This is a genomic window from Pseudomonas sp. HMSC063H08 (assembly GCF_001813645.1).
Lineage (GTDB): Bacteria > Pseudomonadota > Gammaproteobacteria > Pseudomonadales > Pseudomonadaceae > Pseudomonas > Pseudomonas aeruginosa.
In genome coordinates, this window is the sequence record NZ_KV813415.1 from 54,751 (window position 1) to 110,550 (window position 55,800).

Consider the following 55,800-nt stretch of genomic DNA (forward strand, 5'->3'; position numbering starts at 1 on the left):
CGAACCAGGCCAGCAGCGCCGGCAACGGCGAGCCGGCGGTCTGCTGCGGCAGCAACAGGGCCACCAGGCCGGGTGCGGCAGCGACCAGCCCGACCCCGGCCGGCAGGGTCAGCAGGCTGGCGGTCTCCAGGCCGCGGCGAAGCAGGGCCAGGCGCTCGCCACCCTGGCGTCGGCTCATCATGCCGAGCAACACCTGGTTGAGGCTCATCAGGGCGATCAGCGGCAGGTTCATCAGCTTGCGCGCCAGGTTGACCCAGGTCACCGCGCCTTCGCCGAGCAGCGACGCCACCAGCCGCTCGACCAGCGCCAGGCCCTGGCTGGCGGCGTTGCTCAGCAACAGCGGACCGATGCGCCCGCCAAGCTCGCCCAGTTCGACGCCGGACAGGCGCCAGTGCCAGGGCCGCCAGCCCTCGATCCATAGCGAAGGCAGCAGCACCAGCGGCATCAGCAGGCTGCCGAGCAGGCAGGCCAGGGCCAGTTGTTCGGGCTGGCTGGCCTGGCCGTGCAAGGCCAGGTAGAGCACCGGCGGCAGGTTGAACAGCAGCGAGCCGAGCCCAGCCAGGACGAAACGCTCGGCGGCCTGCAGGGGGATGCTGAACAGCGCATGGAGCATCAGCCCCGGCACGCACCAGGCGAGGATCCGCAAGTTGGCCGCGGCCTGGGCGCTGGCCGTCTCGGCCAGGCCCGGGCCGAGCAGGCGCACCAGCCAGGGCGCCGCCGCCAGCAGCAGGAGGCTGAGCGCCACGGCGATACCGAGCAGCGCCGGGAGGATCGCCGCCAGCCAGTCGAGGCGACGTTCGCCCTGGCGTTCGAGGAACAGTGGCAGGGCCGCCGCGCTGAGCACGCCGCCGGCCAGCGACATGCGCAGGGCCTCGGGCAGGAACAGGGCGATGAGGAAGGCGTCGCTGCGCTCGCCGGCGCCCCAGGAGGCCACCAGCAGCCATTCGCGGGCGAAGCCCAGGCACAGGCCGAGCAGGGTGGCCAGGGTCAGCCAGAAGGCGGAGCCGAGCATCTCAGGCCTCGGCCCCGCGCTCGAGCTGTCGCTTGAGCTTGCGATAACCCACCGCCCGCGGTTGCGGCTGGCGTTCCGGGAACAGCCGGCGGGCTTCCAGCAGGTTGATCCCGACCAGCAGCCAGAACAGGCCGATCATCACCACGGCGAAGCTGAAGTAGTGGTCGAACAGGCCGCTGACCAGCGCCGCCAGGATGCCGCCTGTGCTGCCCAGCCAGATCGCGTTGTCGCGGGTCAGGCGGATCGGGCCTTTCTCCGGACGGGCTTCGCGCCACCAGCGCCAGGTCACCGCGATGAACAGCAGCATGCCGCCGAGGCCGACCTTGTACATGAAGTTCAGCCACAGGTTGGAGATGCCCAGGAGGTCGGTGCCCGGCACCGGCGGGTCGACCTTGAAGCCGATTCCCAGCGGATAGCGGGCGACGGCCTTGGGGAACATCCGGTATTCGTCGAAGCGCACCTCGGTACTGGCGTTCTGCGGCGAGAAGATGGTCGCCAGGCGTTCCTGCAACGGCGGGTAGCTGAGCACCAGGACCACCACCAGGCCGACCCCGAGCAACAGCAGGCGGCCGGTGTAGGGCACCTTGCGCAGGGACATCCAGAACAGCACCACCGCCAGGCTGAGCATCGCCCCGCGGGAACTGGCGAGGAGGATCGCGGCGGCGCCGAGGACCGCCACGGCGAGGCCCAGGCCGCGCCGCCAGCCCTGGTTGGCGACCCCGTAGCAGAACGCCAGGGGCAGCAGCAGGGCCATGATCCCACCGGTGGCGTTGGGGTGCATCCATGGCGAGCCCATTCGCGAGGAAAGCGCCTCCAGGCCGAACTTGAGGGTGTCCAGGTTGGCGTAGTTGAACATCGCCAGGATCGGCGCCATCCCCGACGCCGAGCGGTAGCGGATGAACACCGCGATGGACATCAGCAGCATCGCCAGGGTGCCCAGCAGCAGGGCGATGACCAGTGTCTCGCGGTTCTTGCGCTCCACCAGCAGGCGTCCGGCGAGGAACACGATGGACAGGTTGAGCAACCAGCGCAGCCAGTTCGACAGGCCGCTGGCCTCGGCCTTGATGCTGACCTGGCCGACCACGAACGGCAGCACGGTGAACAGCATCAGCCACAGCAGCATGCGCTCGGTGGAGCGGTAGCGCAGCGCCGGCGCCGGCGGCAGGCGCGAGAGGAAGATGTGCCAGAGCACCGCGCCCCAGGTCAGGGCGAGAATCGCTTCGCTGACCGTCGAACGGATCCCCACGTTGACCGTGGAGTAGGGCATGAAGGTCGCCACCAGGGCGAACAGCAGCAGTCCCCAGAATGGAAAGCGCAGGATGGTGACCGCGGCCGCCAGGCCGACCATGGCGGCGCCGGCCTTGGCCGGGCTGAGCATCAGCAGCGCTCCGCCGAAGGCCAGGCCGAAGACGACAGCGACGAGGTTTCCCAACGACATTCTCAACTCAGTTCCTCGATCAGTGCGGCCAGCCGTTGCCGGTAGGCTTCGCGGTTGAAGCGCGCGGCCCAGGCAATGAGTTCTTCCGCCGAGGCTTCGCGCGGCGCATCGGCCAGGCGCAGCATCAGGCGTTCCAGGGCGGCGCCGTCGCTGGGCGAGAAGCGCGGCGCCGACGGCGGGGTGACTTCGTCCAGCGAGGTGCCGCTGGCCACCGCCACCGGCGTGCCGACGCTCAGCGCCTCGACCACCGGCAGGCCGAAGCCTTCCGCGTAGGACGGTTGCCAGAGCCGCTCGGCCTGGCGGTACAGCGCGTGCAGTTCGGCGTCGTCGAGCCCGCCGAGCGCGTGCAGGCCGGGCAAGCCGCGTTGTTCCTCGGGCAGGTGGTCGAGGCTGCCGACCAGCACCAGCGGCGGCACGCCGGGCGCCTGGGCGCGCGCCCGGGCCCAGGCGCTGACGAACCAGGGCACGTTCTTGCGCAGTTCGCGGGTACCCACCAGCAGCCAGTAGCGTGGCGGCAGGCCGCGTGCCGAGAGGTCGGCGGGTTCGCCGGCGAAGCCGTCGACCTGGTTGGGCAGCACCCGGACTTTCCCGGCGACCCCGGGAAACAGCCGCACAGCCTCGTCGGCGCTGTACTGCGAAGGGGTCCAGACACGGTCGGCGACACGCAGCGCATAGGCGATCGACAGGTAGTCGCTGACTCGATAGACCAGCGCCTTCAGGCGGTTGGCGTGGTAGTTCTTCAGGGTGATCTGGAACAGGTCGTGGATCAGCAGCGCATAGCGCACGCCCGGCGGACGCGGCGGTAGCGGCAGGCCCATGTTGAAGGTGCTGATGTACAGGTCGATGTCCTGCTCGCGCAAGGCGCGTGGGAGGAACCCGGCTTCGAAGCGCAGGCGCTGGTGCGGCTGGTGCATCGCGGTGCGCGGACAGCCCCACGGCGGGCAGACCGCCCGCTGGCGCAGCGGGTCGTCGAGAGGGGCCACGGTGAAGCGGGTCACCTGCGTGCCGGGCAGGCTTTCCAGGGCCTGCTCCATGGCATAGACCTGGCGGCTGATGCCCGAGTGCGGCGAGCTGCCGACGGTGCGGTAGTCGAGTCCTATGCGCATGCCGGCGCTCCTTCGGCGAGGCCGGCGTAGACCTGTTCCAGTTGGCTGGCGGCGACGCTCCAGTCGTGCGCGCGGCGCGCGTAGGCGCGGCCGTTCTCGCCCAGCACGCGGGCCCGCGCCGGGTCCTGCAACAGGCGCACTACGGCGTTGGCGAGCTGCTCGGCGGTTTCGCCGCCCAGGTAGTCCTCGCCGTCCCGCAGTTCCAGGCCGGAAACGCCCTGCGCGGTACTCGCCAGCGGCAGTCCGGCGGCCAGGGCCTCGAGCACCTTCAGCTTCGAACCGCCGCCATGGCGCAGCGCGGCGAGGAACACCGAACTGCTCGATTGCAGTTGCAGCAGGTCGGGAACGAAGCCTTGCCATTCGATGCGCGGATCGCTCCAGCGTTGCGCCCAGTCCGCCGGCAGCGCATAGCCGCAGACGCTCATGCGCGCCTCGGGGCAGTGTGCCCAGACCCGCGGCAGGATCTCGTCGAGCATCCATTCCACGGCATCGACGTTCGGTGCGTATTCGTAGTTGCCGAGGAACAGCACGCGCTGCGCTTCGGGCGTCGGCCGGGCGGCGGCGAAGTGCTCGCAGTCGACCCCGTTGACCACCACTGGCACCGGGCGCCCGAGCATCGCGCCGAGCTGCCGCGCATCTTTCTCGGTCACGGCGACGACCGCTGCCGCCTGGCTCATCACCCGGCGTTCCCAGCGGCGGTAACGCCACTGGTCGTAGCGCACGAAGGGCAGCGCCCAGCCCGGCAGGCGGTCGTAGGTGGCGGCACCGAGGGACGACTCGACGTTGTGCTCGGTGAGCACGAACGGCTGGCCGGCGTCGCGCAGCGGTCGCTCGTAGGGCTGGAAGCTATAGCTGTGCTCGACCTGGACCACGTCCCAGGGCTCGCGCAGCAACTCCGTGGCGGTGCGTTGCAGCTCCGCCGACAGGCCGTTGACGCTGGCCAGCAGCGGGTAGGGCGCGAACAGCGCGGCGAGCAGCGTGGAGAGGCTGCGCAGCGGTCGGCGCGGCAGCACGACCAGGCGTTCGAGGAAGGGCTCCAGGGCCTGGCGATCCTCGGCGCTCACCGGCTGCTTGCTGTGCAGCAGCACGGTGATCCGGTAGCCGCGTGCCGCGAGGCTGCGCAGCAGGTGGTACTGGCGGGTCTTGCCGCCGCTGGTGGTGGGCCAGGGCGAGTAGGGCAGGATCCAGAGAATACGCATGGGTGGCTTCACTCCCAGACCAGCATCTGCAGGCTGGACTTCACCGGGACTTCCAGGCCGTCGCTGCCGCTCAAGGGCGTGACCTTGCCGCTGAGCGGATCGTGCAGGGTGGCCTCCTTGAGCTTCGGCAGGCGCACGTTGCCGCCGCGGGCCGACCAGAACAGCCAGACGTTGCGACCGTCCTCGCGGGTCCAGCCGATGCTGAAGGAACCGTCGGGCAGGTCCTCGGTGACCGGCGGGTCGGCCGGGCGCAGCTTCGGCCCGGTGACCTTGAGAAAGCGTTGCAGGGCCAGGTAGACCGGCTTGGGGTTGGCGTCCAGGTCGAGCAGGCCGTAGTCGCGGTCGCGCACGCTGGCGCGCTGGTCGAGATCGCTGAGGGTGAAGAGGAAGATCCGGTCGTAGTCCAGCGCACTCATCAGCGCCAGGCGACGCAGCACGTAGTCGGCCTGGCCTTCGACGCCAATGATGTCCTGCAACTCCTTCGGCCCCTTGTAGGCCGACCAGCCCCACTCGGTGCTCCAGATCGCCGGCACGCCGGCGTTGCGCAGGGCGCGGTTGATCTGGTTGGCGTGGGAGACGAAGTCCAGGTTCCACGGGTAGTTGCCTTCCGGCAACTGGGTATAGGGGTGGTAGGTGGCGATGGTGCCGAGGCTCTCCACGCCCAGGTGGCCGAGGGCATCGAACATGGTACGGCCGTCGGGCATCTCGCTGAAGAAGGCCATGCCGGCGGAAACCACCGGCTTCTCCGGGTCGACCATGCGCAGGGCGATGGTGCTGGCCTGGAGCAGCTTGGCGTAGCCTTCCGGGTCGGCCTTGGGCCGCCAGAAGCCGATCAGGTTGGGCTCGTTCCATACCTGCCAGGCGGCCACGCTCGGGTAGCGCTGCGAGAGCATCGCCATGCGCCGGGCGAAGACTTCCGGGTCGCGCGGCGGATACTGGTCCTGGAAGGGCGAGTAGAACGGCGCGGTGGTGATGAAGCGGGCCGAACCGACCAGGTAGAACACCGACTTCAGCTGGCGCGCCTCGAGATCCTTGACCAACTGGTCGAGGGAGGCCAACTGGTACTGGTCCTCGGCGGTTTCCAGGCGGTCCCAGTGCAGGTCCAGGCGCACCCACTCCAGCCCCAGGTCCTGCAGGCGGTCGATCTGCTTGTTGTAGCGCTCCGGGCTGAACCAGAGGAACTGCGCGTTGACCCCGAGGAAGTCTTTCCAGACCACCGCGCGAGGCGCCTTCAGTACCTGGATCTCGGCGTCCGCGGGACGCCCCCAGAACACCAGCAGCAGTACCACGGCGAGCAGCAGCGCGCTGCCGCCCAGATAGAGTCCCTTACGTGCCATGAACGGTTCCCACCATGTCGTTGAACAGTGCCTGGAAGCGCAGCGCGGTGCGCGGCCAGGTCCGCGCATGGCCGATCGCTCCGGCGCGCTCGGCCCAGGCCTGTGCCAGGCGGGGTTCGCGAGCGAGGTTCAACAACTGTTCGGAGAGGGCTGCCACGTCTCCCTGAGGGTAGATGGCGCCGTTGCCGCTGGCGACTTCCTCGGCGAAGGCGCGAGCGTCCGAGGTGATCGCGCCGCGCCCGCAGGCTGCCGCCCAGGACAGGGCGCCGCTGGTGCCGCGCTGCTGGCCGAGCAGACCGAGTTTCTTCGACTCGCGGTACGGCAGGACCATCACGTGGTGGGCCTGGATGGTACGTGGGATGTCCGCGGCGGCCAGGTTCAGGTTCCAGTCGATGGCATCGGCCAGGCCAAGCTCGGCGATCTGTGCCTTCAACTGGTCGAGGTAGTTGCCGCCGGCGCCGAAGGCCATTTCCGCGGCGGTGCCGCCGGCCAGGGTCAGGCGCACGCGCTGGCGCATCTCCGGCGCGCTGGCGAACAGGTCGGCGAGGGCCTCGAGCAGGTCCTCGATGCCTTTGCCGCGATAGATGAATCCGAAGTACAGCAGGCGCAGGGTGTCCAGCGACGGCAGCGGCACCGTGGCGATCTCCAGGTTGCCGTGGTTGATCACCTCGACCCGCCCGGGCGGCAGGCGCATCCGCCGGGCCAGGCACTCGCCGCCCAGGCCGGTGAGGGTCACCAGGCGCGTCAGGCCCTGGGCCACGGCACGCTCTTCGCGCAGGGTCAGCGGGTCGGCGAGCACCACGGCGGCCTGGGGCAGGGGAGAGGGCAGGCGTTCCAGCAGGTTCAGCGGCCAGGGCAGGCGCTCGCGGCGCCAGACCATGCGCTCCGGATCGTGCACGGTGGCGCTCAGCGGCAGGCGCGGGAAGCGCTTGCGCAGCTCGCGCAGGGCGATGAACTCACCCAGGCGGCCGCCGCCGAGTTCGGCATGGACCAGGTCGAAGGCGTTCCAGTCGACGCTGTCCAGCCGGCTGGCGATATTCGCGCTGTCGGCCGCCACGCCGGCGAGCGGCGTGGCTACTTCGATGCCGAGACCCTGCAGGGCGTTGCGGAAATGACTGGCGTAGTCGGCGATGCCATTCTTTTCCGGCGGCAGGGGCGCGAGGAGGGCGATCCGCATCAGAACGCGCTCCGGTAGCGGGCGATGGTCTGCAGGACCTTGCTCGGCACCTCGAAGCGGCGCCGGTTGATGATGATCCCGTCGACCTTGCCGAACGCCGTGGTGAGGATGGTCAGCGCATGCTCGACCACCGGCACGGTGCTCTTCTGCGCCTCCACCACCAGGGCGATCAGGTCGGCGCGGCGCAGGGCGATGAAGGCCTCGCGACTGTCCAGCAGGGCCGGCGCGTCGAGCAATACCACTTCGCCCGGCTGGGCCGGCTCGCCGCCGACCCGCACGCGCACGCCGTTTTCCTCCAGCAGGCGGCGCAGTTGCTCGATGATGAAGGTCACGCCTTCACCGTGGCGCGCCGAGGTCAGGCCCAGGGTCAGGCCCTTTTCCTCGATGCGCGCGTAGGGCAGCAGCCCGTACAGCCGGTAGATGCTGGCGGTGAAGGCGTTGCTGCTCTCCGCAGTGCTGTTGCTCAGCTCCGGCAGGGTGGTCCACAGCGGCAGGCCGAATTTCTCCTCGACCAGGCCGCCGTCGTGGATGCGCTGGTCGAGCAGGTAGCAGAGATAGACCACCAGCAGTCCGACGGCGAGGCCGAAGGGCACGGCGAGGAACAGCATCAGCAGGGTTTTCGGGAAGATCCGCCCGGGGTTGTAGGTGGCCTCCTCGATCACCGAGATGTTGCTGATCTGGCTCTTGTCCAGTTCACGGTCGATCCGCGATTTCTCCAGGCTGTCGACGTACAGCGCGTAGTTGCGCTCGGTGGCGTTCAGCTCGCGCTGCAGGCGCGCCAGGGTCGGCTCGATGTCCAGCGCTTCGCGCCGTTGCGCCTCGAGTTCGGCGAGCTGCTTTTCCTGCTCCGCGAGCTGGGTGCGCAGGGCCGCGTTGTTGCTGGTCTCGTCCAGCAGGACCCGTTCCAGGTGAGTGGTCAGGGTGTTCGGCGCGCGGTCCTCGGAACTCTGCACGGTGGCGCCTTCGTCCTGGACTTCCTTCTCCAGGGCACGGATCGAGGCGTCCAGGGCCTTCACCGGCGGGGCGTCGTCGGTGTAGGTGCGCATCATGTCGGCGCGTTCCAGGCGCTTCTGGTTGAGCAGCCGGCGCAGGTCCTGCTGCGCCGGGTTCAGCGCGATCTGCCGCACCGTGACGATCTCCCTGGGCAGCCCCTTGAGTTGCTGGCGGGTGGATTCCAGGGCGCTGTCGGAGGAGGCGATCAGGCGGATCGAGTTGAAACGCTCGCCGCGCAGCACGTTGATCCGCTCGGACAGGTCCTGCAGGCGGTCCTCGATGCTGGATGCGCCGATCTCGTTGAGGTGCTTGAGGATCTGCGCCTTGTAGCTCTTGATCTGCGCCGCGCTGTCGGCAGTCTGCGCCTCGTAGAAGGCGTACAGGCTCTTGCGGCCGAGCGCCTGGGTGCGCTCTTCCATGTAGATCTCGATCCAGGCCTTGACCACTTCCTGGGCGACTTCCGGCTCGCTCCAGGTGAAGCTGATCTCCATCACCGTCGAGCCGGCCGCATGGGTGACCTCGAATTTCTTCTCGAGGTCCTTGGCCAGGCGCTCGACCGCGGTGGTTTCCTCGATCACGCCGAAGGTTTCCAGGGTCACGCGAATCCCGTCGAACACCGCGCCGATGGCCTTCTTCACATAGAACTTGGTGCGCTTCCACAGGCCCTCCGGCGGCGGCCGGTTGGCCAGCACCTCGAGGTAGCGCTCGGCCACCTGGCGGACGATCGGCCGGCCGGTGAGCAGGCGTTCTTCGTCGACGATAGGGTCGCGCTGGGTGCTCGGCATCACCAGTGCCTGGCGGTTGCTGATCTCGATCGGCAGGGTCGAGTCACGACCCGGCTTGACCAGCAGGCGTGCGTTGGACTCGTACTTGGCCGGCAGCAGGAAGGCGCCGAGGACGATGATCACCACCGCGCTGAGGGCCGCCAGCTTGAACTCGCGCTGGTAGATGAACAGCAGGCGCAACAGATCACGCAAGGAACGAATTTCTATCATGGCGATGTCGCTCCTCAGCGATCGTTGTTGACGGTGTAGCTGACGCCGACGCCGATGGACTTGGCGAAGGGCAGCAACTGGTTCAGGTAGACGTCGACGCCCTCGATACGGTCGCCGACCATCGACTTGGGCACGAAGACGATGTCGCCACGCTGCATGGCCAGGGGCTTGCGGCCTTCCGGCCCGATCTTCATCAACTGGCTGAAGTCGAGGAAGTAGGCGTGATAGCGGCCTTCCGAGTCCTCGCGCATGAGCGCCACGCGGCGGGCGTCGCCCACCGGCAGGATGCCGCCGGCGCCGAGGATCGCCTGCTCCATGTTGTTGGCGGCGGGGATCGGCACGGCCGACGGGTTGCGCACCGCGCCGCCGACGAACACCGTGTTGCCCGGCGCCTGGTTGATGTTCACCGTGACCCGTGGCTCGCGGTAGATCGGCGCGAGCTTGGTGGTCAGCTCGTTGGCGATTTCCTGCGGCGTACGGTGCGCGGCCTGGATGCGACCGATGAACGGATAGTAGATGCTGCCGTCGTTGAGCACGGTGTACAGCGTCAGTTCGTAAATGGTGGCGACGTTGAACGCCGAGAGGGTCGGCATCTCACCGGCATCGCGGACGATCCGCAGGGTGTCCCCGACGCGCACCCGCTCCATCGCCGGCGGTAGCCTGGCGAGTTCTTCCAGGGCACGCTTGCCGCTGTCCACGGTGTCGCTGTCCGGTGCGGGAATCCGTGCGGGGGTGTTGCATGCGGCCAGGGCGAGCATGGCGAGCATGAGGAGGGTGCGTTTCATGAGGGAGCACTTCCTGTAGGTCATGATGTTCACTTCCAGTAGCCTGGAAACATGCTGATGCGGCGCTTGAGGGCGACCGGCAGGTGGCGTTCCAACTGGCCAAGGCGGTAGCCGAGCAGCTTGAACGCGCTACGCAGCGCTATTTCAGGTACGCGATACAGGGCACCGGCGGCACGCAAGGCCTGTATCTCGGCGAGGACATAGCGCTTGCCCTCGCCACCCGCGCCGCCGAAGGCGGCACGTATCCAACGCTCGCGGCCGTAGAACACGCCGATGTCGAAATAGCGGCGGAACTCTTCCAGCAAGCGGTAATCGTGGGAATGGTAGACCTCGGCGCTGGCCGCGTAGCGCACCGCGTAGCCGGCCTGCAGCAGGCGCGCGGCGACGTAGGCGTCCTCGCTGCCGATGACGTCTTCGGGGAAGCCGCCGACGGCCGCCAGGGCGTCGCTGCGGTAGGCGGAGAACGAGTCGGAACTGAAGCAGGTCTTGATCCCCAGTTCCGAGGCGTCGGCCAGGCGCTTGCTGCGGCTTTCCGGCGGGTAGTTGAAGCGCCGCGCCTGGGCGCCGAGCAGGCCGGCGCCGGGGTGCGGCAACTGGCGGCCGTAGGCCACGCCGATGTCGGCCTCGGCATAGAGTTCGTCGAGCAGGTTGGCGAAACTGTCGGGCGAGGCGGGAATGGCGTCCTGGGTCAGGTAGATCAGCGCGTCGGCCTCGACCTGCTGGCTGGCCCAGCGCCGCGTCCCGCCGTGGTTGAAGCTGGCCGGCTCGATGACCTCGACCCGCGCGCCGAAGGCGCGGAAGCGCTCCACCGTGTCGTCGCTGGAGCGGCTGTCCACCACCAGGATGCTGTCCGGCTGCCGCCGTTGCGCGGCCAGGGCCGGCAGCAGCCGGTCCAGGTGCGCGCCGGCGTTGCGCGTGGGAATGACCAGGGCGCAGCGCATCAGGCTTTCTTCTCGTCGCTGGCGGGGGCGCGACCGTAGATGTCGTTGAAGCGGACGATGTCGTCCTCGCCGAGGTACTCGCCGCTCTGTACCTCGATCATCACCAGGTCGATGATCCCCGGGTTGCTCAGGCGGTGGCTATGCCCGGCGGGGATGAAGGTGGATTCGTTGGTGTTGAGGAGAAACTCGCGCTCGCCGTTCTCCACCAGCGCCATGCCGCTGACCACGATCCAGTGCTCGCTGCGATGGTGGTGCATCTGCAACGACAGCGAAGCCTTGGGGCGCACCACGATGCGCTTGATCTTGAAGCGGCGGCCTTCCTCGAGCACGGTGTAGGTGCCCCAGGGCCGGCTGACCGTGCGGTGCAGGCGGAAGGCGTCGTGGCCGCGACGCTTGAGTTCCTGGGCGACGAACTTGACGTCCTGGCTGCGCGCCGCGTCGGCCACCAGCAGGGCGTCGGGGGTGTCGACGATGATCAGGTCGTGCACGCCGACGGCGCCGACCAGGCGCTTCGGCGAATCGATGTAGCAGTTGCTGACGTCGTGCAGCACGCTTTCGCCGCGTACCTGGTTGCCGTTCTCGTCCGCCGCGCTGAGTTCGCGCAGCGCCTGCCAGGAGCCGATGTCGCTCCAGCCGATGGAGCAGGGCACCACGGCGACCTTGTCCGAGCGCTCCATCAGCGCGTAGTCGACGGAGATGTCCGGCGCCTCGGCGAAGGCCCCGGCGGCCAGCTCGCGCTGGCGGCACTGGCCGTTCTCCAGGCTGCTGCCGTCGGCCAGGGCGGCGCGGGCGGCGATCAGCACCTCCGGCGCGTGGCGCTCCAGTTCCTGCAACACGGTGGCGGCCTGGAAGCAGAACATGCCGGCATTCCACAGGTACTTGCCGCTGTCCAGGTAGGACTGGGCGGTGGCCTGGTCGGGTTTCTCGACGAAGCGCGCGACTCGGAAACCGTTGCCCAGCGGGGCGCCCTGTTCGATATAGCCGAAGCCGGTCTCGGCGCGTTCCGGAGTGATGCCGAAGGTCACCAGGTAGCCCTGCGCCGCGAGTTCGCGAGCCTCGGCCACCGCCGCGGCGAAGGCCTGCTCGTCGCGGATCAGGTGGTCGGCGGGAAGGATCAGCAACTGCGCCTGGTCGCCGAAGTGCTCCTGCACATGCAGCGCGGCGGCGGCGATGGCCGGCGCGGTATTGCGTCCCACCGGCTCCAGCAGCAGGTCCTGGGCCAGGCCGCTGCGGTTGACCGCGCGGTAGTCGTCCAGGGTGCGGAACAGCAGGTCGCGGTTGGTCACCGTAAGCAGGCGGGCGACGTCCGGCAGCCCGGCGATACGCAGGAAGGTCTTCTGCAACAGGCTCTGGTCATCGGCCAGGCGCATGAAGGGTTTCGGCATGCTCTCCCGGGAAACCGGCCACAGGCGGGTCCCGGAACCGCCGGAAACGATGCAGGGGATCAGCGGGGCGACGGCGTTCATCAGTAGACTTCCTTGGTCAGGAGTACGGCTGGCACCGTACGGAACAGGATGTAGAGGTCGAACCACACCGACCACTTGGCGATGTATTCGAGGTCGTATTCCACGCGTTTCTTGATCTTGTGCAGGGTGTCGGTCTCACCGCGGTAGCCGTTGATCTGCGCCCAGCCGGTGATGCCGGGCTTGACCCGGTGGCGCGAGCTGTATTCGCTGACCGCTTCCTCGAAGGGAATGCCGGCGGCCTTGGTCGCCGTGGCGTGGGGGCGCGGGCCGACCATCGACATGCTGCCGGCGAGCACGTTGAACAGCTGCGGCAGCTCGTCGATGCTGGTCTTGCGGATGAAGCGGCCGACCCGGGTGATGCGGTCGTCGTCGCGGGTGGTCTGGCGTTCGGCGTTGGCGTCGGTCCTTTCCGTGTACATCGAGCGGAACTTGAAGACCCAGATCAGCCGGTTGTTGTAGCCGTAGCGTTTCTGCCGGAACAGCACCGGCCCCTTGGAGTCGAGCCTGATCGCCAGGGCCACCAGGGCCATCAGCGGGGCGAAGAGGACCAGCGCGATGCTCGCCAGGACCAGGTCCTCGCAGCGCTTGATCAGCGGCGACCAGCCGCGCAGCGGCAGCTCGGACGCGTTGAACATGGGGATCCCGGAAACGTCGACGATGCGGTTGTGGGCATGCCGGAAGGCAGCCATGTCCGGCACCAGCAGGACGTTCACCGGCAATTGCCGCAGGCGGTGGACGATGGCGCCGATGCGCCCCTCGGCGAACCAGGGCAGGGCGACCAGCACCTGGTCGACCTGTTCCTGGCGGATCAGCTTCTCCAGGTCCTTGGTGTTGCCCAGCAGCGGCAGCGAGTTGTAGTTCTCCGGGACCCGCTCGGAGCGGTCGTCGATGAAGCCGATGATGCCGGAGCGGATGTCGTGGTTGCGTACCAGGTATTCGGCCAGGTGCATGCCGCTCTCGGTGAAGCCGAGGATCACCGTGCGTTGCAGGTACATGCCGCGTTTCATCCAGGCCCGGTACAGGCGCAGCACCAGCAGGCGCTGCACGCCGAACAGCAGCAGGCTGCCGGTGAACCAGAAGATCACCAGCTTGCTGCTGAGGTAGGGAAACAGGCCCAGGCCCTGGTACATGAACAACAGCAGGCAGAACGCCGAGGCCCAGGCGAAGAACATGATGCGGAAGCGCAGGCGGTTGCTGAAGATATCGTCGGAGTAGACGTCCAGTGCCTGGAACATGATCACCGTGAGCGCGCCGAAGAACAGCAGCAGCCCGAGCATGTTGCTGCGCAGCTCCACGGGAACCAGGCCGGGGTAGTACAGCAGGAACAGCGCCGGGGCGATGGCGGTGAGCGCGTGTACCAGCTTGGTCGCGACCAGGAAGTACTCGATGAATCCAGCCCGTGTCAGCGACAGGCTATCTACCGACTTCGAATGCATGTTGTTTGCTCTGCCGATCACGGGCAGTCCATTGAGTGGATAGGGAAGAGCAAGGCGGTGAAGCGTCAATTTAGTGACTATTTTTCATTTGCCACGCGGTTTAGTCATTTTCCCGTCGAATAGGTTCATTCGTCGATAGTGGCTTTGTGATAGCTATCTTAGCATTCCCAGGGAAATATCCGTAGTCTGGGTAAGTTTTTTTAGTCAATTTATTGACGTATTTCTGGCGCCAAACTTTTATCCAAACAGTAGACGAGGAAATCTGACGCTGCCAATCCGCGAGCGCTCTGGCCTGGGAAGCGAAACGGGGTGAAAGGTGAGGGCAGGCCGCTCGGCCAAGTGGCCAGCCGCCGGTTCGACGACCCGCCTGTTCACTGGCGCTGCGGGCTGCCTGGGCAGGATGCGCCTGCGGTTCCATGACGCAGGTTGGCCGTTCGAGCGTGCCGGTCCGACCTGGGGGGCTTGGCGGACGTTGTCCGTTGCCCTCGTCGAAGGCGGAATAGGTTCGGGCCCGCGGCGTGCGCGGACGGCTCTACCAGAACCAGCCGCCGCGCGACAGCTCCTGCTGGCAACTGCGGTACTGGGCGCCGAACAGCGAGGCGCGGGACTGGACCTTCTGCGAGACGTTCTTCAGCCATGGCTTGGCGTCGTAGCTGCGGTTGCGGTAGCCGCCCCAGCCCTCGTGGTAGTTCAGGTACTGGCCGTAGGCGTCCCACTTGGAGACGCCGTTGACCCGTTGGCTCTTCTGGATGTACCAGCCCATGAAGTCCAGGGCGTCGGCGAAGTCGTCGCGGCTGACGCCCCAGCCGCCGGCCTCGCGCTTGTAGTCGGCCCAGGTCTCGTCCTTGGCCTGGGCGTAGCCGTAGGCGGAGCTGACCCGGCCCCAGGGGATGAAACCGAGGAAGTAGTAGCGCGGCGGCAGGGCGTCGTGCTTGAAGGACGATTCCTGGTACATCATCGCCATCGGCACCTGGACCGGCGCGCCCCAGCGCTGCTGCATCTTCAGCGCCGCCTCGTGCCATTTCGGTTTTTCGCGGAAGATCTCGCAGAGGTTATCGGGATTGGCGGGGGGCTTGGTGGCGCAGCCGGCAAGAGCCAGGAGCAGGGCCGGCATCGAGAGCCGCAGCATGAAAGGGGTCCTTTGGCAGACGTCTGGGTCGCTTAACGCTGGCGCTTTATACCCGCTTTCCGGCACTCCATGCATCCCCAGGCCGATTCCCTGCCTGCGGGGGGCGTCGGCGCTTCCTCAGGTCGGCCTGGGCGTCTCGGCCTGGCTGGGGGCTCCCTCCAGGCGCGGCCCCCAGTCCTCGACCTGGCCTTTTTCCAGGCGCCGCTCCAGGGTGCGCCGCCAGGATGGCGTCAGCGGCAGCGCCAGGCACTGGCGCAGCAACTCGGCGTCGGCCCGCCTGTCGAACAGCACCTCGGACAGGCGCAACAACGACCAGTCCGGATGGCGCCGTTCGACCAGTTGCAGGATATCGCCAGCCGCCACCACGCCTTCCTCCAGCACCCGGTAGTACCAGCCGGTGCGCCCGGACTCCTGCACCCTCAGGGACATCCCGGCGACCTCGAAGCGGTCGTTGAGTTTCCAGCAGGGCATGCGCCCCTGGGACACCTCCAGCAGCGCGGTGCCGGCCCGCACGCGGTCGCCGAGGCAGACGTCGGCTTCGCTCCAGCCGCTGGTGCTGAAGTTCTCGCCGAAGGCGCCCGCCTGCATCAGTAGGGGGTGTTCGCCCAGTTCGGCGATCCAGGCGGCGTAGTGTTCGCGTGGGTAATGGTGGATCGCTTTCTCGACGCCGCCATGGACGCGCAGGTCGCCCTGTTCGTCGCCCTCCAGGCCGACGGGGGTGACCCTGAGCGCACCGTCGCGCGGAGACTTGGCGATGCCGCTGCGCGAGCCGGGGCGGGTGAAGGGCCGGGCGCGGCTGGTGAGAAGGGCATCCAGGGGTAGGGCAGGCAGGGGCATTGGAGGGTTCTCTAAGATGCGAGATGGTATCGACTAAATACAATATAGAGTCCGCCAAGCCTTCGCCCGCTGTCAAGCCGCCAGACCCTCCGGATGTGTCGATAGCCTCGGTGGGCGGGGGTTCGTCCCCAGGACCTAGCTGAGCTGGCCGTGGGATTCTGAAGCTCGTCAAGAGTTTTGCCGTAATGGTCACGCTGGCTTGCACGCTACGGTGCTTACGACATTACTTTGCGTACGGAACCTAGCGCAGAAGTAACACAAGCAAGTGTTCACTCGATATCTCCAAGCATGAAATGGATTTTCGAATCTATAAATTGTAGCGAATACTTCTAGTCGACTCATCTACGATAGTTACAATCTGGGTGACATGTCATTAGTATTCTCCATGGGGTGTTTAATGAAGTAAAAACGCAGATAAGACATGGTGCCGCTAAGGACCTGCCGAAGAGGGTGTCCGAAAATATCCGGCATTTGTCCGAAGATACTCTAGAAAAAAGATGCTTCATGCTGGTTTTATCAGCTTCCGGGCTAGTAGTACGCATGAGGCGGCGGATGGAAACAATGAAAAAGACCGAATCTATCCTGTTGCTGATCCTCCGGGATATGCGGTGATGTTGGGTTTTTTATTGCGGGCGTCTATTGATGAGTCTGCCGCTTCATCCAAGGGCGATATCGATCATACTGCAGTGTTTCGTGTTGCTAAATTGAAAACATAGTCCAAGAGAGGCGGATACCTTCGCGACTCAGATAATAGTAGTGCATGGCATGCGTGCGGAGTAGTGTTAAGCGAGTTAAAAGTAAATATCAGTAGATGGTGAAGTGCTCTTGATCTTCACCGTTAAGAGAAAAGTCCTTAAGGACTTAACCTTGCTCCGCTACCGGATAGTCACTGGCTGTTAGCAGGGTCTAGACGAGCTAGCACAAACTGAGAGATCGACAAGAATGATAAATAAGAGAAATGCTATTTTCCTCTCAATGATTCTCATCTTTTTTATCATCGCCTGCATTGGTAGTGCAGGTGTGAGAGTGTGGAATTTTTACACTTTGTTTGACTCGGGGAAAATTGCTGAAAATTTTCGAGCAATGCCGAGACTGTTTAACTCGGTCCCAATAAAGAAGAGCGGAGCGGCTCATTTTTTTGAAAAAAACCTCAGGGATATGCCTGGCTCATTTAGCTTTCAAGGTCACGAGGTTGGCTTTAAAGACTGGTTGGCGAGCAGCAATACCACCGGCCTTATAGTTCTCAGTGACGATCGCATTGCCTTTGAGGAATACTACCTGGGCAATAGTGCGAAAAGCCTTGCTATTGGCTGGTCGCTAAGCAAATCATTAATGTCCCTCTTGATTGGAATGGCAGTTGATGAAGGATCAATACACAGTCTGCTAGATCCTGTGAACCTGTACGCCCCACAGCTTTCTGCTGGCGGATATGCGGGTGTTTCTTTGAGAGATGTGCTTGAGATGTCATCAGGAATAGCTTTCAGTGAGGACTACGGGAATTCGGACTCCGATATCAACCAGCTAGGTAGGACTATAGCGCTTGGCGGATCAGTAAATGAAAAAGTGAGTTCATTGAGAAGAGAAGATGCCCCGGGGAGAGTGCACCACTACGTTAGCGTAGATACCCAGGTGCTTGGTATGGTTTTATTGGGCGCGACTGGTATGGGCCCCTCACAGTTTATGAATCAAAGACTTTGGCCCCAACTGGGTGCCGAATGTGAAGGTGCATGGTTAACAGACGATCGGGGCACAGAGCTAGCATTCGGTGGGGTGAATCTTTGCCTAAGAGACTTTGCACGCATTGGTCTATTATTTCTTCATGGCGGTCGCAGCCTGACTGGAAGTCAAATTGTAAGTGCTGAGTGGGTCAAGGCATCAACCAAACCTCGGAGTGCTCACTTGCGTCCTGGACGTTACATAGAGGATGGTGAGCCAAATCTTGGGTATGGTTACCAGTGGTGGATTCCAGAAGGCAAAGAAGGGGAGTTCTTGGCTATCGGAGTGTACGGGCAGTTTATTTATGTAAACCCACTTAGGCGTGTGGTGATTGCAAAGACCTCCGCGTATATCGACTACAACGTTGACGGCATCCGTATGGAGCATGAGGCACTTGCAGCGTTCAGGGCTATATCAAGAACAGTAGGGGTGAGGTGAATATAGACATGGTGACCGAACACATATTTGATTTTGAATGGCGCCCTCTGCAGAACTATCTTCGTGATCGAGATATCGCAATACCACCCTTTGCGGCAGATCAAGAGTCAAGAAGTGACGCACTTTACAACTGGATAGTTAGCAAGGGGTATTCAGGAAAAGAAGGACTGAATCTTGGTACTTATTACCATATATCTGATTATGGCGTGATAGGATTGGCGTTGCTATGCGCTGAGAACGTAGGTGATATTTTGAAAGTCATAAAGGCCTATGTCAAGTTGTTCAATCGTGATATAGCTAATGTTGACGTCAAGCCTAGGGAGAATTACGAAGTAGAAATCCATATTTCAGTTAACTTTAAGCCGGAGTGGAATGACGCATCCCGTCAGTTTCATGTAAATGTTATAGCCTCTGCAACCTACAAGCTCATTATGGACCTGTTAGGTAATGACTTTCCCATCTCTGCATTGACAGTACCTGTGCACGGCGCAGATAAAACAATCTATGAAGGTTTCTTTTCTTTGCCTGTGAAGCATGAAGGAAGTGACATAATATTTAGCTTTCCAGCTCATCAGTTGAATAGAACACTGGCGACTGCCAATCCGGCGGTATTTCAGTCAGCCCTGAATATGGCAGGTGAGAGTTTCAATGCTCTGTTGGAAGTAGAGATGGGAGGGCTCCGTCAGCGAATCGAGTTATTCCTTGAGTCCATACCAGATCAATACCCTAGCTTGGTGACTACCGCAAAGTATTTATGCATGAATGAGCGGACGGTAAGACGTCGCCTGGCGGACGAGGGATGCACTTATCGCCAGATTGTAGATAAGGCCCGCAAAGAACGAGCAATTGCACTGCTACTGAACTCATCTATACCAGTTGATCGTATTAGCGATATTCTGGGGTACTCGGAAACAGCGAGTTTTAGACATGCATTCAGACGTTGGACCGGGCAGTCTACTACAGAATTCAGAAACAGTTTCCACTGATCTATCTAGTTTGAGATTGGGCAAGGAGCATCTTATGAATTTCAATAATCGTAATAATCAGATTCTGTCTATGATTGCCGAGACTCAGTTCGATGCTTACGTTTTGGGCTATATTGCGAAGGCGCGGACAATCTCGATTGCTGATGATTCCCTTCGCATTGAGGCCGAAGGATCAGCAATGCTTGCTGGACTAATTAGCGACTCATGCAGGAAACGTCGAACTCAAAAGAATCCATTTCCATATTTGCTACTTCAGATCGCGCACGAAGCCTTGGATCGAACCAGGCTTAATCTCGCAAATGTTCGTAATATATCTAGCGCTGATGCATTGTATAAAGAGCTGCTTAGTCAGGCTGCGTGGGACGCCTCAGTTGCTATGGATAATATATCGGAATTTGTCGAGCCAGATCAGGGTAGCGTCGGAGTAATCGAGCGACTTGTCGAGTTTGCACATAATTCGGGTATTGCAGAAGGTCAAAACCTGGCGCTGGAAGCTCTTGCAGTTCTTGGCTTAGACGTCAAGAGCCATTTCTAGATACTAAAATAAAAGATTGCCTCTTTTTCAAGGAGGAAGAGCGTTGAGGATAGTTTGCCTATTGGTATTGCTGAGTCTGATCGGCGGCTGCTCCCATTCAGTCACTTTGCAGGAGCGAGCAGAGCAAGAGGCCATTTTTATCCAGGAATTCCGCCAGGAATTCGCCAAGAGGCTTCGTTACCCGCTGTTCGCACCGGGAGATGAGATCCCCGAGGCCGATGTTGTGGTGTTTTTCCGCTTCGCAAGCTCGTCGGGGCGCATAAGCAGTTGCCGGGTACAGTACGGCGAGGGGAATGTTAAGAGCCGCAGTACGCTCGATGAAGTCTTCGCCAGGCGCGTGATAGCCACCTGCCGCGAGCCCGATCTACCGGTTGCTCCGCCCGCTCTGCTGGATGGTGGTGGAGGTTTCGGCTTCAAGCAGAGAGTGATGTTTCGCAAGGAAGTGGAACGTCCCAGGTGAGCAGCGTTCAGCGTCTAGGGTCGTTGCCGCAACTTTTTCCAGCTCATGCTCAATGACGTCTAAACTTTAGTGATGTTGAGAATGAAGTGCTGGTAAAACAGAATGACTCTTACAAGTCTGCTTGTGTTTTTTGGGAGGACTAGCCTGCTCGACGGAACTTATAGATCAGTCGATCTGACCAGCAAAAAAACAATCCTATATGGGATCACCCAGCGCCCCACCTAGCCGCTTTCATGCAGGGCATAAACATGAAGCTCAAAAGCATTAGCATTTTTGCCATACTCGCCCTTTGCTACAATATCACTCTTTGTGTCGCTGAAGAACCAAAGAGCTACTTCCCACCCGGGGATTACTATAGGACTGGAAATAGTGGGCTGCTGACGATATCTCCGTTATTCGAAGGACTTCAAAAGTTTCGGATACGAAGCACTGGACACAATGCCCATGCTTGCGGATTGAATGGAACTATAGAGTCAGATCATGTGCAGGTCGACGTCCGTGGCATCGGCGATATGTCGTGCGATGTCGTTTTCAAACTGAATGATGACAGAATTACCATAGAGAAAGGAGTCGCAAGTAGGGACTGTCAGGGCTTCTGCGGGGCGGCAGCAGGTTTTACTGGCACGTATTGGAAGCCTTCCCCAATCTGCGAGCCCGCCTCTATAAAATTCAACGACAAGCAAGTGAAGAAAGCACTGAAGAATAACGAGACAGAGAAGGCCTACTGGATTTCTCGAAAACTGATAACAGAGTGTAGGGACATGTTTGAAGGTTTTGGTTATCTCTCTCGTGTTTTTCATACGGCACATCTCTCCTTGTCTGCCAAAAACCACCAATGCAAGAAGATACTAGAGAAGGGCAGCTTCTTCAGAGACCTGAAGCGAGAGTATTTGCCGGAAAAAATGCAAAATGAATATGACAAGTATTCTACTGAGTTCAATCGTCTAGAAAGCGAGTGCGAACAATCAATGAAATAACAAATTGGCTTCACTAAGCAGAGGAGACTAAGGTGGATAGAGAATTGGATCAGCCCCTTCAGCGCAATCTGGAGCGGCTATACAATTACCTAGAAAATCCAGAACGAGAGGAGGCACAGCGTGTTCTGCTCGCAGCGGAACCAGAGCCGATCCGAATTACTCACGGAATTCCTGACCTCTATACCGACTGGCTGTCATCCCCCAGCTACTCAGCACAAGGTGGATTGACGGGGCAACTGACGCAGGTCATAAGCCAGACTGCCGGGCGGCCCGTTCTAGTGTTCGACGACTACTTCAAGGTTCATGAGGTCACTATTCGTACGGTCGCCGAAACCGGAGGAGCCAACAGTATTTCGGTGAGCGACCTCCAGGTGCAATTGAACCAGCAGATCAATACCTTTATCCAAGACCGCATCGATGGTGACAAAGCCGATAAGGTCAGCCGCCTCCAGTCCAATATTTCCTATCTGATTGAAATGGGTATTAATATCGATTTCACCGCCCGTCATGAGCTTCCACCTGGTGGGCGAGGCAACAGAGCTACTATTCCGACCTCTGACCCCAACGGTGAATCAGGTGTAACGATTGGCTATGGCTTCGATGTCGGCCAGCACGATGAATCCGGCATTCAGGCTCTGAACATCGCTGAATCCACGCGCAAAAAAATTCGCCCCGCCCTCGGCTTGAAAGGAGCGAACACCGCGACCTTCCAGGCATTAGCTCAACTCATCCCGGTACTCACAGATGAAGACGGGCTGTCCCTCTTTACCGCCAAGATGATCAAGGTCACTGATCGGATGAAGGTGAAGTTCCAGCAGTGGAGCACCTTACCTCCGGCGGTCAAAACCATAGTGACAGACCTGTATTACCACTATGGTGAGTATTCCTCGTTCCCAAACTTTGAGACTGCTATTTCTCAGAGCGACTGGCCAGCCGCCATTAGGGAGTTGAGGAACTGGAATGGTACTCCCAACAGTACCGATCCGAGCGATGGCATAGCCAGGCGATTGAACAATCGCGCGGACTATCTCCAACGATCCCTGGGACTCTAGAGGAGGCAACCATGGCCGAGATCAATATCTACCAGAACCCTGGTCAATCCCTGGCTAATATCTATAAGGGTTTTGCCCGTCAATGCAATCCTGGCTTTGTCTTCCCCGAAGCACAGACTATAGAGGCATGGGACATTCCGCTGAAGCTACACCCGGAATTCGTCCCGGGCGGAGACATCAGCAAAGCGGACCAGCAGTATTCGACGTTGCTTGCCCAAGAACTAGCCAACGGCGTAACCATTGGTTTCAGGATGGTCAATGAAAAGGAACGTGTTTGCAACGGTGAGATACTTCCTTTGCTCACCTCCATGGCGCAGAATCTTGATAGAATAAAGGCTCGCTTCGGCAGCGGATATCTTGACCGCTTCAAGGGCAGCCTGAACGTCTATCCAACCGACGTTGGTCTATCTCCGGACGCCTCCGGAGGCATTTCGCAGGAGTCCGGGCTGCTGGTTTCCTACGGTGTGAACCTGCGGACACTGGCTCCAGGCACTTGGCAGGCAATGACGCTCCCCGAGGATATTAAGACGTTGGTAGGGCCTGGTGTTGGCCTACGTCTGGACGCGCCAAATTTCAGCGACGTATTCAATACGATCAAATCGGGCCTCCGCTATACGACCGCAGTAGCCTTGCTGCTGGCCTATTTTGCAGCGATCTAATGTTATCTGGCCCTCTCCTTCGATAAAGAGGGCTAGATAAAAATTATCACACCCGCTAAATAATATGTAGATACCATAGCCCTTGATTCCGGAACTCGGAGAAGCGTTATTCCACACTGTCAGGTGTTGGAAAAACTCAGCTGGTTGGCCCGCAGCGCTATTTGTAGCGGTTTGCAAACGAAAGTCGCTACACTTATCGAACTATTTTTCTAGAAGCCTGTCGACTCCCCACATGGGGAAATTCGTGTCACAGTTATAACTCCACGCTATACGTGTGGATGCCCAAACGATTTGCGTACCGATTAAGCGAGTCCAGTGATCCAAATACGCGCACAAGTTCACCTCGAGAACGTAGCGGGTAATATTGACCGTCGGGACTGTAGCGCACTTGGAGCTGCCAACCGTGGCCGGAAGGCGCCGGAATAGCACGTAAGTACCGCGCAGCTCCGGCAACCACTAGTATCTTCAGTGCCTCGGCGCTGATTGACTCACGCATGGCGACTTCGCCTCGATGGTGGCGTGTTATCCAGGGCGGCGGCGATATCTTCCGGCATCAGTTCTCGCTGCGCCTTCTTCGACAGCATCTTGCCTTGCGTTGACTGCCGCGGATTTCCCGGTACCGATTGCGAGCGCCGACTGTCGCGCTGCGCTTGGACGAGCTGGGCGACTTGCAGCACATGACCCAAGCGCTTGTTCTCGACGATGGCACCCTGGTCTATCTCGCAGAGTTTGTCGTAGGTGGTAAAGGGGAGGGCGGTGCCGTCCACCCTGGGCTCGATGCGGCCATCCGGGTAGTGGTAGATCTCGACATGATCACCCGCCAGGCGGCGGGACTGCGGAGTGTCCGCTAGCAGATACAGCACCTTGTCGTACTGCACGGTCAACCGCTGCGAAACTCGCCGCGCTTCTCGCCAGGCGAAGATCAGATCCAAATCTTCATCACTGTGCAGCGGGCGATGGCAGTCATGCTCAGAGCGCGGCGGCTTGGCAAAACGCGCGTTGTAGCTGGCCATAAAGTGGGCTGCAAAGGCATTGGCGTCGGGCATGTTGCTGATTCCGCGAAGCCGCAGCTCCTTGACCAGGCGATCCTGCAGAGTGAGGTTCGCACGCTCCACACGACCTTTGGCCTGGCTGCTGTTGGCGCAAATGCTCTCGATGTTCAACTCGTACATCGCTCGGCCGAACTGGGTATAGCCGTCGCCGCCCTGAGGCGCCTTATGGTTACTGCGGAACACGCTGGCTTTGTCGCTGTAGAAGGCCAGCGGCTTTCCATGCCGCTCCAGGTAGGCGCGGGTGGCGGTGAAGTAGCTGAAGGTCGATTCGGCCTCGGTGAAATGCAGGTGCATCAGCTGGCTGGTTGCATCATCAATGAAGACCAGCAGCGTGCAGGCCGGTCCACGATCCTCGAACCAGCGATGATCGCTGCCATCGATCTGGATCAGTTCGCCGCAACAGGCGGCCGGTTGCGTGGCTGATAGACCTTGGGCGGCCGTTGCTTGCGCGGTACCCACATGCCGGCATCAACCATGATCCGTCGTACCGTTTCTTTGGCCAGCTTAAGGCCGTGGCACTCGACCAGTTTTTCCTGGGCCAGAGTTGGACCAAAGTCGCTATAGTTCCGTCGAATCAAGCTAATGGCGCGATTCTCCAGACCTGGCGACAGCTGCCGGTTACTCGGCTGACCACGTCGACGAGATGTTAGGCCGGCTGGGCCGTCCTCGCGATAACGCAGAACCAGCCGGTGCACCTGACGTGTCGTCAGGCGCAGACGCTGCGCCGCAGCGGCAGGTTTCAACCGACCCTCGATGATTGCCTCGATGACCTTGAGGCGATCCAGCTCCCGCATGCTCATTGTGACCCATCCGCAAGTTGCCGCAGTCATGGCGTGCCTCCGGTGATGCAGGAGGGAAACCCTAGACGCCGATTTGGGACATTTCTATTTGGCTAGATCGAGACATTACTATTTGGCCTTAACATTCTTGCTTCGCATAATGTGCAGACGTTACGTTAGGCGCAGCCCGACCGAGGGGAGAGTCACCAGTCCGGAAAATGCGCCTAGCTCCGGACTGGTGATTTACACGTAACGTCCGTTATGCGATGCCGCCCCGGGTTTTTCGTTACCGTAACGGAAAATCCTTGCTTTCGGTCCGGCAGGGCCTATGATTCGAATATTCGTTACGGTAACGGAAATTCGAAGATGGCCAAGGATACCCGCGATACCCAGACCCTCGACGCCTTCCCGGCCAAGCCGTCCAGGGGCCGGCCTCGCAAGGCTGACGCGCTCTCCAATGCTGAGCGGCAGCGTCTCTACCGTCAGCGGCAGGCGGGCAAGGCACCCCAGGTGGACGCGGATGCCCTGGTCCGTCTGCAGAACGAATTCGACCGGCACGTTGATGATGCGCGCGCCCTGGTCGCCCATCTTCGAAAGACCATTGCGCAGATGGAGCTTGAGGTGGATCTGTGCCGCCAAGAGCGATCCGATGCCATGCGCGTCAACAGCATTTACCGCGAGCGCCTGGAGCTTGCTGGTCTCCCTACAGACTACTAGCCCCTCCGAAGCCCCTTCGCGGGCTTCGTCGTTCCCGCCGCTCCGAAACCACCTCGCGCCCTGATCACCCAAGCGTGCGTATCGCGGCCATCCATAGAGCACGCTGTTGATGCGCACATGGGGCGATCAGATCTCCGAGGAATGTTCAGCGGTCTAGCCCGGCGAGTTCTCGTAGGGCCTTCCAGGCTCGCTGGCTTTGGGTGCTCGAACGGCACCCGGAGGGGTGGGGGTGCTGTTACACCCCCACTTTACCGCACGATCGTGCGGTGGTCGGGCTAACGAAGTGCTTCTTGCTCGTACCCGAATAGCACTCCTTTCAGTGCTATTCGTGCTTGATTCCTGATCTCTACCGGCAGGGCTTCGAATCTCCGCAATATCGGACGCATGTCGTCAGATATCAGTAGTTCGCTCTCGTCCATCAAGAGTTCGTCTGTGGTTACGCCCAGCACCTTTGCCATGGCCAGGGCTTTGTCTGCGGATGGCATTCCATGGCCCGCTTCATAGCCCGTATAGGGGGCATGCCGAGATAAGGGGGAAATTCATTCATTTGGTCTGTAAGTAGCTGTTTTTGATCATGAAAGCCCTAGGGCGATGATCGCATTAACCACACCCGCCTCTATCTTGTGCTGCGAACTCCATTCCCATCCGCCGACAGCGTTTTTGATCCGCTCGTAGCGCAGAAACGACTTTGAGGCTTTTGGATGGCCCTTTCCTCAACCGTCGCAGGAGGTACTGATCATGGAGCACACTGCCGCTCAACCGGTTGAAACGGTCGTAGACATTACCTGTGATGTTTGCCGCCAGAGCACTAGCGTTGAAGGTTATGGTCAACAGTTTGGAACCCTTCAGGCACACTGGGGGTATGGCTCCAAGCATGATGGCGAGCGCTACAAGGTTCATCTTTGCGAGCTTTGGTTTTTCCGCACACTAAGCGGCCTACGTCGCGAGCGCATGGTCAACGCCATGTTCGACGAGGAGCCTGATTCCACGAAGGATGAGTTCGGCCTGGTGCGGCGTGACGAATTCTGGGGCGATGGCTGAGCCTGAGCGCAGATATCAGGAGTGGTAGCCGTTCAGTCTTCAATCGAAGAGCTGAAGACAGGCTCGAAAATCGAACCCGCCGCTTGCTCCTCATTCCGGCCGGCCTGCAGCATGTCGCCCTTGCTCGGGTAGTGACACAGCAGCCGCCGAGCCTCATTGCGGATGGACTCCGACAAGGTGGTGTCACGAGAGAGCTCGACGAGAAACTCCTGGGCCTGCACCACCGAGCGGGTACGTTCGTAGGGTAGCGTCATCTGAACCTCCACTCCGCTTCTGACCTCAGTGTGCCGGATCATGAGCTACTTGCGCCACCGCTGCTCGTGGGCGGTGCCTGCCCGAGCAATTTCAGTTGCGCGGTGGCTTTAGCCAGACGCTCCTGCAGGCTCTGGGTTTGCTGTGCCTGAATCGAGGAGGCTTCACCAAGCCGGGTCACCTCATCCTGCAGAGCGTGGCAGCGCTGCTCCAGGGCTTCATTCGTACGTACAATGCTGGTCAGCGTGTTCTGGGCGACCTCCAGAGCCTGAGCCTTCTGCGTCAGTAGCTTCTGCTGCGCATGCTGATCCTTCTGCTGCTGCCGCGCCTCGGCAAGCAGGCGCGCATTGTCGCGGTTCAGGTGGGTCAGCTCGTCCTGCTTGACGATCAGGGTCTGCTGTAGCTGTCGCAGTTCCAGTTGCAGTTGTTGTACCTGCGACTCGTGCCGGCGCTGCTCTTGCTCACGCTGCTCCTTGCTGGCCTGGCGATAGTGCTCCAGGGCATCACGGGCATGCTGATGCTTGTCCTCCAGCGAGCGAATCTGCCCGTCGCGGTCTTGCAGGCGCGCTTCCTGGTCGTGGTTGGCTTGCTGCAGGCGGGCATTCTCGACCTCGGCCTGTTGGCGCAGCTGTTGTTCCTGCAGCAGTGCTTGCTGGGCAGCCTGGAACTGCTCCGTGAGCCCAGCGCGCTGACCTTCCAGCTGCTGGATACGGCTTTCGGCCTGCCGAATCTGGTTCTGGTAATCGAGTCGTTCCCGTGCCAGTTGTTCGCGCTCCTGGGCCATGTCGGCCTGCGCTTCCTCCTTGAGCTGATCCGCCAACTGGGCCACCAGGTTGGCCAACTGCTCGCTGAGCGGCAATGCGGCCGCGTTCCGGCCGCGGTCGGCGTCTTCGAGTTCTTTCAGGTAGCGATGGATGGTGGTTTTCGAGCCGGTATTGCCCAGCTCGACCCGTATTGCGTCGATGCTGGGATTCTCACCCCGCGCCAGGATGGCCTGGCGGGCTTTCTGAACCAGTGCCTTGTTGATGCCGCCGCGGGCCATGGTCTGCTCCTACGATTTCATAATGGATTACATACCATGTATTTACATACTAAATTGTCATGAAGTAAAGCAGGATTTGAAGGCTTGTTTCAGATAAAATAACCGATGATTATCCAAGGTGAGGCGGCATTTTTGTCGTTTAGTCGTCGCTCACCGGTACACCAAGGGGATACGCCCAGATGAGCCAGGAGATCGAGCGGTACCTGCAGGCCGGCACCCGCGCTAGCACGCGGCGCAGCTACCAACAGGCGCTCGAGCACTTCGAAGTGACCTGGGGCGGCTTTCTGCCGGCAACCAGCGATGCCATCGTGCGCTACCTGGTCGATCACGCCGCCATGCTGTCCAGTAACACTCTCAAGCTGCGCCTGGCGGCACTGGCGCAGTGGCACGTCAGCCAAGGCTTCCCCGATCCGACCAAGACCCCACTGGTTCGCCAGATCCTCAAGGGAATCCGTACTCTGCACCCGCGCCAGGAGAAGCAGGCCGAGCCGTTGCAATTGCGCCAACTCGAACAGTGCGTGCTGTGGTTGGAACAGGCCGAGGGGAGAGCACGAGCGGAGGACGACTGGCCGCGGTTGCTGCGCTGTTGCCGCGACCGTGCGTTGATGCTGATTGGCTTCTGGCGGGCGTTCCGCAGCGATGAGCTGTGCCGTCTGCAGGTCGAGCACATCCAGGTAAGGCCGGGGGAGGGCATGCAGCTGTTTCTGCCCTGGAGCAAAGGTGACCGCGACAACCAAGGCCAGACCTTCAGCGCGCCGGCGTTGGCCAGGTTATGTCCAGTACAAGCCTACGTCGACTGGATCAGCGTGGCGGGCATCGCGCGTGGGCCGGTATTCCGTGGAATTGATCGCTTGGGGGCATTTAAGTGAGCAGGGTTTGCACCCAAATAGCATTGTCCCACTCATGCGCGCCGTACTGCAGGCGGCAGGACTGCCTTCGGAGCTGTACAGTAGCCACTCGCTACGCCGCGGGTTTGCCACCTGGGCCACCCGCAGCGGCTGGGATCTCAAAGCGCTGATGCAGTACGTAGGTTGGAGCGATGGCCAATCCGCATTGCGCTATGTGGAGAGCACAGGAGTGTTCCCTGGGCAGTTGAGTGCGCTACAACACATCTCAAACTGGCCCGAGGGGACTGCCATAAGACCGCCTTCCGCGGCCCCGATCTGCACCTAGCTGCGCACTGGGAACACCAGCTCGTCATGTGCGGTGCAAATGAGTCGATGATCCAGCACATGGAAAATTGCAGGGTTCTTGGCATCCTGGGCACCCACAAAGAAGAGGTAACTGCGGGATGCCTGCTTGTCTTTTTTGGCTTTTATGTTCTCTTGCCGGGCTATTTCCAGCTCATTTTTCAGTCGCCCGCGGGCAGCTGCTGACCACTCGCTCCAAAGGACGACCACCTGGTAAGGCGTTAGTTTTTTCTCTTCCCATTCGCCCGCGTTGAGTGAAATGGTCAAGTGTTCATGCTACAAAGACGCGCTGAGGGAACGCTGGTCGAGGCAGTCCAGGTTGTACTGCCTGCGAGGCTGAATGGATCCAATGACTGGACGATGGAGAAGCTGACCGAGCTGATAAGGGTCTATGACCGGGACGAACGAGTCTTGGGCTACGACTTCAAAACGGCATCAGGCCAGACCTACTCGCACAGAGATTGCCTGTACTCACAGGACGGAGCCAAGCACCAGGTCTATTGTTCGATGATGTGTCCCGCATGAGATGGTCGCCACCTCTGGTGGTTCTTGGCAGGGCCATTCACGAGGTTTGACAGGACAATGAAGGCTCTTCCCGAGAAAATCCTGGACATCATTCAACAGCTTCCAGAAGGTGAGGTTCTGACACCTAGCAGATTCCTGCATCATGGTTCTCGCCATGCTGTGCAGCGAGGACTCTCTCGCCTGGTCGAAGGTGGAAAGCTGTTTCGCGTTGCTCGGGGCATTTATGTTGCCGCAGTCGAAACTCGGTTCGGCGTGCGCCCGCCGGCACCGGAGAAGGTTGTCCACTCGCTGGCTAATGCGCTGGGTGAAGTGCTGGTCGACCACGGGGCTCGTGCCGCGAATAAATTAGGGCTGAGCACACAGGTTCCAGTTCGCTATGTCTTTCTAACCGACGGACGCTCTAGGGAGCTTCAGGTAGGCAAGACCACCGTGTCGATTCGGTATGCGCCTCGATGGTTGATGGCTCTAGGCGCTACTGGAGCGGGGGAAGCCATTCGAGCATTGGATTGGATTGGCGAGGCAAGCGTGGGGTATGCCGTTTTCAAACTTCATAAACTACTACCCGAGAGCGAATGGGGTGATCTGGTGTCAGCTCACCGCTCGTTACCTATCTGGATGGCGAATGCAATCTGCGCTCAGTCGAGTTGCACCCACCCTGTCAAGTTGGGCTAGCGGTTTAGCTGTAGCCTACTTACCGCCAGATCGGCATCATCTGGAATGGGGCAATTCGATGTGAAAGCCCGTGAGGCCGGCGGCTGAGGTGCACCAGATGCGGCCTTTGTGAGCCTCAATGATGGATCGGGTGATGGCAAGTCCGAGCCCGGCGTTGCTCGGGCTTCCCTCCCGCCGAGCGGGGTCGACCCGGTAAAAGCGGTCGAAGAGCTTCTCTAAATGCTCTGAGCTAATTGTGTCCCCTGGGTTCTCGATGCTGAAGGTTGTGGAGTCCGCTGTCTCGCGGATCAAAACCGAAATTGTATGTCCCACCGGCGTGTAGCGCAGTGCATTGGACAGCAAGTTGGAAAGTGCACGATCAAGCATCAGCCGATCTCCCAGCACTTGGCCTGTGCCTGTGAGCGATAGTTCAATGCCATGTTCTTCGGCCAGAAGGTGGTAGTAGTCAAACAGCTTGAAGACTACGTCAGCCAGTTCGATCCTGGCCTGCTCGGGGATGATTAGGCCATTATCAGCCTTGGCCAAGAAAAGCATGTCATCAATCATCCGAGACATGCGCTTCAAGTCCTCCAGGTTGGAGTAGAGATTCTCTTCATAGGCATTGATATCGCGTTTCTTGCTCAGCACGACCTCGGTGTGGGTCATCAGGTTGCTAACGGGCGTGCGTAGCTCGTGGGCAATGTCGGCCGAAAAATTGGAGAGCCTAACGAAGGCATCCTCTAGCCGAGCCAACATCGCATTGAAGGATAGAACCAGTTGCTGAAGTTCCCGCGGCACTGGTTCGAGAGGGATTCGTTCCTGTAACGAGCGAGCGGACATCCCGGAGGCCACATGAGTGACTTGCCGCAGAGGCCTAAGGCCGCTGCGAGCAACCACCCAGCCGAGCGTGGCACTGAACAGGGCACTGATGACCAATCCAATCCAGAACCATCGTTGCAGCGTGTCGAAAAAGTGTGTGTGATTGGTGACGTCAAGAATCAGCAAAGCTGTGAGCGGCTCAGCCTGATCGGCTACCGAGATTTGCGCCGTCATGCCGCGGTACATGTGTTGGCCGTTCTGCCACTCCCACATGCTCTGCTCATTTTCACGTCTGAAACGCTCTGGTACTTCGACTGCTCTGGGGGCGGAGAACAGTACAGAACCGTCACTGGCCAGGATAGTGGCCGCCAGATCCTGATGGGCTCCCAGCAAGGCTCGCAACTGCGGTAATTCTTCCGAAAGGCTCGCTTCACCGCGAGCATTGTTGAGGATATGTTTGGCGGATTCGAGTTTCTCCACCAGGGCCTGCCGATCCAGCATCTTGAAGTGGTGCTGGCTGAGCATATTGAAACTCAGCCCTGCTACCGTCAGGACTGCAATTACCGCGGACATGAACATCAGGCTCATGCGTGCTGTCAGCGAAAGGTGCTTCATATTCACTCCGGCGCATCCATCATGTATCCCATGCCGCGGGCGGTATGAATCAGCTTGAGATCGAAATCGTCATCGATTTTTGCGCGTAGCCGGCGTACCGCAACCTCAATGACATTGGTGTCGCTGTCGAAATTCATGTCCCAAACCTGAGAGGCAATCAGCGACTTCGGGAGCACCTCGCCGCGCCGGCGCAGTAGCAGTTCCAGCAGTGAAAACTCCTTCGCGGTCAGGTCAATTCTTTTCCCGCCACGGATCGCACGCCGCTTCATCAGATCGACTTCCAGATCGGCAATTTTCATCGTTGTTTGCGTGGGTGAGCCATTGCCTCTACGCAGCAGCGTTCTGACCCTGGCCAGAAGTTCTGAAAAAGCAAATGGCTTGATTAGGTAGTCGTCCGCACCTAGCTCCAACCCTTTAACGCGGTCCTCCACACCATCGCGTGCCGTCAAGAACAGTACGGGGACGTCTTTTCCTGCTGCGCGCAACATGCGCAGCACTTCCCAACCGTCCAGCCCAGGCATCATTACATCCAGAATTAGCAGGTCATAGGCTTCGCTAAGTGCATGCTGAAGGGCATCTGTACCGGTCATAACCCGGTCGACATTGAACCCAGCCTCGGTGAGACCTTGCTGGAGGTACGTACCGGTTTTGGGTTCGTCTTCAGCTACCAGTAGTTTCATGTGTGCAGACTCCAAAAGTCGGGTGGCCTGAGTTTGCAGGCAAACCGCGGCCCCAACCAGAAGCTTACGAAAATGTAATTCTGACTTCAGCTCACTGACAGGGTGGCTTGTCTAGGGTGCAAGCATGAGTACTAGGTTGTGCTCTCGGCCCTCGACAGACCAAAAGCAGAGGTGCCGGCCATAGTTTGCACTGATGGAGACTGCCCATGAAATCGCTGAAACCTTTGCTTCTGGTTGGTTCGCTACTGCTGTCTTCCATGGCTTGGGCCGAAGGGGGCAGCGACCGTGTATTCGAGCGCATCCAGCAGATGCGCGACAAAGCAGAAGCCGTGCTGATCCAGGCGGAGAAGGCCCCGGTCGGCGAGCGGCATGTGCACATGAAGGAGCATATGAACATGCTCGAAGACATCATGAGCCAGCTGCACAACGAACATCCCGCGCCAAACATGTCTGCCGAAGAGCATCTGGCCTGGATGGAAAAGCATGACAAGCTGGTAGACGACGTGCTGGGTCAAATGATTCGAGAGCACAAGCTGATGATGGCCGACAAGGAATGCCATCAGTAAAGATTTCCCCCATCTTACAGGCCTTTCGTGATTGCTCCTTCGGCCTAGCGGCGCCTTTATGGCGCCGTGCTTTTTCCCAGCTGACGCAATTGTAGTTTTGGGGTCAGCGGCCTGGCAGCAAGCGGGGAATAGCATGAGATTTCCAGCACCCATCTCGAGGTCTCACCATGAAACGCTTACCCCTTAAACTGCTGATCAGCACTCTGTTCATCAGCACCACCTTTCCGGCATTTGCCGAGGTCGGCGGCAGTAGCAATGGCATTGGGCAGCAGGCCCAGGCGACGCCAGCGACTCGTACCATCTTGGTAAAGATGGACGACATCAACTACAGCCAGAAAACGATCGATGTGAAGCCAGGTGAAACCGTGCGCTTCGTTCTGAAGAACGAGGGCGCGTTGATGCACGAGTTCAACATCGGGCAGGCAGCGTCCCAGCTGGAGCACCAGCGCAAGATGGCGTCCTTGTTCAAGGACGGCACACTGACCCCGACCGGCATGGCCGAGCGCATTGTCTGGCATGAGCGTTATGGCATGGGAGACTCCAACCCTCCAGGCTATCCGGAAGTCATCAAAGCCAAGCATGACGACCCGAACGCGGTTCTCGTCGAGCCCGGCACAACCAAAGAGTTCGTGTGGACCTTCCCTAAGGCGGGCAGTTTGAGCTTCGCCTGTACATTGCCTGGGCATTACCAGGCGGGGATGGTCGGTGAGTTTGCTCTGCGTTAGTCCGGCATCGGTGCTACCCGTTGGCCGCGAGCTGGGTAGCACCGATCTGACGAACCTTACTGCGATGTAGTTTTCACGTCAGCGTACCGCCAGCTGCACCTCATTAGCATCGGGACTCATCCCTCCTCAACACCTCAGAGGCACACCATGAAACTCAGACCCGCTTTCATAATCACCACCCTTGGCTTGCTGCTCAGTGCTGCCAATGCGCTGGCCAGCCCGGGCCACAAGAAAGACAGTATTGGGCAACCGGGAGACGGTCAGGCAGTAGATCGCACCATCGAAGTCCGGATGGGGGACATCTTCTTCGAACCCAAAGCAATGGAGATCAAAGCAGGCGAGACAGTTCGCTTCGTCCTGAAAAATGACGGTGCACTGCTACACGAATTCAATCTTGGCAAAGCGGCATCCCATGCCGCGCACCAGAAAGAGATGGCCGCGATGTTTCAGAACGGCACGCTGTCCCCTACAGGTGCACATGACATGAGCAATATGGGCCATGCCATGGGCGGCATGAAGATGGTCGGTATGGAACACGATGACCCCAACAGTGTTCTTGTCGAACCTGGAGCACGCGAAGAGTTGATCTGGACCTTCTCCGCCGCCACCGAACTGGAGTTCGCCTGCAATATTCCAGGACATTATCAGTCGGGAATGGTCGGTAAGGTGACCGTACGCTGACGTTTATTGATACTCGCCAACTCCGTCCAGTCTGAGACACCTATACTGATCCGGCCGCCATTGAAACGAGGCTATTGTCGTGGACCATACCCATCACACCAGTACCACTGAGCCGCCTTTTTGGAAGAGCAAGATTGGCATTGCGCTGATCATGCTGGCCGTAATCGGCATCTTCTATGTAGCGCGTGAGCATTACGGTCATCTTTCGCAGGCCCTGCCGTACCTCATCCTGCTGCTATGCCCGCTGATGCATCTGTTTGGCCACAATCACGGCGGGCACTCCCACTCCAGCAGCACCGCTGTTTCCAAGGACGAAGAAAGGACATAGATCGCATGCAAAAGACCTCCTGCCATCATGACCAGGATCATTCACATAACTCGCACGCCCACTCCGAGAGCCAGCGCGACCCGGTGTGTGGCATGGAGGTGAAATCTGATAGCCCATACCGCGAGAGCGTTGAAGGGAAGACCTATCGCTTCTGCAGTGCCAAATGCCTGCAGAAGTTTCAAATTGATCCCCACTCGTACATGGGCCACTCGTCTCATGAAGCACATCAGCATACGAGTCACCCTACGATATCGGCACCAGAAGGAGCCGCATATACCTGTCCGATGCATCCAGAGATTCGCCAACCGACCCCTGGCAACTGCCCGATCTGTGGCATGACGCTGGAGCCTGTCATCCCGGAGCTGGAAGAGGAGGAAAACCCGGAGCTGAAGGACTTCTCTCGGCGATTCTGGTGGACCCTACCGCTGACCGTCATCGTGACCGTGCTGGCGATGGCTGGCCATTCCTTGCAACTGTTTCATGGCACGACCCAGAACTGGGTCGAGCTGGCTCTGGCGACGCCCGTGACGCTATGGGGTGGCTGGGTGTTCTTCGCCCGCGGCATTGACTCCATCCGGCACCGCAGCCCCAACATGTGGACCCTGATCGGTTTGGGAACGGCCGCTGCCTACCTCTACAGCGTGGCCGCTACCTTGGTTCCGCAGTGGTTTCCGGCGGCTTTTGCCCAGGACGGACGTATCGGCGTCTATTTTGAAGCAGCCGCGGTGATTATCTCACTCACGCTGTTGGGCCAAATGCTCGAACTCAAGGCCCGCTCGCAGACGTCCGCAGCTATCAAATCGCTGCTGGGACTGGCACCAAAGACAGCGCGGCGCATCATGCCCGATGGAGTAGAAGAGGACATTCCTCTAACCCATGTCCATCAGGGCGATCATCTGCGTGTCCGGCCAGGCGAGAAGGTTCCTGTAGATGGCACTGTGCTGGAGGGTGAGAGCGCAGTCGACGAATCGATGCTTACTGGAGAACCGTTACCCGTGACCAAACGGGCAGGGGATGCCCTTATCGGTGCCACCCTAAACACCCACGGCAGCCTAGTTATGGAGGCGCAGAAAGTCGGTGCCGAAACCATGCTGTCGCAGATCGTGCTGATGGTGGCCAAGGCCCAGCGCTCTAAGGCACCCATGCAGCGTATGGCCGATGCCGTTGCGGGGTATTTCGTGGTCGGGGTGATCCTGATCGCGATTCTGACCTTCTTCGGCTGGGGGCTGTTCGGGCCGGAATCTGGCTGGGTATTTGGCCTGATCAATGCGGTGGCGGTGCTGATCATTGCGTGTCCCTGCGCCCTGGGTCTGGCAACCCCGATGTCCGTCATGGTTGCGACTGGCAAGGCCGCTAGCAGCGGTGTGTTGTTCCGCGATGCCAGCGCCATCGAAAATCTATGCAAGATCGACACGCTCATCGTCGACAAGACCGGAACCCTGACTGAGGGGTGCCCCGTATTCCATAGTGCGGAAGGGACAGGCGGTTACGACTCCAATGAAGTGCTGCGCCTGGCTGCCAGTCTCGACCAGGGTAGTGAGCACCCGCTGGCTCATGCCATCGTCGATCATGCGCGGGGTCAAGGCATTGCACTGGTCAAGCCGGACACTTTCGAGTCGGGCTCGGGTATTGGCGTGCGCGGTCAGGTCGATGGCCATCAGCTGCAGCTCGGCAACACCGCACTGATGGACGAGGCGGGCGTCGATATTACCCCGCTGCGCAATCGCGCCGAGCAACTGCGTCTGGAAGGCATCAGCATCATCTATTTGGCCGTTGATGGTCGCCTGGCGGGACTCCTGGCCGTTTCCGATCCGATCAAGCCTACTTCTCAACAGGCTGTCTCCAAGCTTCAAAGCGAAGACGTAAAGGTCATCATGGCCACTGGTGATGGCCTCACCACAGCAAGAGCCGTGGCGAAGCAGCTCGGAATCGAGGAAGTGCATGGTGAGGTCAAACCGCAGGATAAGGAGAAACTGGTCGCCGATTTGCAGGGCTATGGCCGTCGTGTCGCCATGGCGGGTGACGGCATCAACGATGCGCCCGCCCTGGCCAGGTCTGACGTAGGTATCGCCATGGGCACCGGTACCGATGTGGCGATGAACAGCGCCCAAGTGACGCTGGTCAAGGGAGATCTGATGGGCATCCTGCGAGCGCGCACCCTGTCAGTGGCAACCGTGAAAAACATGAGGCAGAACCTCGCCTTTGCGTTCCTCTACAACGCGATGGGAATCCCGCTAGCAGCGGGGCTGCTGTACCCGCTGACGGGGCATCTTCTGTCGCCCTTGATTGCTGCGCTGGCGATGAGTGTCAGCTCGGCGTCGGTGGTCTTCAATGCTCTGAGGTTGAAATCAACGGACATCGGATAGGCTTCCATACCACCGACCAGGTGATTATTCAGAAGCGCATCTGACCGGAAAATGCCGTACGGTAGTTTCCGGTCCGACCTATCTGTCGCAACACATAGTGACGAGGTGACGTTCGATGGACTGTTGCCGCTGCGGGTAGGAGACTGGTCGTCGTTAACCCATGAGGACTCTCCGTGGCCCGCATTCGCAGACTGATTATCAGCAACTTCCGATCTATCCAGGCGCTCGACTGGGTGCCGGCCCCAGGAATTAACTGCCTCATAGGTCCTGGCGATAGTGGAAAGTCCAGCATTCTAGATGCGATTGACCTTTGCGTCGGTGCCCGCCGGGGCGGCACGTTCGGCGACATGGACTTCTTCGCTCTGAACGTCGAAACACCCATCACCATCAGTGTGACGCTTGGCGATTTGCCGGTATCGCTGATGGATATCGATGTTTACGGCGAGTTCTTGCGTGGATTCAATCCAGGAACGGGAGAAGTCGAAGACGAACCGCGAGCGGGGCTGGAGACCGTTATCACCTTGCTTCTGCAAGTTGGTGCCGATTTGGAACCTACCTGGACACTTTTTTCTGAGCGTGCGGAGCAGCAGCAACTCGAACGCACTCTTCCCTGGAAGGAACGAGCGGCACTAGCACCCGCCCGTATCGGCAGCTTTGCGAGTTCGAACTTGTCGTGGAGTCGTGGCTCAGTGCTCAATCGACTTACTGACGAGCGTGCAGAGCTAGGTGCCGAACTTGCGCGCGCCGCGAGGCAAGCAAGAGCGAACTTTGGCAATCAAGCCGTCGGACATCTAACTCAGACGCTTGAGGTGGTGCAACGCACGGCTCAGCATCTTGGGGTTTCGGTTGGAGCGATGCCACAAGCACTCCTTGACGCACATTCTGTGTCGATTGGCGAGGGTGCGATCGCGCTGCACAGCGACACAGGCATTCCCCTTCGCTCCCTTGGCACGGGCTCGTCGCGATTGCTAGTGGCAGGGTTGCAAAGAGCTGCAGCTAGCGCCGCGCCAATTGCTCTTGTCGATGAGGTGGAATATGGGCTTGAACCTCATCGGCTCATGCGATTCCTGGACTCCCTGGGCGCAAAGGACGCTGCCGCTCCGCTGCAGGTCTTCATGACGACTCACTCACCGGTCGCGCTGCGCGAATTGTCCGGCAGCCAGTTATTCGTTGTTCGGTCTGGGCCTCAACGCCACAGCGTTATGGCGGCAGGGGAGGCCAACGAAGTACAAAGTACCCTTCGGAAGGACCCAGAGGCATTCCTCGCCAAATCCATTATCGTTTGCGAGGGTGCCAGCGAGGTTGGCTTCGCGCGTGGCCTTGACCAATGGTGGGGCAGCCTTGGCGCTACCTCATTCCTGGCTCATGGTGGCGCTTATGTGGACGCCGGCGGGGGAAGTCCCGATAACAGTCTTATCCGCGGAACGGCACTTCAGAACCTAGGCTATCGCGTGATGGTTTTTGTAGACGCCGACAAACCTTCGACCGCAGGGCTACCTGAAGCATTCTTGGCCGCAGGCGGACAAATTCTGACATGGCGACCAGGTCTCACTCTGGAGGACGAGATCTTCCGCCATCTCAGTGACCAAGCACTCGATGCACTTCTGGCGAAAGCCGAAACAATAGTGGGTGCAGAGCTGATGAATGCGCACATCCAGACGAAGTCCCAAGGACGTATGACACTACATGACATCAAAGCTGAAAGACTTATTCAGGGCTACTTGCCCGCGACGCGAGAGCTTTTGGGAGCTGCATCTCGTATCCGCAACAGCGGGTGGTTCAAGTCGTTGACAACCTATCAGGAGGTTGCAAGGGACATCGTCGGCCCGTCTCTACAGAACGCCGACCAGGGCTTCATGGCAGTCACGAATCAGCTCTGGACGTTTACAAGTGCCCCTTGAGATCGATCTTTTCGCTATCGAGCGTGGCTCCATAACAGCCCCCGCAGGTTGTGGAAAAACGCAATTGATTGCCGAGACGCTCATCGCGCATAGGCAGAGCAAACCCATACTCGTACTAACGCACACGAACGCAGGCGTTGCGGCCTTACGGGCACGCCTGAGACGAGCCGGCGTTCCTAACTCCGCATATCGAGTCTCCACCATTGATGGATTCTCGATGCGCCTCATCGCTAAGTTCCCAGCGCGAAGCGGCCATAACCCACAGATCTTACAGCTCCACCAGCCCAACACCGACTACCCTGCAATTCGGCACGCCGCCATGCTGTTACTGCAGGCAGGCCACCTTGCTCAGCCTCTCCGTGCCACTTACGCGCGCTTGCTTGTCGACGAATACCAGGACTGCAACGTCGTCCAGCACGCCATCGTGTCAGGTTTGGCCCAGGTGCTACCGACCTGCGTGCTCGGTGACCCAATGCAAGCCATCTTCGACTTTCGTGGCAATCGACTGGTGCATTGGGCGAATGAGGTGCAGCCCCTGTTCCCCGCGGCAGGAGAGCTGAGGATACCCTGGCGCTGGCGGCTGGCCGGAGCTGAGAACCTTGGGCAGTGGCTACTCGCCATACGGCAGCAACTTCAAGTTGGCCAGCCGGTGGATCTGCGCACGGCTCCGGCAGAAGTGCGCTGGGTGCAGCTCAACGCCGGGACCGAAGTCCAGCAGCGGCTGGTGGCCGCTAGAACCGAGTCACCCAACGCTCGGGGCAGCGTCCTCATCATCGGGGACTCCATCAACGTGCAAGGTCGCCATCAGCTCACGAGCCAGACACCCGGCGCCATGGCCGTCGAAGCCGTCGACCTAAGGGACCTCGTCAACTTCGCCAGGAACTTTAACCTGCAGGGTGCCAATGCTCTGGCACAACTTGCGGAATTTGCTTCAAGCGTGATGACGGGGGTAGGTGCAGCAAACCTGCGAACGCGTGTGGAGTCTCTGCGCACAGGACGTGCCCGAACGCCACCGACCCCGGCCGAGGCCGAGGCCGTCGCATTCGTCGGGGAGCCAACACCGCAGCGAGCACTCCTTGTGCTCAACGCCCTCGCCGAACAGCCGGGGGCACGGGTGTACCGACCGGAAGTTCTGCACTGCTGCCGGTCCGCTATGCAAGCTGTGGCGGGAGGTACAGCCGACTTTCTGAGTGCAGCCATTCAAGCGCGAGAACGCAATCGACACCTTGCCCGCTCCATCGCAAGACGCTCGGTAGGCAGCACATTACTTCTCAAGGGGCTCGAGGCCGATGTCTCGGTTGTTCTGCATCCTGAACTTATGACCGCTCAGAATCTGTATGTCGCCCTGACGAGGGGCGCAAGGCACGTAGTGGTGTGTTCATCGAACCCCATCCTGATGCCTGTGAACAACGGCTGAGCCTTATTGTTGCGTTTGCGCACTTGACCTTGCCATCGTGTCAAGGTCGATGCTGTCTGTGCGGTAACTTGAGCCGCGGACGAAATGAGGTGAGAGAGATGTTCAGCCTGAATGTTTCGGGTATGGGTTGTGGCAGTTGTGTCAGCAAAATCACGAAGGCCATCCAGACGCTGGATCAGGACGCACGCGTAGAGGTGGATCGGGCAGCCGGCAAGGTCACTGTAGAGAGCACAGAAAGTGCCGAATCGATCCGCGAGCTGATCCAGGAGCTTGGTTATGCGGCCCAGGTCAGCGCTTGAGCGCTGGCCTGCCGACCGACTAAATCTCCAGTTCTGAGAGCTCTTTCAGCCCGTGAATACTGGTGACCTCGTTAGTAATACCTTCATCCCCATCTCGGCCGCGAAGCCAGTTTGAGTGATCGCCTGGCTCGCGCATTTCCAGCGTGTCATAGGAGTAGCGCTTTCGCTTGAACAGGCTTTTCAATGCGGCGAACTCGTGGCTTTTCTCGTCTTCTATTCCGACGACTTTTCCTACAAGCGCCTCCCAATGACCGACGCCGTCGGCCAGCATCGCCTGGTAAGTCTCTGGGTCCAGCAAGGCTTGCTGTTTGAAATGAATGATGCGGTGTGTCATCGACGCGCTCGGGAGTGGCCAAAGAGAAGCCGCTAGCCTATAGGTTCCGGGTCATTCGTGAATAGTTGCCCTGAGCTTTAGCAAACCTTCGTTGACCCACAATTTCAACCAAGTTGCGGCCTGCAGGGGGGCTTGCTCTCCATGTGTTGCGCTCAATGACTCGCAGAGTTCGGCGAACGATCCACCCTCGACGAAAAACCGCAATGCTGACGCCTCTTCTGGCTCCAGGCTTCGGTAATGGCATACGAGGTTATGACGCCAGACCAGACAGTCTCGATTCCCGGCTGGTTGGGTGGCAACGGGAAGCAGATCCCCAGACTTGGCAGCCTTCCACAGCGCCAGGGTGTTGTACTGCAATCGCAGCCATCTGGCAGATGGAGTCAGGGAAACCCTGAATGAAACCCAGTCTTCAGCCGAAAACTCACTGATGGCCTGCAGTGAAAGCGCTTCGACATCCTGAGCATCGAAAGCCAGTGTAAAAGCCCACTCCAGCTCCGCGAGTTCGCGCATCGGTGAAAGTTGAGGTTCCGCAATGTAGCTGCGAATGAACTCGGGCAGCTTTTCACCCAGCCAGCGAATGCTGAAATGCCGCGGTGGCCAGGCGGCGATATAGGCCAGTGCGAGTTGCTCGAACGACTCTTCTCCCAGCCATTGCTGCAGCGCCGGGAAATCCTCGCGCAGCACCGCCAGCAGGCGCGAGCGATAGGCGTTATGGTAGATCCGCAGGCCTTCGAGGGCACTCAGCGCAGTGCAACCCCGGACTTGCTCCAAAAGCTCGTTGGAGGGCAGGGCACCATCTGTCAGGTAAGTTTCAAATGCAGTCTGTAAGGCGCTTAGGCTCAAAGGGTTGCCCTCGATATCACGCCATTGGCGATAGCTCGGGCATGCTCCAACTCGGATAACAGATCCTCGAACGGTGGAAAATGATCATCCCGCTCGATCAACGTCGACGTTGGACCCAAGTAGCTCAAAGTCTTGCTGTAGAGCGCCCAAACCGGGTCAGCGATGGGCTGGTCGTGGGTGTCGATGAGGTATTGCCCGTAATCGCTATGCCCGGCCAGGTGAATTTGACGAATCCGCTCGTGCGGCAATTCCAAGATGAACTGCCATGGGTCGAAATCCTGATTTCGTGCGCTGACGTAGACGTTGTTCACGTCAAGGAGCAATTCGCAACCGGTCAGGAAACTCAGTTCCGAGAGAAACTGCGATTCGCTCATGCTGGACGTCTTCCACTGCACGTAAGAAGAAACGTTCTCCAGCACAATGGGACGTTCCAGAACATCCTGCACTAGACGCACCCGCGCGGCGACATGCAGCAGGCTTTCTTGGGTAAACGGCAGCGGCAGCAGGTCGTGGAGTTGATGGGCGTTGCCGCGACTCCAGCACAAGTGGTCGGAAACCCACTGGGGCTGTACCCGGTCCGCCAGTTGCTTGAGCTGTCGTAGGTAGCCCATGTCCAGGTTATGCGAACCGCCGATCGACAGCGATACTCCGTGCATCACCAACGGGTATTGCTCGCCAATCGCATCGAGAAAGTAGAGGGCCTTGCCACCGCCCACCAGGTAATTCTCGGAAATGATCTCAAACCAGTCGACCGCAGGTCGCTGTTCAAGAATCTGCTGGTAATACTCACTGCGAAGGCCAAGACCGAAACCCAGTGTTTTGCGCTTACTCATTCAAGACTCCAGCAGGGGAGTGGCAGGCACTCCCCGCAACGGCATTATTCGCTGGTCTTGCCACCGGCCTCATCGCACTTGGCCTGAGTCATCAGCTTGAAACCCTGGCCTTTACATTCTCCCTGGCCTTTGCAGGCATTTTTGGCGGTCATGCAGTCGTTCTGGCCCTTGCAACCGTTGACGCCGAAGCACTTCACTTCAGCTGCTTTGGTGTCCTGGGCGGCCTGGACAGGCAGGGTAGCAAACAGGCTGGCGGCCACGAGAGCCAGAGCGGCACCGGTAGCGACGTTGGATTTATTCGACATAGTGACAATCTCTCTTAATTGTTGGTGGTCTTATCCGCGGGTGCGAATTACCCTGAGTAGCTTAGGCATCGCTGCCGAGCATGCCCTCTCAAGAAATTCGCAAGGCTTTATGAGGGCATGAAAGACAGTACCGAGCCTTCTGGATGGGCTACAAGAAAGAAATAGCAACCTGACAGAACTGTAATGTTCGGCTCAGGTTGCTGACAGGCCCTCTTAGTTAACGTGACATCGAGCCTAAAGCTCGGCCTCTGCAGTTGCAGGGACCACTTAACTTACGAGGAATACCCAAAATGAAATCGATCAAAGCTCTGCTTGTAGTTACTGCTCTGAGCATCTCCAGCTTGGCAATGGCTGAAGGTGGTGCTGACCGAACCTTCGCGCGCATGGAGCAGGCACGCCAGACGTCTCTGGAGGCCTACCGGGTGGCCCAGCAGCAGAAAGTTGAGGCTCCTGTAGCCAGCAGTCCAACCGAGCAAGCAGAGCACACCAACTGCTGAAGTCATCTACCTTACAGAAATGTAATCACCCGGATGGTTGGGATATGGCAGTTTCATACTGCTCATCGTCGGTAAGGCTTGTGCAATGCACCGACGTGGAAAGTTGAGGGGTAAATACCCGACATTGAAGCAGCCATGAACCCGAGACCGGGCACACCATCACCGGCTCATTTGACGGATTGGACAAAACGGCATGCAAAGCAAAACCACAAGGCGCACCTTCGTCAAAGGCCTGGCAGCCACCGGTATTATCGGCGGACTTGGCCTGTGGCGCACGCCGGTCTGGGCGGTGAACAGCCCCGGCCAGCCCAACGTACTGACTGGTAACGAATTCGACCTATTCATCGGTGAAACCCCGGTGAACATCACCGGCGCAGCGCGCACGGCCATGACCATCAACGGCTCGCTCCCTGGGCCGATTCTTCGTTGGCGCGAAGGCGATACCGTCACATTGCGCGTGCGCAACCGCCTCAAGGAGGACACCTCCATCCATTGGCACGGCATCATCCTGCCGGCGAACATGGATGGCGTTCCTGGCCTGAGCTTCCATGGCATCGCCCCTGATGGCATGTATGAGTACAAGTTCAAGGTCAACCAGAACGGCACCTACTGGTATCACAGCCATTCTGGGCTCCAGGAGCAGGTCGGCGTATACGGTGCGCTGGTCATCGATGCCAAGGAGCCCGAGCCCTTCAGTTACGACCGTGATTACGTCGTGTTGCTGAGCGACTGGACGGATGAAAATCCAACGCGGGTACTGGCCAAGCTCAAGAAACAGTCGGACTACTACAACCAGCACAAACGCACCGTTGGTGACTTCATCGATGACGTAAGCGAGATGGGTTGGTCCGCCGCCGTAGCCGACCGTAAGATGTGGGCCGAAATGAAGATGAGCCCGACTGATCTCGCCGACGTCAGTGGCTACACCTACACCTACCTGATGAACGGCCAGGCACCTGATGGCAACTGGACCGGCATATTCAAACCGGGCGAGAAGATTCGTCTGCGTTTCATCAATGCCTCGGCCATGACGTACTTCGATGTGCGTATCCCCGGCCTGAAGATGACGGTAGTCGCGGCCGATGGCCAGCACGTCAAACCAGTCAGCGTCGATGAGTTCCGTGTCGCCGTAGCCGAGACCTACGACGTGATAGTCGAGCCCGATAGCGAGCAAGCCTACACCGTCTTTGCTCAATCCATGGATCGCACTGGCTATGCGCGCGGCACCCTTGCGGTACAGGAAGGGTTGAGTGCACCGGTACCAAGCCCTGACCCGCGCCCACTGATTGCCATGGGTGACATGGGCATGGACCACGGCAGCATGGGCGGCATGGATCATGGGAGCATGGCCGGGATGGATCAGGGCAATATGGCGGGAATGGATCATGGCAGCATGCAGGGTGGCATGGCTGGTATGGATCACAGCCAGATGGCCGGAATGGATCATTCAAACATGGCTGGCATGGCTGGCATGGCTGGCATGGCTGGCAACATGCAGGCACACCCGGCCTCAGAGACCAACAATCCTTTGGTCGACATGCAGACCATGACGCCGACGCACAAGCTGGACGACCCAGGTATCGGCCTGCGTGATAACGGCCGGCGCGTCCTGACTTACTCTGACCTGCGCAGCACCTTCCCTGATCCGGATGGTCGCGAACCAAGTCGCACCATCGAGCTGCACCTTACCGGGCACATGGAGAAATTCTCCTGGTCCTTCGATGGCATCAAGTTCTCTGACGCTGAGCCTCTGCGCCTCAAGTACGGCGAGCGTGTTCGCATCACGCTGGTCAACGACACCATGATGACTCATCCGATCCATCTTCATGGCATGTGGAGTGATCTGGAGGATGCGAACGGCAATTTCCTGGTGCGTAAACACACCATCGACATGCCGCCAGGTTCCAAGCGCAGCTATCGGGTGACCGCCGATGCGTTGGGGCGTTGGGCCTACCACTGCCACCTGTTGCTCCACATGGAAATGGGCATGTTCCGTGAAGTCCGTGTGGATGAGTAAAGGAGATTTCTGATGAGTACTTTTATGAAGCGTAATGCCCTGTTTGGCAGCGCAGCGATGTTCAGTCTTTTGGCTGTTCTGCACGCGCCGACGTCATTGGCAGGTGAGGGGCACAGCGAGCACGAACAACATGCTGCCGAGTCGGCTGCGCCCGACGCCAGTGACAAGCCTGCAGATCAATCGAAAGGCAAGGCCGCTGGCCATCAGATGGATCATGGCGCCATGGATCATGAGGGTATGAACCATGACGATATGGGGCACGAGAAGATGATGGATAAGCATGGCGGCACCGAAGCCGAAGCAGGTTCGAACCATGACCACTAGGTTTTCACGCCCGTCCCTCATAGCGCTGGCCGTGTCGCTGAGTGCACTCAGCGGCGGCGTTACCCAGGCTGCGGAAGAAATGGATCATTCGGCAATGGGGCACGGCTCCATGTCGATGGACCACAGCCAGATGGGCCACGGTTCCGCCAAAGCGCCGATGGAGGGCATGGATCACAGCAAGATGGATCATGGTGCCATGCAGAGCGAATCGGGCAGCATGGACCATAGCCAGATGGGCCACAGCCAGAGCCAAGAGAAGGCCCCAGCCATGGACCACAGCAAGATGGGACACGGCACCATGCAGGGACAGATGGAGGGCATGGATCATTCGAAGATGAACCATGGCTCCGCTGAAGCCCCGAGAACTACCAGTCGTACGCCGATTCCCGTTCTGACGGATGCTGATCGCCAAGCGGCTTTCCCGCCACTGCCTGGCCACAAGGTGCATGACAGCGCCATCAACAGCTTTTTCCTGCTCGATCAGCTCGAATACCAAGACGCAGATGAGGGCAGCACCCTGGCCTGGGATGCGTCGGGTTGGGTAGGCGGTGATATCAACCGGGTCTGGTTCCGCTCCGAAGGCGAGCGTACCAACGGCGTTACCGAGGACGCTGAATTACAGCTGCTGTACGGCCGCTCGATCGGCCCTTGGTGGGATGTCGTCGCGGGCGTTCGCCAGGACTTTAAACCGGAGTCGCCGCAGACTTGGGCTGCCTTCGGTATCCAGGGCATGGCGCTTTACGCCTTTGAGGCCGAAGCCACGGCCTTCGTCGGCGAGAATGGCCAAACTGCTGCCCGACTGGAGGGCGAGTACGACATTCTGCTGACCAACCAGCTGATTCTCCAGCCAACTGCCGAAATGAACTTCTACGGCAAGAACGATCCTGAGCGAGGTGTGGGGTCTGGGTTGGCAAATACCGAGCTCGGCTTGCGTCTGCGTTACGAGATTGTCAGACAGTTTGCTCCCTATGTCGGGGTTTCCTGGAGCCGCTCCTATGGCAACACGGCAGACATGGTGCGCGACGAGGGCGGTGATGTAGACGAGGCGCGTTTTGTCGCCGGTATCCGGATGTGGTTTTGAGAACCTGACATGAAAAGAACAATTAAAACTTTGGTGGCGGCCGGCGTGGTCGGTAGCACAGCTGTCCTGGCCGGCGCCTACTTTGGCGTGGTCAACGTGGGGGCCGACGATCCCCATTTTCCTGCAGTGCATGCGTTTCTCACGATGGCCCGTGACCGCTCTATCGAAGTCCGTTCGCGGGACATCGAGGTTCCCAACCTGGATGATCAAGCTCTTATTCGCGCCGGTGCGGGCAACTACAACTCCATGTGTATCGGCTGTCATTTGGCGCCAGGTGTGGCGGAGACCGAGCTAAGCCAATCGCTTTATCCTGCGCCCCCCAACCTCGCCAAGATCGGTGTCGATGGCAATCCGTCAGCAGCGTTCTGGGTGATCAAGCATGGCATCAAGGCAACGGGTATGCCTGCGTGGGGCAAGAGCATGGGAGACGAGTACATCTGGGGCATGGTTGCCTTCCTCAACCAACTGCCGACGATGGATGCCAAGCAATACCAAACACTCGTCGCATCCAGTGGCGGCCATCAGCACGGTGGTGGGGAAACGCAGATGCATAACCATGAAGGACAGCACGGCGACAACAAGCCTGGCCATCATGACAATAGTGGCGGTGGCGATGACCATCATGGATCAGGTGATGCTGGAGAGCCTGGTCATCACGATGCCGCGGCTACGGATAGCGAGGGTGGCTCCGCACCTAAGGCAGGTCACCATTCGGATATGAGTGGCGATGACCACCATGCTGGAGATGAGGCGTCGTCCAACGGAGGTGATCATCACGCCGAGCAGGCTCCGAACGCCTCGCCCAAGACCCACACCCACGCCGATGGCAAAGAGCACGTACATGAAAGCTAAATATCTGGCCTTACTGGCCGCTCTCTCCGTCACGTCTGCGGTTCAAGCAGCTGATGCCCTGACGATTGATGTCCATCGTGATGCCAATTGCGGATGTTGCAAGAAGTGGATTTCACACCTCGAAGCGAATGGCTTCAAAGTCGTCGACCATGTTGAAAGCAACATGACAGCAGTGAAGCAAAGACTGGGCGTCGCGCCACGGTTAGCGTCTTGCCACACCGCGGTGATTGACGGCAAGTTCGTCGAAGGTCATGTGCCGGCGGCTCAGGTCATCGAACTCACCAAGCGCGATGATCTGCTGGGCATCGCTGTTCCCGGGATGCCGGCGGGCTCCCCCGGCATGGAAGTCGATGGCGTACAGCATGCCTACCAGGTCATTGGCTTGACCAAGACGGGTTCTGATCAGGTCGTTGCAGAATATCCCGCCCAGTAGTACTGCCTGCCAGCACGGCCGCTTGTGTGTAGTGGCCGACTCATTTTCATACGTCCTTTAACCTAAGTAAAAAAGGCGCCCTAGGGCGCCAAGGGCTGTCTCCAAACCAAAGGAGCACTACGAGGGGACAGCAGGACCAAGGAGCGAGCGGGCAATCAACCCGCTCGCTTGCCAGGGTTAGAGAACTTCCAGCGGGTACTCGACAATCAGGCGGAACTCATCCAAATCCGACTCGAAGTCGGTGGCGCGAGTCGTGGCTTGTCGAATGCGAAAGGACATGTCCTTCAACGACCCAGACTGCACAACGTACTTGGCCTCGATGTCCCGCTCCCAGCGCTTCTGGTTGGTCAACGGATCGCCGTTGTCATCACGGCGCATATAGACTTCGTTGGCGTTGCTGTAGTCGGCATCCCAGCCTTGGGCATATCGAGTCATGAAGCTCAACCCAGGCACACCGAAAGGCTCCATATCCAGGTCATAGCGCACTTGCCATGACTTCTCCTTCGGCGAGTTGAAGTCGCTGTACTGGATGGAGTTGTCGAGGTAGATGGAGTCCGATTGGCGCAAGTAGTCGAAGTCATCATCGCCATTGTTGCGCTGGAGACCCACCAGCACTGTGTGAGCGCCGAATTGGATGCCGACCTTGCCGCTCCAGATGTTGTTATCGAAGCTCCCGAGGAGCTGCTTCCCTTCATCGACCGCCTTGTAGTAGTTCAGCCCGCCGATCAAGGCGACATCGTCCGCAAGCGGGTAGCTCAGCGTGGTGCCCGCGTAATATTGATTCCAGGCATCCTTGAGGCGGCTGGTGTAGAGACTAAAGCCGACGTTGTAAGCGTGTAATCACCACCGAAATAGGCGATCCATGGCGAGTCCACTTCGCCCGCGTAGAAGGTAGCGAAGCCGTCGCGCATGCTGCTGGTATTGGGTTGGCTCATCGAGTGGAGGCGACCGCCCTGAAGCGACAGTCCTTCCACGCTGCTGTTGACCACGGTGACACCTCGAAAACTCTCCGGTAAAAGCCGTGCATCACCGTATTGGACGACCGGGCTGACGGGAAAGACGTCGCCTGCCTTGATCTCGGTATCCATGAACCGAGCTTTCACCGCGCCACCCAGTTTGGAGTAGTTATCCTCAGCCTGCCCGAGGCTGTTGTAAGGCAGCACATCGACTGAGCCACCGGCTCCTGAACGGCCGTCGCCAGTGTCAAGTTTAAGTCCTAGCATGGCAAAGGCATCGACACCGAAGCCTATGGTGCCCTCGGTGAAGCCAGACTCGAATCGGCCTATCACGCCATGCGCCCACTCTTCCGAATAGCCATTACCCGAGCTGCTGGACTGGCCTTTGCGGAAGTCACGGTTGAAGTAGAGATTTCGATTGAGGATGGTCAGGCTGCTGCCTTCGATAAATCCCTCGCCTTTCTCGTCGGCGGCCATTGCAGCTTGCCCGGTACTGACGCTCAGAGTGAGCAGAGAAAGTCCTAACAGGGTTCTGTTATTCATAAATGCTCCTGATGTTATTGGCAGTTGTCATTGTGTGGTCGCATATATGTGCCAAGCGCGCCGGGCATAGCCAGGCACGCCTTGGTCATATTTCCACATGCCAAATAACGTCAGGGTGACTTGGAAATTACATTACACCGCAGCTAGAGTCCGTCGGGGTAGTGGCCACGACCCTGGCGATATCGAGTTTCATGCCGTAGCGGTAATGAATAACTTCAGGCGGATTCTTTCCGTTAGCGGCAGCATACTCTTGCATGGCCTGCTCATTGGCCTGAATCATCCGACCATAAACACGATCAGCGCCGCCTTCTGCCAGAGTGGCAGAGGAAACAACCATAGCGGCAAGGGCTGCAATAACTTTGAGGCTTTTCATGTTTAATCACTCCTTCAAGGTGGTGATTAAAATATATCCGCTCAACCTGTCATAAAAATGAAGTCAAAGTTACATCGCCGTAATGCTTCCTGCCGCGTTACCCGGGCGAGTCAGCTTGGCGCGTGGCTTGCCCGGGTTTGTAAAGCTATAGCTCCTGCGGTGCGCGAACCTTCTGTGTACGCTGCCTTCGCATCAGCCAGTACGCGGCCGGCAAAACCAACATGGACATCAGCGGCGCGGTAATCATGCCGCCGACCATGGGCGCGGCGATGCGCTTCATCACCTCAGATCCGGCACCTCCGCCCCAGAGGATTGGCAACAGGCCGGCGATGATCACGGCCACCGTCATCACCTTGGGCCGCACACGCAGCACCGCGCCTTCACGAATTGCCTCCAGTAGGGCCGGATCACCGCTGCGCCCGGTATCCACACGCGCATGCCAGGCGTTCTTCAGGTACAGCAGCATGATCACCCCGAACTCGGCCGAGACGCCGGCCAGGGCGATGAAGCCCACGCCGGTGGCCACCGACAGGTTGAAGCCGAACCAGTAGAGCAGCCAGATGCCGCCCGACAGGGCAAAGGGCAGGGTGGCCATGATCAGCAGGGCCTCGCCGAAGCGGCTGAAAGTCAGGTAGAGCAGCACGAAGATAATCAACAGAGTCGCCGGCACCACCCAGGCCAGCCGCGCATTGGCGCGCTCGAGGAATTCGAACTGACCGGAGTAGGAGACGGTCATGCCGGCGTCGAGTTGTACCCGCTCGGCGACGCGTTGCTGCAACTCGCGCACGGTCGATGCCAGGTCGCGCCCACGTACATCGACATACACCCAACCGGACAGACGCCCGTTCTCGCTGCGCAGCATTGGTGGCCCTTCGGTCAGACTAACCTGGGCGACGGTGCCCAAGGTGATCTGCTGGCCGGCTTGCGTGAGGATCGGCATACGCCGTAGTGCCTGCGGACTATCTCGCCACTCCTTGGGATAGCGCAGGTTGATCGGGAAGCGGGCCAGTCCTTCAACCGTCTCACCAATATTGCTGCCGCCGATGGCGCCCGATACCACCGCCTGCACATCGGCGATGCTCAGGCCATAGCGCGCCGCGGCCAGTCGATCGATCTGGATGTCCACGTAACGGCCGCCAGTAAGGCGTTCTGCCAAGGCCGAACTCACCCCAGGCACCTCTTTGGCCACGGCCTCGATATCGCGCGTTATGCGCTCGATGTCGACCAAGGAGGTTCCGGACACTTTCACCCCAATGGGGCTCTTGATCCCCGTCGCCAGCATGTCGATGCGGTTGCGGATGGGCGGCACCCAGATATTGGACAGCCCCGGAACTTTTACCGCGCGATCCAGTTCCTCGATCAGCTTTTCGGGTGTCATCCCCGCGCGCCATTGATCGCGTGGTTTGAACTGCACCGTGGTCTCGAACATTTCCAGCGGTGCTGGATCGGTGGCGGTCTCTGCTCGCCCGGCCTTGCCGAATACCCGTGCCACTTCGGGCACCGTGAGGATCATCCGGTTGGTTTGCTGCAGCAGCTGGGTGGCCTTGCTGGCCGGCAAGCCGGGCAGGGCTGATGGCATGTACAACAAGTCGCCCTCGTCCATCGGCGGCAGAAACTCTCCTCCGAGTCTGCTGAGGGGCCAGAGACTGGACAAAAACACTAGCAAGGCCAGCGCTAGGGTCACCTTAGGCCAAGCCAGCACCCACTCCAGCACCGGCCGGTATGCACCGATCAGCCAACGATTCAAGGGGTTCTGTTGTTCGCTGGGGATATGCCCACGAATCCAGTAGCCCATCAGCACCGGTACCAAGGTGATCGAGAGGCCAGCAGCGGCAGCCATGGCATAGGTCTTGGTGAATGCCAGCGGGCCAAACAGGCGACCCTCCTGGGCCTCCAGGGTGAAGACCGGGAGGAAAGACAGGGTGATGATCAAAAGGCTGAAGAACAGCGCCGGCCCGACCTCGGCCGCAGCTTCGCCGATCACCCGCCAGTGCGCCTCGCCCTGAAGCGGTTCACCGGGGTGTCGAGCCTTCCAGGCCTCGATGTGCTTGTGCGCGTTCTCGATCATCACCACGGCGGCATCGACCATGGCGCCGATGGCGATTGCGATCCCGCCCAGCGACATGATGTTGGCATTGACGCCCTGGTAGCGCATGACGATGAAGGCCATCAGGATGCCCAGGGGCAGGGTGATGATCGCGACCAGCGACGAGCGCAGGTGCCAGAGGAAGATCAGGCAAACCAGGGCAACCACCGCGAACTCTTCCAGCAGCTTGTAGCTGAGGTTATCGATGGCGCGGTCGATCAATTGCGAACGGTCATAGGTGGTGACCACCTCGACGCCGGCCGGCAAGCTGCCCTTCAGGCTGTCCAGCTTGGTCTTCACCGCGGCGATGGCATCGCGGGCATTCTTTCCGGAGCGCAAGATGACCACGCCGCCTACCACTTCACCCTGGCCATCCAGCTCGGCAATGCCACGACGCATCTCTGGCCCCAGCTGAATGGTGGCCACCTGACCCAGCAGCACCGGAACTCCGCTGGCCGAAGCCCGCAGCGGCACATTGCGGAAATCCGCCAGGCTCTCTAGATAGCCTGAAGCCCGCACCATGTACTCGCGCTCTGCCAGCTCCAGGATGGCGCCGCCGGTTTCCTGATTGGCGCTCTTCAGCGCCGCTTCGACCTCCTGCTGAGTTACCCCATAAGCCACCAGCTTCTGCGGATCGAGCAGCACTTGGTATTGCTTGACCATGCCGCCGAGGGTGGCCACTTCGGCTACGTTGGGCAGGCTCTTGAGTTCGTACTTGAGGAACCAGTCCTGCAGTGCCCGCAGCTGGGCAAGATCATGCTGGCCGCTGCGGTCGACCAAGGCGTACTGGTAGATCCAGCCCACGCCGGTGGCATCCGGCCCAAGGGTGGTGGTAACACCCTCGGGCAGGCGTTCCTGCGCCTGGTTGAGGTACTCCAGCACCCGCGAGCGCGCCCAGTAGAGGTCGGTGTCGTCCTCGAACAGCACGTAGACGAAGGAGTCGCCGAAGAACGAGTAGCCGCGCACCGTCTTCGCCCCCGGTACCGAGAGCATGGTTGTGGCCAGTGGGTAGGTCACCTGGTTCTCGACGATCTGCGGTGCCTGTCCGGGAAAGCTGGTTCTGATGATGACCTGGGTGTCAGATAGGTCCGGCAGTGCATCCAACGGCGTGTTGCGCAGCGACCAGATGCCCAGGGCGGTGATGAACAGGGTCGCCAGCAGCACCAGAAAGCGATTGCCGATAGACCAGTGGATCAGGCGTGCGATCATGGCTGGTCTCCTTCCTTGCTGAGCTGCTCGATCATCAGGCCGGAGTTTTTCTGGCGGGCGCCGATACGTACGTGATCTCCTGGCTTAAGTCCCACAGCTACTTCTGAGCTGACCAATGGAAAAGCCATGGTCATACCTGGCATATTCAGGCTCTCGAAGGGCCCGTGCTCCAGGGTGACTGACTCCGCGTCCAGAGCACGAATCACACCGTGAGACACATGCAGCCCCTCCGTGCTGTCCTGTTCTGCATTGCCGGCCAGGATGCCCTGCAGGCTGGCTTCCGAATCGATGAGGAACTGGCCGGAGGTAACGACCGCCTGACCTTCCTCGAGACCGGACAACACCTCCAGACGCCCATCGGCCTCGCGGCCCAAGGTGATTTCCTGGGGGCGGTAGCGTCCGTCGCCTTCGGCCAGCATCACCAATGCACGCTTGCCGGTGCGAATCACGGCTTCACTCGGCACAAGAAGCGTGGATTGTTCGACGGCACTGTTCAGGCGTACGGCGGCGAACATGCCGGGGCGCAACTTACCGGCAGGGTTGGGTAGCTCGCTGCGTACCGTGAGCGTGCGCGTTTGCGGATCGGCACTCGGCAGCAAGGCTATGACGCGGCCCAGCAGCGGTCGATCAGGAAAGGCCGTCAGGTTGGCGCGGATCTCGTCCCCGACCTGGATACTTCCGGCCATGGCCTCGGGTATCGCCGCATCGAGCCAGACACTGGACAGCCCGTTGATCAACGCCAGATCCTGCCCGGCTTCAACGGTCATCCCGGCGCGTACCTGCAAGGCTTGGAGCTCGCCGCTGATAGGTGTGGTGAGGGTTTGCACTGCCCGCGGTTTGCCGCTGCGGCGAACCTGCTCTATCAACGCTTGTGGCATGCCGAGCAGGCGGAGGCGCTCTTGGGCCGCAGTGATCAAGCGGGCGTCACCGGTACGCAGTACCGCGAGGAACTCCAACTGCGCGGCGGACCACTCGGGAATCAGCAGGTCGACCAGGGGTGTTCCAGCTGGCAGTACATCGCCAGGGGCACGCCCGTAAACCCGCTCGACGAATCCGCCAGCGCGGGCCTGGAGGTTCGCTACCTCTCGCTGGTTATAGGCCAGGGAGCCGACCACCTCGATATCCGAGGGCAGTACACCGCGGATCACCGTCGAGGTTCGCATTCCGAGGTTCTGCACGGCTTGAGCGGGGACGCTCAGGACAGACGGATCTTGCTCGGATCCTGCGTATTTAGGGACAAGCTCCATATCCATGAAAGGTGACTTGCCCGGTTTATCGAAGCGCTGCTCAGGCTGCATCGGGTCGTACCAATAGAGCACCTTGCGCTCGTCCGTCGGTGCGGAGCTAGGCAGTAGCTCGTGTTTGGCTTGCCGCTGGGCCAGCCAGTAGCCACCGCCCGCCGCGCCAATGCCCACGGTCAGCACGGCGACCGCAAAACCAAATGTCGATATCTTCATTTCAGGCCCTCCACATAGGCGTAGTACAGGCTTGCGGAGAGCTGGCTCAACTTGCGCTGCTGTTCAATCTGCCGCAGTTGCGCATCAATCAGGTCGCGCTGGGCAGTAATAACGGATGTGAGCTGGCTGTTACCGGCTTGGTAGGCGGCCAGTTCGAGATCGGCACGTTTGCTTGCAAGCGGGATCAAGGTTTTTTCGGTGCGTGACAAGGTCCTGCGCAGTTGCTCAAGCTCGGCAATACCGCCTTCCAGCTCAGCCTGATGGGCGCGCAGTAATGCTTCCTGCTCGGCTTCCATCTGCGACACGCTTTGTTGTCTGGCGTTGATCTTGGGCCCCTGACGTGTGCCTACGAACAACGGCAGGTCGAACGTGAATTGCACCATCACCATATCGCCGAACTGGTTGTCGCGATTGTTGTAGGCAAACTCAACACCCCAGTCGGGGGTCTTCTCGGCGATGGCCTCGTTCAGCTCGGCGCTAGCCTCGCCGACTCGGGCGGAGGCAGCGCGCAACTCAGGGTGTGAGGCAATGCGTTGCTGCAGGTGCGGTGCCACCAGGTTCAGATTGGGAACATCTCCTTGCAAAGGCTGGTCAGCCTCGTTGCCTATCCAGCGGCGCAGCTTGGCACGAGCTACTGCCACATCGCGATTCAGTTCATCTCGCCGATCTTGTAACGCCAAAGCTTCCTGGTCGGCCTGCAACAGCTCGCCAGGCTGAGCACTACCGCCGGCAATCAGCGATTGCACGGTCGAGCGGAGCATCTCGATCTGACGGTCCAGTTGATCGAAGAGGCCAACACTGCGTTCGGCGTAGTATACGTCCAGCCAGCTCACTGCCGTCTGGCGCTTGATTTCCAACTGCATGGCACGCTGCTCGGCCTCGGCCCGCGTCATGGAGGCTTCGGCCAGTTGGCGACGGGCCAGACGCTTGTCGCCGTTTGGTACCTCCTGCATGAGTCCAATGCGGCGCATGGTCATGGAGTCACGATTAAGTGTGTAACGGTCAGGGCCTTCGATCGGCAGGTTGTCGATGCCTATAATCAGCTTGGGATCGGGCAAGGCGTCTGCGGGCCCTACAGCCTGCTGTGCCGATGCCACCTGCGCCTGGCGCGCGAGGTTCTCAGGGGCACTCTGTTCGGCCAGAGCTTGGGCTCGTTCGAAGGTTAGGGGCTGTGCCTGCGCGGCAAGCCAGGGAGCTGCCCAGAATGCGGCAGCCAACACGCCGAGATAGCCACGGCGTGGAAAAAGGAAAGCGGACATGCTTTCGCCTCCAATGCGATTGATCGAGGTCGCAGCTACGAAACGTGGTCGCGACGATGCGCCTGACTGTAAGGCGCG

General features: G+C 60.0%; 53 protein-coding genes and 3 pseudogenes (1 of these 56 only partly in view). 27 read left to right on the plus strand and 29 right to left on the minus strand.

Annotated elements, in window-relative coordinates; translation table 11 throughout:
* The 13 genes from HMPREF2924_RS10245 to HMPREF2924_RS10305 form a co-directional block, all read right to left on the minus strand.
* A protein-coding gene (locus tag HMPREF2924_RS10245; protein WP_003131842.1) for a lipid II flippase MurJ crosses the window boundary here: on the minus strand, positions 1-1,012 show its 5' portion. Its footprint begins 398 nt before the window's first position; only the first 1,012 of its 1,410 coding nucleotides appear in the window; it begins with the start codon at positions 1,010-1,012; the stop codon falls past the left edge of the window.
* 1 nt (position 1,013) lies between these two features.
* Positions 1,014-2,450, minus strand: a complete 1,437-nt coding sequence (locus HMPREF2924_RS10250; RefSeq protein WP_003089234.1) for a biofilm formation protein PslJ — start codon at positions 2,448-2,450, stop codon at positions 1,014-1,016.
* Positions 2,451-2,452: 2 nt separating this feature from the next.
* On the minus strand, positions 2,453-3,556 hold the full coding sequence (locus HMPREF2924_RS10255) for a glycosyltransferase family 4 protein (protein ID WP_003089232.1): 1,104 nt from the start codon (positions 3,554-3,556) through the stop codon (positions 2,453-2,455).
* On the minus strand, positions 3,547-4,755 hold the full coding sequence (locus HMPREF2924_RS10260) for a glycosyltransferase family 4 protein (protein ID WP_070700469.1): 1,209 nt from the start codon (positions 4,753-4,755) through the stop codon (positions 3,547-3,549). Before HMPREF2924_RS10260 ends, HMPREF2924_RS10255 begins: the two co-directional genes overlap by 10 nt.
* 8 nt (positions 4,756-4,763) lie before the next feature.
* Positions 4,764-6,092, minus strand: a complete 1,329-nt coding sequence (locus HMPREF2924_RS10265; RefSeq protein ID WP_003089230.1) for a glycoside hydrolase 5 family protein — start codon at positions 6,090-6,092, stop codon at positions 4,764-4,766.
* A complete protein-coding gene (locus HMPREF2924_RS10270) occupies positions 6,082-7,269 on the minus strand; it encodes a glycosyltransferase family 4 protein (RefSeq protein ID WP_003089229.1) in 1,188 nt (395 codons plus the stop codon). Before HMPREF2924_RS10270 ends, HMPREF2924_RS10265 begins: the two co-directional genes overlap by 11 nt.
* A complete protein-coding gene (locus tag HMPREF2924_RS10275; RefSeq protein WP_003089228.1) occupies positions 7,269-9,257 on the minus strand; it encodes a GumC family protein in 1,989 nt (662 codons plus the stop codon). Before HMPREF2924_RS10275 ends, HMPREF2924_RS10270 begins: the two co-directional genes overlap by 1 nt.
* A 14-nt stretch (positions 9,258-9,271) precedes the next feature.
* Positions 9,272-10,042, minus strand: coding sequence for a polysaccharide biosynthesis/export family protein (locus tag HMPREF2924_RS10280; RefSeq protein ID WP_003089227.1), 771 nt, complete (start codon positions 10,040-10,042; stop codon positions 9,272-9,274).
* Positions 10,043-10,071: 29 nt separating this feature from the next.
* The gene (locus HMPREF2924_RS10285) at positions 10,072-10,983 is read right to left on the minus strand and encodes a glycosyltransferase family 2 protein (protein WP_003089226.1); all 912 of its coding nucleotides are present in this window, start codon (positions 10,981-10,983) and stop codon (positions 10,072-10,074) included.
* Complete coding sequence (locus HMPREF2924_RS10290; RefSeq protein WP_003089225.1) at positions 10,983-12,449, minus strand: mannose-1-phosphate guanylyltransferase/mannose-6-phosphate isomerase; 1,467 nt, start codon at positions 12,447-12,449, stop codon at positions 10,983-10,985. Before HMPREF2924_RS10290 ends, HMPREF2924_RS10285 begins: the two co-directional genes overlap by 1 nt.
* On the minus strand, positions 12,449-13,885 hold the full coding sequence (locus tag HMPREF2924_RS10295; RefSeq protein ID WP_003111160.1) for an undecaprenyl-phosphate glucose phosphotransferase: 1,437 nt from the start codon (positions 13,883-13,885) through the stop codon (positions 12,449-12,451). The genes HMPREF2924_RS10290 and HMPREF2924_RS10295 overlap by 1 nt, the downstream gene beginning before the upstream one ends.
* Positions 13,886-14,417: 532 nt before the next feature.
* Complete coding sequence (locus HMPREF2924_RS10300; protein ID WP_003158944.1) at positions 14,418-15,014, minus strand: transglycosylase SLT domain-containing protein; 597 nt, start codon at positions 15,012-15,014, stop codon at positions 14,418-14,420.
* Positions 15,015-15,131: 117 nt separating this feature from the next.
* Positions 15,132-15,851 carry an MOSC domain-containing protein gene (locus HMPREF2924_RS10305; RefSeq protein WP_023094725.1) on the minus strand — a complete coding sequence of 240 codons (720 nt, stop codon included), beginning with the start codon at positions 15,849-15,851 and terminating at the stop codon, positions 15,132-15,134.
* A gap of 497 nt (positions 15,852-16,348) precedes the next feature.
* Between HMPREF2924_RS10305 and HMPREF2924_RS35485 the strand changes: the two genes are divergently transcribed.
* The 8 genes from HMPREF2924_RS35485 (at position 16,349) to HMPREF2924_RS10340 (ending at position 22,674) form a co-directional block, all read left to right on the plus strand.
* The gene (locus HMPREF2924_RS35485) at positions 16,349-16,567 is read left to right on the plus strand and encodes a hypothetical protein (RefSeq protein ID WP_123794462.1); all 219 of its coding nucleotides are present in this window, start codon (positions 16,349-16,351) and stop codon (positions 16,565-16,567) included.
* A gap of 226 nt (positions 16,568-16,793) precedes the next feature.
* Positions 16,794-18,005 carry a serine hydrolase domain-containing protein gene (locus HMPREF2924_RS10310; protein WP_003131848.1) on the plus strand — a complete coding sequence of 404 codons (1,212 nt, stop codon included), beginning with the start codon at positions 16,794-16,796 and terminating at the stop codon, positions 18,003-18,005.
* Between the two features lie 8 nt (positions 18,006-18,013).
* The gene (vqsM, locus tag HMPREF2924_RS10315) at positions 18,014-18,991 is read left to right on the plus strand and encodes an HTH-type transcriptional regulator VqsM (protein ID WP_003131850.1); all 978 of its coding nucleotides are present in this window, start codon (positions 18,014-18,016) and stop codon (positions 18,989-18,991) included.
* 34 nt (positions 18,992-19,025) lie between these two features.
* Complete coding sequence (locus HMPREF2924_RS10320) at positions 19,026-19,526, plus strand: hypothetical protein (protein WP_003131852.1); 501 nt, start codon at positions 19,026-19,028, stop codon at positions 19,524-19,526.
* Between the two features lie 43 nt (positions 19,527-19,569).
* Entirely contained in the window at positions 19,570-19,986 is a 417-nt protein-coding gene (locus HMPREF2924_RS10325; protein WP_003111054.1) for a hypothetical protein, read from the plus strand.
* A 248-nt stretch (positions 19,987-20,234) separates the two neighbouring features.
* A complete protein-coding gene (locus HMPREF2924_RS10330; protein ID WP_003131854.1) occupies positions 20,235-20,963 on the plus strand; it encodes a hypothetical protein in 729 nt (242 codons plus the stop codon).
* Between the two features lie 32 nt (positions 20,964-20,995).
* Positions 20,996-22,015 (plus strand): pesticin C-terminus-like muramidase, encoded by a 1,020-nt coding sequence (locus tag HMPREF2924_RS10335; RefSeq protein WP_003131856.1) that lies wholly within the window; start codon positions 20,996-20,998, stop codon positions 22,013-22,015.
* Positions 22,016-22,026: 11 nt separating this feature from the next.
* Positions 22,027-22,674: a DUF3218 family protein gene (locus HMPREF2924_RS10340; RefSeq protein WP_003131858.1), complete on the plus strand. Its 648-nt coding sequence runs from the start codon at positions 22,027-22,029 to the stop codon at positions 22,672-22,674.
* Positions 22,675-23,162: 488 nt separating this feature from the next.
* Here the strand turns inward: HMPREF2924_RS10340 and HMPREF2924_RS10345 are convergent.
* A pseudogene (locus HMPREF2924_RS10345) lies at positions 23,163-24,556 on the minus strand (ISNCY family transposase).
* Between the two features lie 315 nt (positions 24,557-24,871).
* Between HMPREF2924_RS10345 and HMPREF2924_RS10350 the strand changes: the two are divergent.
* Positions 24,872-25,222 (plus strand): hypothetical protein, encoded by a 351-nt coding sequence (locus tag HMPREF2924_RS10350; RefSeq protein WP_003131859.1) that lies wholly within the window; start codon positions 24,872-24,874, stop codon positions 25,220-25,222.
* A gap of 275 nt (positions 25,223-25,497) precedes the next feature.
* On the opposite strand, the gene HMPREF2924_RS10355 is transcribed toward HMPREF2924_RS10350, so the two are convergent.
* The gene (locus tag HMPREF2924_RS10355) at positions 25,498-25,761 is read right to left on the minus strand and encodes a helix-turn-helix domain-containing protein (RefSeq protein ID WP_174218797.1); all 264 of its coding nucleotides are present in this window, start codon (positions 25,759-25,761) and stop codon (positions 25,498-25,500) included.
* A gap of 199 nt (positions 25,762-25,960) precedes the next feature.
* Here HMPREF2924_RS10355 and HMPREF2924_RS10360 point away from each other — a divergent pair, with 199 nt between their 5' ends.
* On the plus strand, positions 25,961-26,263 hold the full coding sequence (locus HMPREF2924_RS10360) for a hypothetical protein (RefSeq protein WP_010794183.1): 303 nt from the start codon (positions 25,961-25,963) through the stop codon (positions 26,261-26,263).
* A gap of 32 nt (positions 26,264-26,295) precedes the next feature.
* Here the strand turns inward: HMPREF2924_RS10360 and HMPREF2924_RS10365 are convergent, their stop codons facing one another.
* Positions 26,296-26,517, minus strand: coding sequence for a BPSL0761 family protein (locus HMPREF2924_RS10365; RefSeq protein ID WP_010792965.1), 222 nt, complete (start codon positions 26,515-26,517; stop codon positions 26,296-26,298).
* 38 nt (positions 26,518-26,555) lie between these two features.
* Positions 26,556-27,557, minus strand: coding sequence for a DNA-binding protein (locus HMPREF2924_RS10370; RefSeq protein ID WP_003131864.1), 1,002 nt, complete (start codon positions 27,555-27,557; stop codon positions 26,556-26,558).
* A 179-nt stretch (positions 27,558-27,736) separates the two neighbouring features.
* Between HMPREF2924_RS10370 and HMPREF2924_RS10375 the strand changes: the two genes are divergently transcribed.
* Together HMPREF2924_RS10375 and HMPREF2924_RS36945 are read left to right on the plus strand one after the other, a co-directional pair.
* Entirely contained in the window at positions 27,737-28,426 is a 690-nt protein-coding gene (locus tag HMPREF2924_RS10375; protein ID WP_083325382.1) for a site-specific integrase, read from the plus strand.
* Positions 28,427-28,460: 34 nt separating this feature from the next.
* On the plus strand, positions 28,461-28,730 hold the full coding sequence (locus tag HMPREF2924_RS36945; RefSeq protein ID WP_079455032.1) for a tyrosine-type recombinase/integrase: 270 nt from the start codon (positions 28,461-28,463) through the stop codon (positions 28,728-28,730).
* Here the strand turns inward: HMPREF2924_RS36945 and HMPREF2924_RS35860 are convergent.
* A complete protein-coding gene (locus HMPREF2924_RS35860; RefSeq protein WP_016487034.1) occupies positions 28,727-29,014 on the minus strand; it encodes a hypothetical protein in 288 nt (95 codons plus the stop codon). The two genes, HMPREF2924_RS36945 and HMPREF2924_RS35860, sit on opposite strands and share 4 nt — an antisense overlap.
* Positions 29,015-29,329: 315 nt before the next feature.
* Here HMPREF2924_RS35860 and HMPREF2924_RS34240 point away from each other — a divergent pair, with 315 nt between their 5' ends.
* Positions 29,330-29,944: a DUF6088 family protein gene (locus tag HMPREF2924_RS34240; RefSeq protein WP_004374692.1), complete on the plus strand. Its 615-nt coding sequence runs from the start codon at positions 29,330-29,332 to the stop codon at positions 29,942-29,944.
* 36 nt (positions 29,945-29,980) lie between these two features.
* On the opposite strand, the gene HMPREF2924_RS10385 is transcribed toward HMPREF2924_RS34240, so the two are convergent.
* Entirely contained in the window at positions 29,981-31,357 is a 1,377-nt protein-coding gene (locus HMPREF2924_RS10385) for a heavy metal sensor histidine kinase (RefSeq protein ID WP_003139556.1), read from the minus strand.
* Positions 31,358-31,359: 2 nt separating this feature from the next.
* A complete protein-coding gene (locus tag HMPREF2924_RS10390) occupies positions 31,360-32,037 on the minus strand; it encodes a heavy metal response regulator transcription factor (RefSeq protein ID WP_004374688.1) in 678 nt (225 codons plus the stop codon).
* A 206-nt stretch (positions 32,038-32,243) separates the two neighbouring features.
* On the opposite strand from HMPREF2924_RS10390, the gene HMPREF2924_RS10395 reads away from it, so the two are divergent.
* From HMPREF2924_RS10395 to HMPREF2924_RS10430, 8 genes are all read left to right on the plus strand, one after another.
* Complete coding sequence (locus tag HMPREF2924_RS10395; protein WP_003139552.1) at positions 32,244-32,603, plus strand: co-regulatory protein PtrA N-terminal domain-containing protein; 360 nt, start codon at positions 32,244-32,246, stop codon at positions 32,601-32,603.
* 167 nt (positions 32,604-32,770) lie between these two features.
* Entirely contained in the window at positions 32,771-33,328 is a 558-nt protein-coding gene (locus HMPREF2924_RS10400; protein WP_003139550.1) for a cupredoxin domain-containing protein, read from the plus strand.
* Positions 33,329-33,475: 147 nt separating this feature from the next.
* Positions 33,476-34,009: a cupredoxin domain-containing protein gene (locus tag HMPREF2924_RS10405; RefSeq protein ID WP_003246762.1), complete on the plus strand. Its 534-nt coding sequence runs from the start codon at positions 33,476-33,478 to the stop codon at positions 34,007-34,009.
* A gap of 79 nt (positions 34,010-34,088) precedes the next feature.
* The gene (locus HMPREF2924_RS10410) at positions 34,089-34,337 is read left to right on the plus strand and encodes a DUF2933 domain-containing protein (protein WP_003246761.1); all 249 of its coding nucleotides are present in this window, start codon (positions 34,089-34,091) and stop codon (positions 34,335-34,337) included.
* A 5-nt stretch (positions 34,338-34,342) separates the two neighbouring features.
* Entirely contained in the window at positions 34,343-36,703 is a 2,361-nt protein-coding gene (locus HMPREF2924_RS10415) for a heavy metal translocating P-type ATPase (RefSeq protein WP_023095628.1), read from the plus strand.
* 173 nt (positions 36,704-36,876) lie between these two features.
* The gene (locus tag HMPREF2924_RS10420; RefSeq protein WP_003139541.1) at positions 36,877-38,604 is read left to right on the plus strand and encodes an ATP-dependent nuclease; all 1,728 of its coding nucleotides are present in this window, start codon (positions 36,877-36,879) and stop codon (positions 38,602-38,604) included.
* A complete protein-coding gene (locus HMPREF2924_RS10425) occupies positions 38,594-40,021 on the plus strand; it encodes a UvrD-helicase domain-containing protein (protein WP_003139540.1) in 1,428 nt (475 codons plus the stop codon). The genes HMPREF2924_RS10420 and HMPREF2924_RS10425 overlap by 11 nt, the downstream gene beginning before the upstream one ends.
* Positions 40,022-40,119: 98 nt before the next feature.
* Complete coding sequence (locus tag HMPREF2924_RS10430) at positions 40,120-40,320, plus strand: heavy-metal-associated domain-containing protein (protein WP_003139539.1); 201 nt, start codon at positions 40,120-40,122, stop codon at positions 40,318-40,320.
* 19 nt (positions 40,321-40,339) lie between these two features.
* Here HMPREF2924_RS10430 and HMPREF2924_RS10435 read toward each other — a convergent pair whose 3' ends face one another.
* Genes HMPREF2924_RS10435 through HMPREF2924_RS10450 form a run of 4 tightly spaced genes read right to left on the minus strand, consistent with a single transcriptional unit; the run spans position 40,340 to position 42,635 of the window.
* The gene (locus HMPREF2924_RS10435; RefSeq protein ID WP_003139538.1) at positions 40,340-40,654 is read right to left on the minus strand and encodes a hypothetical protein; all 315 of its coding nucleotides are present in this window, start codon (positions 40,652-40,654) and stop codon (positions 40,340-40,342) included.
* A gap of 51 nt (positions 40,655-40,705) precedes the next feature.
* Positions 40,706-41,497: an HvfC/BufC N-terminal domain-containing protein gene (locus HMPREF2924_RS10440; protein ID WP_009394809.1), complete on the minus strand. Its 792-nt coding sequence runs from the start codon at positions 41,495-41,497 to the stop codon at positions 40,706-40,708.
* Positions 41,494-42,330, minus strand: coding sequence for an MNIO family bufferin maturase (locus HMPREF2924_RS10445; protein WP_003139536.1), 837 nt, complete (start codon positions 42,328-42,330; stop codon positions 41,494-41,496). The genes HMPREF2924_RS10440 and HMPREF2924_RS10445 overlap by 4 nt, the downstream gene beginning before the upstream one ends.
* Positions 42,331-42,374: 44 nt before the next feature.
* Positions 42,375-42,635 (minus strand): BufA2 family periplasmic bufferin-type metallophore, encoded by a 261-nt coding sequence (locus HMPREF2924_RS10450; RefSeq protein ID WP_004577564.1) that lies wholly within the window; start codon positions 42,633-42,635, stop codon positions 42,375-42,377.
* Between the two features lie 290 nt (positions 42,636-42,925).
* On the opposite strand from HMPREF2924_RS10450, the gene HMPREF2924_RS10455 reads away from it, so the two are divergent.
* The 6 genes from HMPREF2924_RS10455 to HMPREF2924_RS10485 all read left to right on the plus strand — a co-directional run bounded on the left by HMPREF2924_RS10455 (position 42,926) and on the right by HMPREF2924_RS10485 (position 47,839).
* Positions 42,926-43,132, plus strand: a complete 207-nt coding sequence (locus HMPREF2924_RS10455; protein ID WP_003139535.1) for a co-regulatory protein PtrA N-terminal domain-containing protein — start codon at positions 42,926-42,928, stop codon at positions 43,130-43,132.
* A 193-nt stretch (positions 43,133-43,325) separates the two neighbouring features.
* A complete protein-coding gene (locus tag HMPREF2924_RS10460; protein WP_003139530.1) occupies positions 43,326-45,149 on the plus strand; it encodes a copper resistance system multicopper oxidase in 1,824 nt (607 codons plus the stop codon).
* Between the two features lie 12 nt (positions 45,150-45,161).
* Positions 45,162-45,473 (plus strand): hypothetical protein, encoded by a 312-nt coding sequence (locus tag HMPREF2924_RS10465; RefSeq protein WP_003246749.1) that lies wholly within the window; start codon positions 45,162-45,164, stop codon positions 45,471-45,473.
* Positions 45,463-46,554, plus strand: coding sequence for a copper resistance protein B (locus HMPREF2924_RS10470; protein ID WP_023095630.1), 1,092 nt, complete (start codon positions 45,463-45,465; stop codon positions 46,552-46,554). Before HMPREF2924_RS10465 ends, HMPREF2924_RS10470 begins: the two co-directional genes overlap by 11 nt.
* A 9-nt stretch (positions 46,555-46,563) precedes the next feature.
* Positions 46,564-47,406 carry a c-type cytochrome gene (locus tag HMPREF2924_RS34245; protein WP_003139525.1) on the plus strand — a complete coding sequence of 281 codons (843 nt, stop codon included), beginning with the start codon at positions 46,564-46,566 and terminating at the stop codon, positions 47,404-47,406.
* On the plus strand, positions 47,396-47,839 hold the full coding sequence (locus HMPREF2924_RS10485) for a DUF411 domain-containing protein (protein WP_003246746.1): 444 nt from the start codon (positions 47,396-47,398) through the stop codon (positions 47,837-47,839). Before HMPREF2924_RS34245 ends, HMPREF2924_RS10485 begins: the two co-directional genes overlap by 11 nt.
* Positions 47,840-48,016: 177 nt before the next feature.
* On the opposite strand, the pseudogene HMPREF2924_RS10490 reads toward HMPREF2924_RS10485, so the two are convergent.
* From HMPREF2924_RS10490 to HMPREF2924_RS10510, 5 genes and pseudogenes are all read right to left on the minus strand, one after another.
* Positions 48,017-49,338: pseudogene (locus HMPREF2924_RS10490) on the minus strand (OprD family porin).
* Between the two features lie 130 nt (positions 49,339-49,468).
* Positions 49,469-49,711: pseudogene (locus HMPREF2924_RS10495) on the minus strand (co-regulatory protein PtrA N-terminal domain-containing protein); the annotation flags it as partial.
* Between the two features lie 145 nt (positions 49,712-49,856).
* Entirely contained in the window at positions 49,857-53,006 is a 3,150-nt protein-coding gene (locus HMPREF2924_RS10500; RefSeq protein ID WP_003117283.1) for an efflux RND transporter permease subunit, read from the minus strand.
* The gene (locus HMPREF2924_RS10505; protein WP_003117282.1) at positions 53,003-54,463 is read right to left on the minus strand and encodes an efflux RND transporter periplasmic adaptor subunit; all 1,461 of its coding nucleotides are present in this window, start codon (positions 54,461-54,463) and stop codon (positions 53,003-53,005) included. The genes HMPREF2924_RS10500 and HMPREF2924_RS10505 overlap by 4 nt, the downstream gene beginning before the upstream one ends.
* The gene (locus tag HMPREF2924_RS10510) at positions 54,460-55,722 is read right to left on the minus strand and encodes a TolC family protein (protein WP_003117281.1); all 1,263 of its coding nucleotides are present in this window, start codon (positions 55,720-55,722) and stop codon (positions 54,460-54,462) included. Before HMPREF2924_RS10510 ends, HMPREF2924_RS10505 begins: the two co-directional genes overlap by 4 nt.
* Positions 55,723-55,800 lie beyond the last annotated feature (78 nt).

Bases quoted from the DNA above. Each gene is read 5' to 3' on its own strand.
- HMPREF2924_RS10265 (WP_003089230.1), bottom strand. From the start codon at position 6,092: ATGGCACGTAAGGGACTCTATCTGGGCGGCAGCGCGCTGCTGCTCGCC.
- HMPREF2924_RS10390 (WP_004374688.1), bottom strand. From the start codon at position 32,037: ATGAAACTACTGGTAGCTGAAGACGAACCCAAAACCGGTACGTACCTC.
- HMPREF2924_RS34240 (WP_004374692.1), top strand. From the start codon at position 29,330: ATGAAGGCTCTTCCCGAGAAAATCCTGGACATCATTCAACAGCTTCCA.
- HMPREF2924_RS10250 (WP_003089234.1), bottom strand. From the start codon at position 2,450: ATGTCGTTGGGAAACCTCGTCGCTGTCGTCTTCGGCCTGGCCTTCGGC.
- vqsM (WP_003131850.1), top strand. From the start codon at position 18,014: ATGGTGACCGAACACATATTTGATTTTGAATGGCGCCCTCTGCAGAAC.
- HMPREF2924_RS10300 (WP_003158944.1), bottom strand. From the start codon at position 15,014: ATGCTGCGGCTCTCGATGCCGGCCCTGCTCCTGGCTCTTGCCGGCTGC.
- HMPREF2924_RS10375 (WP_083325382.1), top strand. From the start codon at position 27,737: ATGAGCCAGGAGATCGAGCGGTACCTGCAGGCCGGCACCCGCGCTAGC.
- HMPREF2924_RS10465 (WP_003246749.1), top strand. From the start codon at position 45,162: ATGAGTACTTTTATGAAGCGTAATGCCCTGTTTGGCAGCGCAGCGATG.
- HMPREF2924_RS10350 (WP_003131859.1), top strand. From the start codon at position 24,872: ATGGCCAAGGATACCCGCGATACCCAGACCCTCGACGCCTTCCCGGCC.
- HMPREF2924_RS10320 (WP_003131852.1), top strand. From the start codon at position 19,026: ATGAATTTCAATAATCGTAATAATCAGATTCTGTCTATGATTGCCGAG.
- HMPREF2924_RS10415 (WP_023095628.1), top strand. From the start codon at position 34,343: ATGCAAAAGACCTCCTGCCATCATGACCAGGATCATTCACATAACTCG.
- HMPREF2924_RS10260 (WP_070700469.1), bottom strand. From the start codon at position 4,755: ATGCGTATTCTCTGGATCCTGCCCTACTCGCCCTGGCCCACCACCAGC.
- HMPREF2924_RS10405 (WP_003246762.1), top strand. From the start codon at position 33,476: ATGAAACTCAGACCCGCTTTCATAATCACCACCCTTGGCTTGCTGCTC.
- HMPREF2924_RS10505 (WP_003117282.1), bottom strand. From the start codon at position 54,463: ATGAAGATATCGACATTTGGTTTTGCGGTCGCCGTGCTGACCGTGGGC.
- HMPREF2924_RS10365 (WP_010792965.1), bottom strand. From the start codon at position 26,517: ATGACGCTACCCTACGAACGTACCCGCTCGGTGGTGCAGGCCCAGGAG.
- HMPREF2924_RS10510 (WP_003117281.1), bottom strand. From the start codon at position 55,722: ATGTCCGCTTTCCTTTTTCCACGCCGTGGCTATCTCGGCGTGTTGGCT.
- HMPREF2924_RS10455 (WP_003139535.1), top strand. From the start codon at position 42,926: ATGAAATCGATCAAAGCTCTGCTTGTAGTTACTGCTCTGAGCATCTCC.
- HMPREF2924_RS10275 (WP_003089228.1), bottom strand. From the start codon at position 9,257: ATGATAGAAATTCGTTCCTTGCGTGATCTGTTGCGCCTGCTGTTCATC.
- HMPREF2924_RS10340 (WP_003131858.1), top strand. From the start codon at position 22,027: ATGGCCGAGATCAATATCTACCAGAACCCTGGTCAATCCCTGGCTAAT.
- HMPREF2924_RS10255 (WP_003089232.1), bottom strand. From the start codon at position 3,556: ATGCGCATAGGACTCGACTACCGCACCGTCGGCAGCTCGCCGCACTCG.
- HMPREF2924_RS35485 (WP_123794462.1), top strand. From the start codon at position 16,349: ATGCTTCATGCTGGTTTTATCAGCTTCCGGGCTAGTAGTACGCATGAG.
- HMPREF2924_RS10470 (WP_023095630.1), top strand. From the start codon at position 45,463: ATGACCACTAGGTTTTCACGCCCGTCCCTCATAGCGCTGGCCGTGTCG.
- HMPREF2924_RS10290 (WP_003089225.1), bottom strand. From the start codon at position 12,449: ATGAACGCCGTCGCCCCGCTGATCCCCTGCATCGTTTCCGGCGGTTCC.
- HMPREF2924_RS36945 (WP_079455032.1), top strand. From the start codon at position 28,461: ATGCGCGCCGTACTGCAGGCGGCAGGACTGCCTTCGGAGCTGTACAGT.
- HMPREF2924_RS10460 (WP_003139530.1), top strand. From the start codon at position 43,326: ATGCAAAGCAAAACCACAAGGCGCACCTTCGTCAAAGGCCTGGCAGCC.
- HMPREF2924_RS10270 (WP_003089229.1), bottom strand. From the start codon at position 7,269: ATGCGGATCGCCCTCCTCGCGCCCCTGCCGCCGGAAAAGAATGGCATC.
- HMPREF2924_RS10280 (WP_003089227.1), bottom strand. From the start codon at position 10,042: ATGAAACGCACCCTCCTCATGCTCGCCATGCTCGCCCTGGCCGCATGC.
- HMPREF2924_RS10295 (WP_003111160.1), bottom strand. From the start codon at position 13,885: ATGCATTCGAAGTCGGTAGATAGCCTGTCGCTGACACGGGCTGGATTC.
- HMPREF2924_RS10310 (WP_003131848.1), top strand. From the start codon at position 16,794: ATGATAAATAAGAGAAATGCTATTTTCCTCTCAATGATTCTCATCTTT.
- HMPREF2924_RS10435 (WP_003139538.1), bottom strand. From the start codon at position 40,654: ATGACACACCGCATCATTCATTTCAAACAGCAAGCCTTGCTGGACCCA.
- HMPREF2924_RS10430 (WP_003139539.1), top strand. From the start codon at position 40,120: ATGTTCAGCCTGAATGTTTCGGGTATGGGTTGTGGCAGTTGTGTCAGC.
- HMPREF2924_RS34245 (WP_003139525.1), top strand. From the start codon at position 46,564: ATGAAAAGAACAATTAAAACTTTGGTGGCGGCCGGCGTGGTCGGTAGC.
- HMPREF2924_RS10400 (WP_003139550.1), top strand. From the start codon at position 32,771: ATGAAACGCTTACCCCTTAAACTGCTGATCAGCACTCTGTTCATCAGC.
- HMPREF2924_RS10285 (WP_003089226.1), bottom strand. From the start codon at position 10,983: ATGCGCTGCGCCCTGGTCATTCCCACGCGCAACGCCGGCGCGCACCTG.
- HMPREF2924_RS10330 (WP_003131854.1), top strand. From the start codon at position 20,235: ATGAAGCTCAAAAGCATTAGCATTTTTGCCATACTCGCCCTTTGCTAC.
- HMPREF2924_RS10385 (WP_003139556.1), bottom strand. From the start codon at position 31,357: ATGAAGCACCTTTCGCTGACAGCACGCATGAGCCTGATGTTCATGTCC.
- HMPREF2924_RS10500 (WP_003117283.1), bottom strand. From the start codon at position 53,006: ATGATCGCACGCCTGATCCACTGGTCTATCGGCAATCGCTTTCTGGTG.
- HMPREF2924_RS10395 (WP_003139552.1), top strand. From the start codon at position 32,244: ATGAAATCGCTGAAACCTTTGCTTCTGGTTGGTTCGCTACTGCTGTCT.
- HMPREF2924_RS10485 (WP_003246746.1), top strand. From the start codon at position 47,396: ATGAAAGCTAAATATCTGGCCTTACTGGCCGCTCTCTCCGTCACGTCT.
- HMPREF2924_RS10370 (WP_003131864.1), bottom strand. From the start codon at position 27,557: ATGGCCCGCGGCGGCATCAACAAGGCACTGGTTCAGAAAGCCCGCCAG.
- HMPREF2924_RS10450 (WP_004577564.1), bottom strand. From the start codon at position 42,635: ATGTCGAATAAATCCAACGTCGCTACCGGTGCCGCTCTGGCTCTCGTG.
- HMPREF2924_RS10445 (WP_003139536.1), bottom strand. From the start codon at position 42,330: ATGAGTAAGCGCAAAACACTGGGTTTCGGTCTTGGCCTTCGCAGTGAG.
- HMPREF2924_RS10305 (WP_023094725.1), bottom strand. From the start codon at position 15,851: ATGCCCCTGCCTGCCCTACCCCTGGATGCCCTTCTCACCAGCCGCGCC.
- HMPREF2924_RS10360 (WP_010794183.1), top strand. From the start codon at position 25,961: ATGGAGCACACTGCCGCTCAACCGGTTGAAACGGTCGTAGACATTACC.